Here is a 56,087-nt window from a genome sequence, read left to right as displayed (position 1 = left end):
GTCGCGCCGGTAGAGCGCGCTCATCACCGCCAGCGCGGCCTGCTGGCCCACGGCGTAGTCGACGAGCGGAAAACCCACCCGCTGCGGCTTGCCGTCGCGGTCGGCGTTGGCCGCCATGAGCCCGCTCGCGGCCTGGATCACGTGGTCGTAAGCGCGCCGGTCCGATGCGGGGCCGAAGCCGGTGATCGAGCAGACGACCAGCTGCGGATGGCGCGCGATCAGTTGCTGCGGATCGAAGCCGAGCGCCGCCAGCTTGCCGGGCCGGAAGTTCTCCAGCAGCACATCTGCGCTGCCGATCAGTTCGGCCAGCGCCTGTTTCGCCCGCGGGTCGCGCGCATCGATGGCCAGCGAGTGCTTGCCCGCGCCCTGCGTCACGAAGGTCTCGCCCAGTCCGAGGGCGGTCAGTTCGGCGTCCAGGCCCTTGGCGCGGATCATGTCGTCGCCGTCGGCGCGCTCGATGCGGATCACCTCGGCGCCGAGCAGGCCGAGCTGGTAGCCGGCGAAGGGGCCGGCCAGCACGTGGGTCCAGTCGATGACGCGCAAGCCGGCCAGGGGTGTGGGGGTCGATGTCATCGCGTCACTCCGGCTTGACGCCACTGTTCTTCACATAGCGCGCCCAGCGGGCGATCTCTTCCCTGGCGAAGCGGCGGCCTTCTTCCAGATTGAACGCCAGCGGCTGCGTTCCGCTGCTGGCGCGCAGTTGCACCGACTCCGGCGATGCCGACGATTTGCGGATGGCCGCATGCAGCGTCTCGACGATGGGCGCGGGCGTGCCCGCGGGCACGAACACGGCGGTCCATCCGGTGATCTCGAAATCGGCAATGCCTTGTTCGCGGAACGTGCCGACGTCCGGCGTGGCCGGATAGCGCCGCGCGGCGGCCACGGCCAGCGGCTTCAGCTTGTTCCCGTCGATGAAGACCTTGGCCACCGACGCGTCGGAAAACGCGAAGTCGATGTGCCCGCCAGCCAGGTCCGCCAGCGATTGCGGGTTCGACTTGTAGGGAACCGTGACCGCGTCGATGCCCGCCGACTTGCGAAAGATCTCGCAGGCCACCTGCGTCACCGCGTTGCCGCTGCCGCACCTGAGCGCGTTCGGATGGGCCTTGCCGTAGGCCATCAGGTCGGCCAGGTTGCGCCACTTGGCGCTGGCCGCGACGTACAGCGAGATCGGGCTGGTGCCCAGGCCCGCCACCATCTCGAACGACCCGGGTTCATAGCCGAGCCTGGCCGGGAAGAACGAGAAATTGACGGCGTTGGTCGTGGCCGAGCCGATCAGCAATGTGTACCCGTCGGGCTTCGCGCGTGCTGCGGCCGCCGTTCCCAGCGCGCCGTTCGCGCCCTGCTTGTTGTCGACGATGACGGGCGTCTTCAGGATGTCCGTCAGGTCCTTGGCCAGCACGCGCGCACCGATGTCGGTGCCGCTGCCCGCGGCGAACGGAACCACCAGCGTGATGGCGCGCGAAGGATAGGCCGCTTGCGCGCAGGCCGAGGCAGTCCCCAGGGCCCAGAAGGCGCACAGGGCGCCCAGGAAGAAAGAACTGCGAAGCATGAGGGGTGTGTCTCCTGGTGGTGTCCGGGCTGAACGATAGGTTGCCGCCCGGCGCGCAGCAACCTACATTCCGTGGCGACCTTTTCCACTTTGGAAAACCATGAACTTGAACGACCTCCATCTGGCCGTGGTGATCGCGCGCGAAGGCGGGCTGAGCCATGCCTCGGCCTGCCTCGGCATTTCACCGGGCACCCTGAGCAAGGCCGTGACGCGGCTCGAGCGCGCCACCAAGGTCAAGCTGTTCGAACGGCTGGCCCGGGGCATGCGCCCCACCGAGCTGGGCCAGGCCTTCCTGAAGCGGGCGCAGCGCATCGACCTGGATGCCACCGACCTGCATGCGGAACTGCGCGACCTGCGGCAGGCGCGCACCGGCGTGCTGCGCTGCGGCGTCGGCGACGGCATTCCCGACCGCTGGGTGCTGCCGGTGGTGGCCGCGCTCATCGAGCGCGGGATCCGCGTGGACCTGTCGGGTGGCAACTCCGATTCGCTCACGCGGGCCGTCGCCATGGGCGAGCTGGAGTTCGCCCTGACCGGCCTGCACAAGAAACCAGCGGCCGCGCTGGCATGGGAAGGCCTGCGGGACGACCCGCTGTTGCCCATGGCGCCGATCGGCCATCCGCTGGCACGCACCCGGCGCGAGGTGGGCTGGGACCAGTTGGCGCAGGCGCGGTGGATCGTCATGGCGCCCGGCACCTCGACGCACACCGAGTTCGAAGCGAACTTCCGCGCGCACCGGCTCGACCCGCCTGCGCCGGTGGGCACCTCGCGTTCGTCCCAGCGCGAGCTGGCGTTGGTGCGCTCGCTGGGCGCCTTGATGCCCGTGCCGCGTTCGGTGCTGAAAGAGCCGCCGGTCGCGGCGCAGTTCGTGCCGGTCAGCCCCGTCGGCGGATGGCGATCGACCCGTCGCGTGGGCATCGTGCGGCGCGCCGGCGGCTACCTGAGCCCATCGGCATCGCAGGCGATGGAGGCGCTGGAAGCCATCCTGCGCAAGGAGCGCTGACGACCGCAGGCGCAAGGCATGCGTTAGGCTCCACGCCCCCTTCAACCCCTCCTCCCATGCACATCGAAGAACGCATCCACATCGCCGTCCCGCCCCGGGTCATCGACCGCATCTGGAGCGAGGTCGACCGATGGCACCTGTGGGACCCGGACACCAAGGAAGCTCGACTCGACGGCCCCTTCGCCGTGGGCACCAAGGGCCGGATCGTTCCGCAAAAAGGCATGGGCGTTCCGATGGTGGTCACGGAGCGCTCCGAGGGCCAGTCGTTCACCGCACAGGGCTACATCCCCCTGTTTCGCATGCACTTCAAGCACACGGTGTCTGCAACAGACAGCGGCTCGGACGTGGTGCACCGCGTGTGGTTCACCGGCGCCCTGGCCTTCCTGTTCGGGCCGGGCGTCGCCAAGCAGGTTCGGCATGGACTGCCCCGGACCATGCGGTCGCTGAAGGCCTATGCCGAGCAGCGCCACGCCACGTCGGGGTCCGGCGACGCCCCCTGAAAGCCGCCGCGCGCTGGCATCGCACCGCGAATTCCCGCGCGCTGGCGAATGAAGGCGCATCATGGGCCGATGAACATCCAGCTCGGTTTCGAGATCGCCTACCAGTTTCCCCGGCCGACGCCGATGATCCTGGCCCTCAGCATTCACTACTCGCGCGCCTCGGACCTCCTGCGCCCGGACCATCTGCTCACGAAACCGGCCGTTCCCACCACCGCGTACCGTGACCTGTTCGGGAACTGGTGCACACGCCTGGTCGCCCCCGCGGGCCGCTTCGTGTTGAGCACGGACACCGTGGTCCACGACAGCGGCGCACCCGACGTCGTCGTGCCCTCGGCGCCGCAGGTGCCGGTGGAGTACCTGCCCGAATCCACCCTGCTCTACCTGCTGGGCAGCCGGTACTGCGAAACCGACCTGCTGTCCGACTTCGCCTGGCAGCGCTTCGGCAACGGCCCGACCGGCTGGGGCCGCGTGCAGGCGGTGTGCGACTTCGTGCACCAGCACATCGAGTTCGGCTACGAGCATGCGCGGCGCACTCGCTCGGCGTTCGAAGCCTTCAAGGAAGGGCAAGGCGTGTGCCGCGACTATGCGCACCTGGCCATCACGCTGTGCCGCTGCCTGAACATTCCGGCCCGCTATTGCAGCGGCTACCTCGGCGATGTCGGCACGCCGCCGCCGCACGGCACGATGGACTTCGCGGGCTGGTTCGAGGCCTTCCTGGGCGACCGCTGGTACACCTTCGACGCGCGCAACAACGTGCCCCGCATCGGCCGCGTGCTGATCGCGCAAGGGCGCGACGCCAGCGACGTCGCACTGTCCAACACCTTCGGGCCCAACGAACTGGTTGGATTCAGGGTGTGGTGCGACGAGGTGCAGTGAACTGAATCGCCGGTCGCACACACGCGGCCAGATCAGCCCTCCGCCGACGCCCCCCGCTACGCGCTGCCCCAGCCCCCGCCCAGGGCCTTGTACAGGTTCACGGTGTTCACCGCCGCCTTGAGCTGCAGTTCGATCAGCTGCTGCTGCCCGGTGTAGAGCTCGCGCTGCGCGTCCTGGCTGGAGAAGTAGTCTTCCATGCCGCTGCGAAAACGCGTGCGCGAGATGCCGGCCACCTTCTCGAGCACCTGCACGCGCGCCTGCTGTGCCTCCAGCTGCGGCTGCAGGTGGTCGCTGGCGATCAGCGCGTGGGCCACCTCGCGAAAGGCGACCTGCGCCGCCGATTCGTAGCCGGCCATCGCGGCGGCCAGCCGCTCTTCGCTGGCGCTCACGTTGGCCGACCGGCGACCCCAGTCGAAGATCGGCAGCGACACGCCCAGCACACCGGCCCAGCTGCTGTTGCCGCTGCTGAGCAGGGTCGACAGCTCCTTGCTCACACCGCCGGCCAGCGCCGTGAGCGAGATGGTCGGCAGCATCGCGGCCTTGGCCGCGCCCACGCCGGCGTTGGCAGCCTCGACGCGCGCGTAGGCCGCGAGCAGGTCGGGCCGGCGCTGCAGCAGGCTCGACGGCAACCCGGCCGCGACCTGCGCGGTGGAGCGCTCGGGCCAGGGCCGCGCACTGCCCGTCTCGGGCGGCACGGGGCGTCCGACCAGCACGTTGAGCCACTGCAGGTCCTGCGCGACACGCATGCGGTATTCCTCCTGCCGCACGCGCGCGGTCTGCAGCAGCGACTGCACCCGGTACACGTCGAGCTGCGCGGCGCCGCCCACGGCGCGGGCGCGACCGATCGTGTCGGCATTGGCGTTCAGCGCGGCCTCGTTGGACTCGGCCAGTGCGAGCAAGGCGCGGTCGGCGCGCAGCGTGAGGTAGGCGTTCGACACCTCGCCCACGAGGTTCATGCGCGCGGCCGCGTGGTCCTTGTCGCCGGCCTCGGCGAGCGCGCCGCTTTGTTGCGCGGTGCTCTGCTGCCGGCCGAAGAAATCGAGCTCGTACGACATCACGCCCGCCTGCACGTCGAAGCTGTTGGACACGCGTCCGTCCGACGGCAGGTTGCCGACCGGGCTGAGCGAGCCCTGCGGCGTGGTCTGCGCGCGCTGGGCATGCGCCGACAGGCCCAGCGCCGGGAACAGCGACGCGCGGTTGCCCGCATAGTTCGCGCGCGCCTCGCGGGCCTTCGCGGCGTAGGCGCGCAGGTCGCGGTTCTGCTCGAGCGCCGTGGCGATCAGGCCGCGCAGCTCCTCGTCCTGCACGAAGCTGCGCCAGTCCACGGGCTGCGCGCCCGGCGCCGTCGCGCCCGCAGGCCATTGCGAAGGCACCGTCAGGTCGGGGTCCTTGAGCGGCGGCGTGAGGTTGCACCCGGTCGTCACCAGCACGATGCACACGGCCAGCACCGCGAAGAGCAGGCGCAGCGACAGGCGCGCGAAGCCCGCGCCCGGCGCGCGCATGCCCGCACTCGCGAACAGCGCCGACGCCGCCTGCCAGGGCCGCACCTGCACGGCCACGTGGCTCGGCGGCACGTTGAAGACGTGGCGCACGAGGTCTTCGCGCTGCGCCTCGGTGGCGGCGAACTTCAGCTCGGCGCCCGCCCTGCCGCGCGCGGCAAGGTGGGCCGGCAGCCAGCCGACCGGCTCGACATGCACCTCCAGCGGCTGCCCGATGCGCAGGCGCTTGAGCGGCCCCCGGCCTTCGAGCAGCGCGCCGTCCGCCGCGATGTTGACGAAGCGCGACTCGCCCTCGCCCGCGGCCGTGCGCACCCGTGCCCGCGCGCGCCAGGGAAAGCGCTCTTCCTGCTGCGGGCGCGGCAGGTCGACGCAGGCCATGAGCGCGCTCAGGCACAGCACCAGCGCGATGCCGGTCCACACGAGGTTGAGCTGGTCGCCCGGCGTGAGCGCCTCGCCGCCCAGGGCCGCCATCGCGGCCGCGCCCTGCAGCGCCACGAGCAGGCCGCCGAAGACGGCCACCAGCTTCCAGTGCACCACCGTGCGCGAGCGGTCCAGCCCCTTGGCCGTCACCTTGAACGGATGGCCGAAGGGCTTCAGCATCGCGCGCGCCAGCGTGCCGCTCACCGCCATCGCCGCCACCAGCTGGCTCACCTCGCTGAACACGGGCAGGCAGCGGCGCTGGCTGACCCAGTAGCTGTAGGCCCAGAACATCACGAGCGACGGCAGGCCGTAGGCCGCAAAGGCCTGCGGCGTGGCATGGAAGGCCGAGACGCCGGCATACCAGTACAGCGCCGGCGCCAGCAGCACCAGCACCATGAAGGGCTTGCCCAGCCAGTGCAGCAACCCGTGCAGGAAGTGCAGCCGCGCCGACAGGCTGTAGCCCGGGCCGCGCAGGGGCCCGTCGGGCAGCAGCGCGAGCTGCACGGTGCCCAGGCACCAGCGGCTGCGCTGGTTGATGTAGTCGATGATGCTCTCGGCCGACAGCCCGTTGGACAGCCGCTCGCCCAGCCAGCGCGTGATGCGGCCGTGGCGCAGCAGCAGATAGGTGGTGTGGATGTCTTCGCACACGCTGCCCACAGGGAACCCGCCGGCCTCGGTGATCGCGTCGCGCCGCACGATGAACGAAGTGCCCACGCAGAACGCCGAATCGACCGCGTCCTTGGCGGGCTGCAGCACGTCGAAGAACACGCGCTGCTCGTCGACCCAGCTGTCGGTGGCGCGCAGGTTGTGCTGGATGGGGTCGGCGTTGTAATAGAACTGCGGCGTCTGCACCAGCCCCACGCGGCGGTCCTCGAACAGGCCGAGCATGCGGTAGACGATCTGGCGCTGCGGCGCGAAGTCGGCGTCGAGCACGAGGATGAACGGCGCGTCGGTCACGCCCGCGGACAGGCGCAGGCCGTTGTTGAGGTTGCCGGCCTTGGCGTGGCGGTTGTCGGGCCGCCGCGCGTAGTGCACGCCGCGGCGCTCGCAGTACTCGCGCAGCCAGTCGCGCCGCGTGTCGTCGAGCACCCAGACGTTCAGGCGCGGGTAGTCGATGGCCTGCGCGGCGATGATGGTTTTCTCGAGCACCGCCAGCTCTTCGTTGTAGGTGCAGATGAAGACATCGACGGCCGGCACCTCATCGCCGCGCGCATGGCGTTCGCGCAACGCGGCCTCGCCCCGGTCGGCCTGCGCGCGGTTGTCGCGGCGCCGCATGAGCATGTGGATCGACATCAGCGTGTAGACGATGGCCGTGAGCTCGAAGCCCAGGAACACCCAGGCGAACAGGGTTTCGAAGCCCAGGTCCGAGGGCGGCATCGTGGCGACCACGCGCCAGACGGCGTAGCGCAGCAGCAGCAACGCGGTGAGCGCGCCGAACAGCACGCGGTGGGTGACGCGCTCGACCCTGGCCCAGGTCATGAGGAGCAAGGCGAGCCCCCCGACCAGGGCGTTGAGCTGGAATTCCGGTGTGGCGATCAGGCTGGACATGAGGGGACTTCCGATGCGGCGGTCTTGCCGGTGAAGGGGTTGAAACCCGTGGCGGCCAGGGCGATCCAGGCGGTCGCGCCCAGGTGCGGCCAGCGGTAGTAGAAGAAATCGGCACCGCTCGAATCGGGGCCGATGGCCAGGCCGGTGGCAATGCGCGCGCTCGGCGTGGCGTAGTACAGGCCGTTGCCGGCGCGCTGCGAGGCGAGCAGCTGCCACAGCGCCTCGGGCGCCGCGCCCTCGCGGGCGACCAGCGTGGCGGCCGCCTGCGCGCTGCCTTCGGTCCAGATGCCGTCGGGCTCGCGCGAGAAGCCGTAGCCCGCGCCGACGCGGTGGTGCTTCTCGACCCAGTCGAGGCTGCGCACCCAGGCGCAGGAGCCTTCGGGCGCCGCAAGCACCGGCCACAGCTGCGCATCGAGGCCCGAGCCTTCGGTGGAGATGGTGGCGCCATCTTCCTTGGTGCCGATGTGAAAGCGCTGCTCCGACGGGTTCCACATGCGGCCCACGAAATCGAGCGCGGTGCGCGCCTGCCTTTGCTCCGCCGCGTCGGGCTGGCCGTCGGCACGCATCGCGCGTGCGGTCCACGCCGCCGCCATGGCGATGTCCAGGTTGTGCTCCGTCGACTTCCAGGTCTGCGCGCGCTGCGCGTGGTCCCAGCCGTGGCGCCCGCCGTTGTAGCCGTCGGGGCCGTTCCGGGCGCGCGTGTTCTGCTCGGTCCAGGCCAGCAGCCGGCGCGCGGTCGCCAGGTAGGCGGGCGTGGGTTCGGCCTGGTGCAGGTTCAGCAGCAACAGCGCGGCCCAGGCCACGTTGCCGGTGGCGGTGCTGACCTGGTAGGCATCGGCGATCCACTGCTTGCGCCCCGCATCCCAGCGGCCGGGCAGCGCGGGCTTTTCCTCGGTGACCGGCCCGGCGCGGTAGGCATTGCGCACGCGCCCGTCGGGCATCGTCTGGTCGTGCGCCACGGCCCGCACCACGGCGTCGCCGATGCGCCGCGCGGCGGCGCGCTCGCCGCACGCCAGCAGCGCGATGCCGGCCAGCGCGTTGTCGTAGGTGAAGCCGGCGCCCGCCAGCGCAGGCTCGAACGGCGGCTCGCCTTGTGCATTCGCCGGGCGGTAGCTGGTCAGGAACAGCGGCCCCGACGTCGCGCTGCCCTGGTCGTGCGCGACGGCGCGGCGCAGGCCGTCGCAGCTCTCGCGCGCAAGGGCCTTTTGCGTGGCGCCGGGTGAAGGCGAAGGCGCGGCAGCAGCAGCGACGCCGGCAAGCGCCATCGATGCGGTGGCGCACCGTGCCACGGCACGGAAAGAAAAAGGGATCGACATGGCGTTCTCGGTGGGCTGCGCGACATGCTTTCTCACGCCTTGGCGAGGCTGGCCGAGACCACCTTGCCCGGCACGCACAGGGTCTGGCGGCTGCCGTCTTCCGAGGGCGGCGGCTCTGGCGCCTCGATGCGCGCCACCGCATAGATCGAGCCCTGCTCGGCAAAGGGGAAGGGCACGCTGTACGTGCTCTGCAGTGCATCCGAGGCCACGGGCAGCAGCTGCTCGACGCGCGCCTGCACGTCGACGTTCTGCGCCACCTTCACGTCGAGCTTGGAGCCGACGCTCAGGCGCTTGGCCAGCCGCGCGGGAAACACGGCGACCACGCCGATCCGGCTGCAGTCGGTCACGCGCACCAGCGAGGAGCCCGCCGTGACATACGCGCCCTCGGGCGCCAGCACCGTGTGCACCATGCCGGGCTGGCTCGCCTTGACCTCGTAGGCGGCGAGCTTGTCGACGCGGCGGCGTTCGTCGTCCTCGAGCTGCGTGATCTGCGTGAGCTGCTTGACGATCGCGGTGCCGTCCTGGCGCGCGCGGTCGCTGCTGTTGCGCAGCGCTTCACGCCGGCTCGCGAGCGTCTGGAACAGGCTGTTGCCGCTGGTGCCCACGAAGGCGCCCTGCCCCGCGCTCGCCACCGTCTGCGCCTGTCCCGCGAAGGCCTGCTCGGCCACCGCCGCATTGGCACGCGCGGTGCTCAGCTGGGCCTCGGACGCGTTCATCACCTGTTCGCTGATGGCGCCTTCTTTCAGCAGCGCCTCGTTGGTGCGCACCTTGTTCTCCTGTTCGGCCACCACGCTGTGCGCCACGTCGCGCTGGCGCTGCGCGATCTCCCAGGCGTCCCAGGTCTGCGCCAGCGAGGCCTGGCGGGTCACCTGCGCCTGCTGGCCGATGGAGCGCATCTCCTGGCTGTCGGACTTGTACTGGTTGCCCAGCTGCGACAGCTGGCTCTGCAGGGCCAGGCGCTGCGTGGTCAGCGTGGTGAGGATCTCCTGGCTGACGGTCGGGTTGCGCACCGTGGCCACCACTGTGCCGGGCGCCACCGCGTCGCGCGTGCGCACCGCCATCTGCGTCACCACGCCGTTGATCGGCGAGGTGACGATGCCGACCGGCGCCTGCAGCACGGCCCGCGTGGCCTGCGAGGACAGCAGCGGCTCGACCAGCGTGGCGACCATCAGCCACAGCACGAAGGCCAGCAGCGCATAGGCCGCCAGCTTGGGAACGAAGGCGCCCCGCTGGCGCCGGGCACGTCCGGCACCCGGGGCGCGCGGTCGGCCCGGTTCCGACAGAAAAGGAATGGGTCTGGACACTCGCATAACCACCTCTTGGAAACATCGACGGCATGCCGGCGAACGGCATGCCGTCTGGTGAAGAAAGAGACTCGAATCAACCTCCCGACCCCTCGGTCCGCGCCTCGATTTGTCGTGCTGCGGTGCAATAAAGGTACGCCCAAAGCGCGGCCGACCCTGCTTCCGGGAGAAACAAGATGTGCGAACTTCACATCTACTTTTCGGCCGCGGACCGGGCGAAGTCCTACATAGGTGTTGCGGCGGTGGGGGTTGACACGGGCTGGGCGTGTCGGCACGCACGGAACAGCGCGCGATCGCGTTTGTCTCGAAGGCCCGCGGGCATGGCACAGGGCGAGGTCCGATGAAGCGGCCCCCTGCGCGCGCGGCGTCGACAACGCGGCTTCGGCGTCGGGTTCAACAGGCCGTAACGATATTGCCGCGATTGGTCACAGCCGCCGCGGGGGCGATGTGGCGGGCATGCATCAGCGACGGTCATCAACCCCGGCGAGCCCTATGCCCTTCGCGACATGGGGACACGCCCAGGCTGCGGCATGCGCGCGTTCTTCCTTTGCACCACCGGCTTTTCGGCGGTTGTCCTACACCTTGGGCCGCGCAGAAGACTAGACCTGTACCTGCGCCGGTTCAGCGCCGTGCGCACCCCTTTTCCTGCCATGAACCACGGCCGCCCAACTTACTTTTTCTTCAAAGGATTCCAGATGCGAAAAGTCAACGCTGTGATGACCCGCGATGTCGAGGTCATCAGTCCCGACGCCACCCTCGCGGAGGCCGCCAGGCGCATGCGCGACGGCGACTTCGGGATGATGCCGGTGGGCGAGAACGACCGCATGATCGGCGCGATCTCGGACCGCGACATTGCCGTGCGCGGCATCGCCGAAGGACACGACGGCAACGCCAAGGTGCGCGACGTCATGTCGGACGGCATCCGCTGGGCCTACGAGGACGACGCCGTCGATCACGCGGCGCAGCTCATGGCCGAGCACCAGATCCGGCGCCTGCCCATCGTCAACCGCGACAAGCGGCTGGTGGGCATCCTGGCGCTGGCCGATGTCGCGGTGAAGGAGCCCAAGGTCAAGCCGGCCGCCGAGGCGCTGTGCGGCATCTCGCAACCCGTCGAGGCCTGAGAAGGTCTGACCAGGCGAGGTCCTTCACCCCGATTCACTGTCCCTTCCCTTTCTTCCTGGAGGACTTGCCATGCACGTCGCACCTTTCCACCTGCTCGCAGCCGCCGCCATCGCGGCGAGCCTCGCCGTGACCGGCTGCACGGTCACCCGCCCCTCCGGCGCGGCGAACGACATCCCGGCGTCGTCGGCATCGGCCATCGACGCCCAGGTCGATGCCTCGCTGGCCCGGCTCTATGACACCGTCGCCGGTTCGCGCGCGCTCGTCGCTGGCGCGCAGGGCGTGCTGGTCTTCCCGTCCGTGGTGGGCGGAAGCTTCGGCATCGGCGCCGACTATGGCCGCGGTGCCCTGCGCAGCGGCGGCCGCACGCAGAGCTACTACAGCACGACCGCCGGCTCCATCGGCTTCCAGGCCGGTGCGCAGTCGAAGGCCGTGTTCTACGTGTTCACCTCCAGGGAGGCGCTGGACAAGTTCCGCCAGAGCCGGGGCTGGACGGTGGGCGTCGACGCGACGGTGGCGCTGGCACGCTACGGTGCCAACGGCGTCGTCGACAGCAGCACCTTCCGGCAACCCGTGGTCGCTTTCGTGATGACCAATGTGGGCCTGGAGGCGGGTGCGTCGGTGCAGGGTGCGAAGGTCACCGAAATTCGACCTTGATACGGGCATGGCATGACGGGCATCCGGTCGGAAACGCCATCGACAAGGAGTGCCCGCCATCATGCTCAACGGAGCCGAAGCCCACCCGATCCAATCCGCGACGCGCGCGTTGTTCGACCGCTATGAGCGGGAATTCAATGCGGGACTGACCGGCGAAGCCGACCTCGAAGCCGTGGCGGCGCTGTACGCCGCGTGCTTCATTGCCGCCTCGCCCGCAGGCGTCTTCATGGGCAAGAACGATGAAGAACTCAGGAGCGTGTCCGCGAAGGGGTTCCAGCATTACCGCGACACCGGTGTGCAGCGGATGACCGTGCGCAACCTGGACATCTCGGCCATCGACGAATGGCACGGGCTCGCCCGCGTGGCGTGGAGAGCGATCTACAAGGTCGACGGCGCGCAGAAGGTGATCGACTTCACCAATGTCTATCTGGTGCGGCTCGAGGGGGACAGCGCGAAGGTGTTCGGCTGGATCACCGGCGATGAGGCCGAGGTGCTGCGGCAGCACGGCATCGGTTGAGAGGCTGCCGGGCGCCGAGGAATGTTGGCTGGAGCGGGTGAAGGGAATCGAACCCTCGTATGAAGCTTGGGAAGCTGCCGTTCTACCATTGAACTACACCCGCAGCAGGCGCGGATTCTAACGTCAGTCTAGAGCCACACTCCGAACGAGAGCCTCCACGGTGGGGGCGGATTCCATGATGACTTTCGGCGGTTGATCGCGTCGAAAGTCATCGGATAGGTTGTGCGGTGGCCAAGAGTGATCAGACACGATGGGGCGACTTACTGGGAGTAGTCGTCTTCTGGAATTGGTCAGTCAGAAAAGTCCGTTTGCACCAATCCTCGCGTCGTCGCCCAACCGCAAATAAGTTGCCTTAATTTCGCTAACCCGCGGCTCCGCCCGCGCATCGCAATGATCGCCGAGTTCCACGCGGCGGGTGGTGGACACGCGACAACGGCACAAGCCGGAGGCTCGAGTCTCGGAACTGAACGGAGGCCGCGGGCCGCCGTCAGCCTTGTCCAGCGGCATTTGTAAGGGCTACCTCGCCGCCGGAGCCATCGCACCGCCAAACTCAAATCACATCGAAGGCGTACGTCGTGGTAAGCCCATTAGACCTAGTTGATAGGGCTACAGAGGCTTGACACCCTCCAGTTCACCAGCTTTCTCCTTCGGGTTTGCTCTGTCCACGACACGACTCAAGAGGGCTATAACATTCTGAAACGCATTTTTACACGGAAGCGTCACATAGCGCGATTTCATGGCTCATATCACAGAAATAAGAATAGAAGGCCTTTTAGGCCGCAAAGATCCAATCCACATTCAACTGAATAGAGGTGTGAATGTTTTTTTTGGAGAAAATGGTTGCGGGAAAACGACTTTATTAAAAGTTTTAGATGCCGCATTATCTAGAGACGGCACTGCGATGGAGCAATTGCCCGTATCAAAAGCAGTGGTTGATATATTTTCGCTCGAGGACGAACGTGTCTATCGACACACTTGGGAGCGAGGCAGCGAACCATCCACAGGTCAAATAGACCCAAGGCAACTTGAGTTGCTTAGACGAGAATACATCGAAACTCTTGATGGTCGAATTCTACTAAAAAATGGGCGCTCAGCAGCTGAATGGAAGCTAACCCCGAGCCGCAAAAAAAGACCTAGTGCAAATCGATGGGCGCATACATTTCTGCCAACCACACGCCTTTATTTTAATGACTTGATGCTAGGTCGAACCTCAAATAGAACACAATTTTCAGAAAGCGAACTAGATCAAGCCTTTAGCGACTCCGTAAATAGGGCGTGGCTTCAGTTTTATACAAAAACGCTAACAGAGGTGCGTACGATTCAAGAATCTGGTTTGCGCGAGGTCCTACGGCAAGTGCTCAACCCAAGAATTGACACCTCCAAAAATAGCACATCGGACGCTGACGAAATTTACACAAGAGTTGCAAATTTCTTAGCTCGACAATCTCAATCCGAGCAGATAAGCCTTGGCTCGCTTACTTCTTTTAGACAACGCTATGAAGAAGACAACAATCTTCGCCAGATTGTTGGAAATCTTGATAACGTTGAAAGAAAAATCGAGCTCACGATGGTTCCGATTAACAGTTTTTTGGATACTATTTCTCGGCTTTTTTCCCGTGGAAAATCATTAAAGCTCACAAACAACGAGCTACAAATTTTATTAGCCGATGATAGGGCGCTTCCGATCTCCCAATTATCTTCCGGAGAAAAACATCTAATAAAAATACTTCTTTCAACTATGACAGCCGGATCCAACTCTGTGTTAATCGATGAGCCAGAACTATCCATGCATATTGACTGGCAACAAGTTTTTGTAAAAACCATCCACTCACTCAACCCAAAATGTCAATTGATTTTGGCATCTCACTCCCCGGAAATCATGGCTGAACTGCCCGATGAGTACATTTTCAAACTATGACTATGACTCGTCTTGTTCACTCGCAAGGCGGCTTTATTCGGTCGCTACAGATGTCATCAGCTCGGATTTTTGCTTTCGTTGAGGGGCGTTTGGATAGAACTTTTTTCGACAGGATTTTGCATCGAGAATTACAGGCATCCAACGTCAAGCACCAAGTTATTGCGATGAAGGAAATTCCTGATCAAGCGGGAGGGAAAGCAGCATTGCTGGCCGTCTTTAAAGACTTTAGAAGACGAAGAATTTTAAGAACAACGGCTTTTGGCAAAAGCATGGTTAGTATATTCTTAACCGACAAAGACTCCGATGACTATTGCAGGAAACAACTCAGATCACCGCATTTAATATATTCAAAAACCTATGATTTAGAGTCACATCTGTACTCATGCGCAGATCTTCATAGGGCTTTGGCGGATGCCTCTGGGATTACATTCGAGCAAGCAAAATCGCTTCTTCCAGATCCTCGAGGCTGGCTGGCCAATGTTGTGCACCAATGGCGAGATTGGATTTCCTTATGTCTCATAAGCCAGAATAACTCACTGAACTGCGGTTGCACCTTTGACCGTATTTCTCAAGTGAATCCAGATCCATTGGCCGCTCCAGATGATGCAAAAATCCAAGAATTCAAAAAAATCCTCTCGGATAAAATTGGAATTAGTGAATCAAGTTTTGATTCGCTCTATGAATCAACAAAAAAAATCGTTGATCGATCCCTCCAGCTAGGAGAACCTCTGCGATATTTCAAGGGAAAATGGCTAAGTCATTTGATCCAAAAATTTCTCGAAACCACGATCCGGCCGGCGGATGCAAATTTCAATAATATTGGTGACAAACTCCAGTCGACTTTGGTTGCTCAGGTAGCGCATGCATCTCGTTGTGCGTGCTGTGCCTCTTATTCGTCAAAATTGACGCCCTTAGTAGCGCTCCTCTGACTTGCCATGAGGTACGTCCACATCATCCGCTTCTCTCAACGCTCCTAATCTAGCCTTGGGTAACGAAGAAAACCCTGGGAGTCGATAGATTGGCACGTGACTGGACCGCCTCTTGGAGAGGTTGTCGGTCAGCACGCGTGGTCATATCGCTGGATCAAGCGCTGAGGTCATCAAGCAAAGCTTCGGCAGCGCCAAACAGGAGTATGTTGTCCTGATCGCGTACAGAGCACATGCCAAGTTACTGGGAGTGATGGCGACAGAAATAAGAAATCAGCGAACCAGATCAAACCTGCGCCATGAAATCGCTTCGTGAGCTTTTCGCTCACGGCAAGCGGCTGGGCCGAGGCAGCTCAGCTGCTGCGCCACGCGATCGAGTGGGAGGCCATGGCCTCTCAAAAATCCCGGCCCCATCGGATCACCGCAGATCAATGGATCATGGGTCTCCTGTACGGAGCTACCTGTAAGGTCTCAGTTTTCTACTCCCGCGCGGGGCCCCGGCCGCCCAGATTTGAGGGGCCCAGCTATCGATCTAACCGATGGCTCGCGCGGGACCACCGATTGACCCAGCGGGACTATCAAGTGGAATGTTCCACCGTGGAAAGAGGGGAAAAGTCGATGGAAATGAAGATTCGAATCGTCTGCGCGTGACGACGATGAGGATCTTGAGGCTGGTTTCGGTGAAGCCAGGCAGCGGACCCCGAAACGGTCAAAGTGAAGAGGTTTCAACGGTGAGATGAGTTCACTTGCGGAGCAGTGATGACGAATCGAATCGTCGACCCGCAAGCACCCGTTGGGAAGCCGCCGTTCTGCCATTGAACTACCCCCCTTAGCGGCGCGGGTTTTAACGTCAGTTCACGCGCACCCCGCAGGTGATCAGGTCTGCAGCGCATCCCTTCGCAGCCGCAGCGCCGCACGCCCTTGCGGCGTGATGAGCAGGACGACCGCGACGCGCGGGCCCGTGCCGCTGGCGGCCGGTGGCAGCACGGCTTCGATGAGGTGCGCGGCGACCAGCATGGTCGCGCAGTGGATGTCGGCTTCGTCGCGGACCGCCATCGGGAACGACGCGTCTTCGATGCGCTCCAGAAAGTCCATGGGCATGGGAAGGCTCCTGAGGAAACGAGGCGCAGTCTAGGTCGTTGCGCCCCCGAAAATGCAGCCCGGATGGGTTGCTTTTGTAACCAAATCGACAGGTCGCACGGTGCGAGCGCCGTGCGAGAACTTTCGCCCGACAGCGCCTCGCCACCCGCGTCTCAGCGCGGTGCACGCATCCGTGCGAAATCGCCGCAGGCCAGCACGATGGGCCCGTGCGGATCGGCCCTGAAGCGCGCCACCGCCGCCGCCGAGATCACGTCGAAATGCCGCTTGCAGGCATGCAGCGTGTGCTCGCCGATTTCCTTCGCGCCGAGCGCATCGTGCAGCACGTCTTGCGAAATCTGCGCCAGCACGCGCGCGCCGTCGGGACCGTCGGGGTACACGGCGAAACGCACCGTGGCCGTATCGAAGCAGTAGATGCCTTCGAAGTCCATCGCCTTGTCTCCTTCATCGCAGCGCAAGGATTCGGCGCGCGCGCCGCGCAACGTGGTGATGGATTTGCACGCATGTTGAAGAAGGAAGCGGCCTACAGCTGCGGTTCGCACACGTGGCCTTCGTCCACCCCTCGCGCGCGTGCGGCCTTGGCCCACACGAAGACCGGACACCTGGCCGATGCGGCGCGGCCCGAATGCGGGCACACCAGAGGGCATGGCCCGCTCCGACACGCCCCTCGCAACCTACCAGGCGAAGCGCAACTTCGCCGTCACGGACGAACCCGCCGAAGGCGGCAGGGCCCGGCCGCACGCGCCCGCGTTCGTGATCCAGAAGCACGCGGCGCGGCGGCTGCACTACGACTTCCGGCTCGAACTCGACGGCGTGCTGGTGTCGTGGGCCGTGCCCAAGGGGCCGAGCCTCGACCCCGCGCACAAGCGCATGGCCGTGCATGTGGAAGACCACCCGCTGTCGTACGCCGGCTTCGAGGGCACGATTCCCGAGGGCCACTACGGCGCGGGCGACGTCATCGTGTGGGACCACGGCACCTGGGAGCCCGTGGGCGATCCGCGCAAGGGCCTGGCCGCGGGCAAGCTCGCGTTCCGGCTGCACGGCCGGAAGCTCGAAGGGCTGTGGGAACTCATCAGGATCGCCAAGGGCGGCGAGCGGCAGGAGCCCTGGCTGCTGTTCAAGAAGCGCGATGCCTTCGCGCGCTCGCATGCCGAGTACGACGTGGTGTCCGCGCTGCCCGACAGCGTGGCCGGGGCGGGCAAGACCGCCAAGGCCAAGGCCCAAGCCTTGCCCGCAACGGGCGCGGTGAAGGCTCGCCTGCCCGCCAAACTTTCGCCGCAGCTCGCGACACTCGCCACCAGCGTGCCCGAAGGCGCACCCGGCGACTGGATCTTCGAGATCAAGTTCGACGGCTACCGCCTCATGGCGCGCATCGGCAACGGCAAGGCACGCCTGCTCACGCGCGGCGGCCACGACTGGAGCGCGAAGCTGCCGAAGCTGGTGGCCGAGCTGGAGCGCCTGGGCATCGGCAACGCCTGGCTCGACGGCGAGATCGTCGTGCCCGACAAGGACGGCACGCCCGACTTCAACGCGCTGCAGAACGCACTCGACCGCGAACGCGCCGACCCCATCGTGATGTTCCTGTTCGACGTGCCCTTCTTCGAGGGCTTCGACCTGCGCCACACGCCGCTCGCCGAACGCCGCCGCCTGCTCAGGCAGCTGATGGATGCGCACGCCACGCGCCGCCTGCGCTTCAGCAGCGACTTCGAGGCCGATGTCGACTCGATCCTGCAATCGGCCTGCCGCATGAACCTCGAGGGCGTGATCGCCAAGCGCGCCGACGCGCCGTATGTCTCGCGCCGCAGCGACACCTGGCTCAAGCTCAAGTGCATCCGGCGTCAGGAGTTCGTGGTGTGCGGCTACACGCTGCGCACCGACAGCCCGACGCGCATCGGCAGCCTGATGCTGGGCGTGCACGCGAAGAACGGCGAACTGGTGTCGGTCGGCGGCGTCGGCACCGGCTGGAACGACCGCGAAGCGCGCGACATCCGCCGCCAGCTCGCCGCGCTCGACACCGACGACGCGCCGTTCACCGGCGGCGAGGCCAAGGCCGGCCGCCGCCGGCCGGGCGGCACGCGGCACTGGGTGAAGCCCAGGCTCGTGGCCGAGGTGCGCTTCGCCGCATGGACGCCGGACGGGCAGGTCCGCCACGCGTCCTTCGTGGCGATGCGCGACGACAAGCCGGCCTCGGAGATCGTGCATGAAGAACCCCGCGACATCGCCCCTGCTTCACGTGCAAAGGGCACGAAGGCCATGAAGACCTCATCGAAGAAAACAGCCTCCACCGTCGGCGGCGTCGCCGTCAGCCACGGCGAGCGCGTGATCGATGCCGCCTCGGGCCGCACCAAGCTCGACCTCGCGCGCTACTACGAATCGGTGGCCGACGACATGCTGCCGCACCTGAAGGGCCGCCCCTGCGCGCTGGTGCGCGGGCCGCAGGGCGTGGGCGGAGAAATCTTCTTCCAGAAGCATGCCGAGAAGGTCCACATCGCCGGCGTGAAGCAGCTCGACCCGGCCCTGTGGCCCGGCCATCCGTCGATGCTCGAGGTCGGCACGCGCGAGGCCTTGCTGAACGCGGCGCAGTTCAACGTGATCGAGTTCCATACCTCGAACGCGACCTCGACGCACTTCGACCGGCCCAACCGCATGATCTTCGACCTCGACCCGGGCGAAGGCACGCCGTGGGCGCATGTGCAGGAAGGCGCGCTGCTGATGCGCACGCTGCTCACCGAGCTGGGCCTGGTGTCATGGCTCAAGACCAGCGGCGGCAAGGGCCTGCACGTGGTCGTGCCGCTGCGCATGCACCACGACAACGACACGGTGAAGGCCTTCTCGCGCGCCATCGTGCAGCACATGGCGCACGTGATCCCCTCGAAGTTCGTGGCCAAGAGCGGGCCGTCGAACCGCGTCGGCAAGCTCTTTGCCGACTACCTGCGCAACGGCGTGGGCGCGACCACTGTGGCGGCCTACTCGGCGCGCGCGCGGCCGGGCATGGGCGTGTCGATGCCGGTGAGTTGGGACGACCTCGGCAGCCTCAAAAGCGGCGCGCACTGGACCATCGCCACCGCGCGCGAACACCTGTCGTTCCAGTCCGAAGACCCCTGGGCCGATTACTGGACCACGCGCCAGCCGCTCGGCGAGGCGATGAAGCGGCTCGGCTTCAAGAAATAACCAAGGAGACACACCATGGCCACGAGAACCCTCTGGAAAGGCGCCATCACCTTCGGGCTGGTCCACATCCCCGTGGGCCTGCACACCGCCAGCACCGAACAGGGCATCGACTTCGACTGGCTCGACAAGCGCAGCATGGACCCCGTGGGCTACAAGCGCATCAACAAGCGCACGGGCAAGGAGATCGCGCGCGAGCAGATCGTGAAGGGCTTCGAGTACGAAGACGGCAAGTACGTCGTGATCTCGCCCAAGGAGATCGAGGCCGTCTACCCGCGCACCACGCAGACCATCGAGATCCAGCGCTTTCTCGACGTCGGCGAGATTCCGTTCGTGTACCTGGAGCGCCCCTACTACCTCGCGCCGATCAACAAGGGCCAGAAGGTCTACGCACTGCTGCGCGAGGTGCTGGTGAAGACCGGCAAGGTCGGGCTGGCCAAGGTGGTGATCGCGACCAAGCAGCACCTGGCGCTGCTGATTCCCTTCGGCAAGGTGCTGGTGCTCAACCTGCTGCGCTGGGGCGACGAGATCAAGGACGCCGACGGGCTCGACCTGCCGGCCGCCGGCATCAAGGGCGCAAAGCTGTCGGCCGCCGAGATGAAGATGGCCGAGCAGCTGGTCGGCGACATGTCGGGTCCGTGGAACCCCGACGAATTCAAGGACGAGTTCAAGCACGCCGTGATGAAGATCGTCGAGAAGAAGGTCAAGGCGGGCGACACGGAGACGGTCGTGCAGCCGGAAGAAGAAGCACCTGAGGGCGGTGCCGAGGTGATCGACCTGACCGAGCTGCTCGCGCGCAGCCTGCGCAGCGGCAAGCGCACGCCGCCTGCGGCGAAGAAGCGCGCGGCGAAGTCGACGGCTTCTGCACGCAAGACCGCGCACAAGCCTGCGGCGGCCAAACGCGCGAAGAGCGTGGCCCGCAAGGCGGCTTGACTAGCGCCGCGGCGCTTTCGCAGCCCCCGGCAGCGCCGCCACGCGCTGCGCCAGGAAGTCGACCAGCACCTGCACGCGCAACGGCAGCTGCCGGCGCGGCGCATAGAGCAGGTGCAGCTCCTGCGCCGGCCCCGTGTGCCGCGCGAGCACGCGCACCAGCCGGCCCTGCGCCAGCAGGTCCGCGACCATCCACGTGGGTTGCAGCGACACGCCCGCGCCCGCCAGCACGCTGTCGAGCAGCGCCACGGCGTTGTTGACGCGGTAGCGGCTGCGCACCGGCACGGCCACCGCGCCGTCGGGGCCCGTGAGCAGCACGCCGTCGTCGCCCGCCGCGTAGCGCAGGTAGTCGTGGGCCAGCAGGTCCTGCGGCGTGCGTGGCTTGCCGCGTGCGGCCAGGTAGTCCGGCGAGGCGACGAGCACGCGCGGCCAGTTGCCGAGGTGGCGCGCGACGAGGTCGGGCGGCAGCGCGCCGCCGACGCGCAGCGAGACGTCGATGCGCTCCTCGCGCGGATCGACGAAGCGGTCGTCGAGCACCAGCTCCAGTTCGATGTCGGGGTACAGCCGCAGGAACTCGACCGCCATCGCGTTGAGATGCCGCTGCCCCAGCGTGACCGGCGCACTCAGGCGCAGCAGGCCGCGCGGCTGCTGCACCTGCGCACGCGCATCGGCCACGGCGTCGCCGTAGTCCTCGAGCATGCGGCGCGCGCGTTCGTGAAAGCGCTGGCCCTCCTCCGTGAGGCTCAGGCCCGTGGCCGCGCGCCGCAGCAGCCGCACGCCGAGCGATCGCTCCAGCCCGGCGACCAGCTTGCTCACGGTGGGCTGCGTGGTGTCGAGCGCGCGGGCCGCGCCCGAGAGGCTGCCGAGTTCGACGCTGTGCACGAAGGCAGAGAGTGCGCGAAGGGTGTCCATGGGCTCATTCGAATCGGGAATGCGATGCATGCCATTCTGCCTTCTACCCCTCGCGATTCGAATGAAAGAAAGTTCGCCCATCGACACTTCTTTCACCTGAGGACATTCACATGACCGCTTCGCGACTCACCACCCTCCTGCGCCAGGGCGCGCTCGCCCTTTCCCTCGCGGCTGCCGCCACCGCTTCCATGGCCGCGCCCACGCACTGGAGCCCCAGCTGGATGGCCGCCACCCAGCCGCTGTGGGACCCAAGCTTCGTGCTGCCCCTGGGCATTCCCGCCCGCTTCGAGCGGCAGACGCTGCGCCAGGTGGCGCGCCTGAGCATCGGCGGCACGCGGCTGCGCGTGGTGATCAGCAACGAAGGCGGCGCCGCGCCGCTGCACATCGGCGCCGCCCGCGTGGCCCGCCATGCGAACGGCTCGGCAGTCGTCGAAGGCTCCGACCGCGCGCTGCGCTTCGGTGGTCGCAGCGACGTGACGCTGCCGCCCGGCGCGCGCCTCGTGAGCGACCCGGTCGACCTGCCGCTTCCGGCGCTGAGCGAGGTGGCCGTGTCGCTCTATCTGCCGGAGCCCAGCCAGCCCGCGGGCTTTCACTTCGACGCGCGGCAGACGCTGTACATCGCCGACGGCGACCTGAGCGCCGCCGCGCGGCTGCCGGCCGCCGCCACCTCGTGGAGCACGCGCGTCTACGTGAGCGGGCTGATCGTCGAGACGCCGCAAGCGCCCGTCACCGTCGTCGCGCTGGGCGACTCGATCACCGACGGCAACGGTTCGACGCCCGGCGCCCACACGCGCTGGCCCGACGCGCTGGCCGAACGGCTCGCGCCGCGCGGCGTGGGCGTGCTCAACGCCGGCATCTCGGGCGGCCGGCTGCTGAAGGACGGCATGGGCCGCGCGGCGCTCGAACGCGCGGGCCGCGATGTGTTCGCGCAGCCCGGCGTGCGCGCGATGGTCGTGCTGCTGGGCACCAACGACATCGGCTGGCCCGGCGGCCCCTTCGCGCCGCAGGAACCCGCGGTGCGCGCCGAGGCCGTGATCCAGGGCTTTCGCCAGCTGATCGAGATGGCCCACGCCCACAACGTGCGCATCGTGGGCGCGACGATTCCGCCGAATGAACGTGCGCTTGAAGGCACGCCGCTGGCCGGCCACCATTCGCCCGAGAAAGACACCGTGCGCCAGGCCGTCAACCGCTGGATCCGTGAAGGCGGCGTCTTCGATGCGGTGGTCGATGTCGACGCGCTGCTGCGCGACCCGGCCCGGCCGACCCGGCTGAAAGCCGCCATGGATTCGGGCGACCACCTGCATCCCGGCGACGCCGGCTACCGGGCGATGGCGGCGGCCATCGACCTCGACGCCCTGCTGGGCAACGATCTTCGATAGACTGCAAATATACTGTACATAAATACAGTCTTTTCTCTAGAATGGCTCGTCTCCAAGAACAACATTCGAGGCGACGCCATGACCACCGCCAACCCGCCTGCGCCCTCGGCGCAGGTGCTCTTTTTTTCCTCGCGACAGCATCCGTTGCAGTCGCGTTCGCGCACCACCGGCAAGACAGGCCGGATTTCGAACTGGCCCTTCCGCGTGACGCGGGAGCACGGCCACGACGACAGCAACGAACAGGATGACATCCGCGTTCAGGCGGCGCGCGTCATCCGGACGACGGCCGCGCATTGGTGGCCGCCGGAGCCCTGAACCGCCTTTTCATCCTTCTTCCCCCGGAGAACTGCAATGGACGACTTCCACCGTGGCGATGCGTTTGCGAACGAGCCCGAACCCGACTGGGACTCCCCCGCTTTCGAGAGGCAACGCCACCTTCTCATCGCGCTGTTTCCCGAACCCGACGTGCAAGCGGCGATCGAAGCGCACCGCAAGGAGTGGATCTGGCCCAAGGGCCACTACTTTCCGCGCAGCCCGCGACTGCACCTGACGCTCCACTGCTTCGGCGACCAGCCCAAGGAGGTCGAGAAACGCCTGCGTGAAGCGCTCGCCCAGGTTCGGGTGCGCCCCATGAACCTCGTGCTGGACAGCTCGCGCACATGGCGCAACGACATCGCGGTGCTGCAGCCCGCCGAGCACGGCGCCTTGCGCACCCTGCATGCGGACATCGGCCGTGCCGTCCAGAAGGCGGGCATCGTCACGGAAACGCCGACGTTCACACCGCACATCACCATCGCCCGCCGCACCGAGGGCGCGGCCTACCCGATGCGCCTGCCGCCGATCCCGTGGCACGTGAGGAAATTCCTGCTCGTGCGCTCGTTCACTTCGCATCCCGTCGAGCACAAGGTGCTGGCCACCTACGAGGCCGACGAAGAAGACAAAGAAGACGCCGTCTGACAACGGCGGGCCGGCTTTCGTGGCCTTATCGGGTGAGACAATTTTCGGCGCCCATCGAACCCACGCCACGCCCGCCGCATGCTGACACCACCCGATATCGCTCCCGACGCCATTCAAGCGCGCCTTGCCGAAACCTACGGCCTCCAGGCGACACGCACCGAATTCCTGCCGCTGGGCGCCGACGTCGATTCGGCCGCGTTCCGCATCGAGGCATCGGACGGCCGCGCCTATTTCCTGAAGCTGCGCCGCGGCGGTTTCACGCCCGCCGTGGTCGACGTGCCGGCCGTGCTGCATCACACCTATGACATCGACGCCGTGATGGCCCCGCTGCTCACGCGCACGCAGCGGCTCAGCGTGCAGGACCACGGCTTCGACTGGGCGCTCTACCCCTTCTTCGACGGCACCGACGGCTTCACGCGCACGCCGACCGACCGGCAATGGACCTTGCTCGGCACCGCGCTGAACGCCATCCACCGCACCGAACTGCCCGAATCGCTGCGCGCGGGCCTGCCGCGCGAAAGCTATTCGCACCACTGGCGCGAAGGCGTGCGTGGCTACCAGCGCCGCTTCATCAACGGCGTGGCGGGCGACGATCTGGTCAAGCGCTTTCTGGCCTTCTGGGACGCGCACGACGAAGAGATCGATTCGATCGTCTACCGCAGCGAACAGCTCGCCTCGATCCTGCTCGAGAAGCCGCTGCCGCAGGTGCTGTGCCATGCCGACCTGCATGCGGGCAACGTGCTGCTGGGCGACGGCGACCGCCTGTGCATCGTTGACTGGGACACGCTGATCCTCGCGCCGAAGGAGCGCGACCTGATGTTCATCGGCGGCGGGGTCGGCGGCGTGTGGAACCAGCCGCGCGAAGCGGCGCTGTTCTTCCAGGGCTACGGCACCAACGAGGCGGTCGACACGCTCGCCCTCGCCTACTACCGCCACGAACGCATCGTGCGCGACCTGCTCGAGTTCTGCGACCAGATGTTCGACCCGCAGGCCAGCCGCGAAGACCGCGAGGAAGGCCTGCGCCAGATGGCGAGCCAGTTCGAGCCGGGCAACGTGGTCGCCATCGCGCACCGGGACTACGACGCCATCACCTGACGAGCGCGGGTCAGATCAGCAGGTCCTGCGCGTCGTCCTCGAAGCCCGCCACGGGCTGCGCCTTGGCCAGCGCCAGCCACACCGAAAAAGGGATGCGCTCGAAGGCGCGGTGCACCGCGGCGCGCGCCACCACGAGGCGTTCGCCCTCGAGCACCATCACGCCGCATTCGGCCGGAATCTCGTCGGGCGACGCGATGCAGCGGCCCTTGGCGTCGTTGCCCAGCACGTACCAGCACTCGCCGCCCAGGTCCAGATAAGCCGCGCGCTTGTCGGGCTTGCGCAGGTCGCCCAGCAGGTCGGCGCGGCTGACCTTCACCTCGTGCACGATGGGATGCGCATAGGCCTCGACGCTGGTGTTGCGGATCGAGAAGACATCGGGCCGCGCCATGCACCAGCGCGGCTTGCCGCCCTCTTCGAGCGGCGGCAGCCGGGCGCGCAGGCCCAGGCCGCGCCAGGCGATGCGGCCGCCGCGCGTCATCTCGCGCGCCACGCGCTCCACCAGCGCCTCGTGCGGCGACAGCGCCGCGCGGTTGACGGTGAGCGTGGTGGCGATGCGCGCAATGCCCGCGTCGGTCACGCGCAGCGTCTCGTGGCCCAGTGCGCCGCGCACGCGTTCGAGAAAACCGCCCGCGAGCAGCTCGACCTCGATGGTGTCGCAGCAGGGCCAGCCGGCCGAGCGGTAGATCTCGCGCAGCCGCCGTGCGTGCGGCTTGCCGAAGGGCACGGCCGTCTGCAGGGGCGGCGGGTCGGTCACCGGCGGCGGAAAACCGGGGTCCGTCACCGGCGGCACGACGGGCGGCGGATCGCCTTCGGGCGGCAGCACGGGCGGCGGCGGTGGCGGCATGGGCACATCGGGCGCGGGCGGCGGCGGGCCGATCGGCGTGGCGACGACCTCATCGGCAAGAGCGATTGCGGCGGTTGCGGCGAGTGCGGACATGGGAGGAACAGGTTAGCGAAAAGTGAGGGGCGGTGCGAGGCATGGAACGATCGGTTGCATTCGCAATGCCTCAGTGGAAGTCGCGGCTGGTGTTGCTCTGCGCCAGCCGGCCCAGCAGCGACGTGAGGTCCTTGAAGCCGGTGGCGATCAGGTGCTGCACCTTGCCGCCGCTGTCGTCGTCGCGCTGCCAGGTGCCCTGCACCGCGAGCAGGTGCGACTTGAGCAGCGGCTCGCGCCAGGCCTCGATGACGTGGCTCCACACGATCACGTTGACGTTGCCGGTCTCGTCCTCCAGCGTGACGAAGATGGTGCCGTTGGCGGTGCCGGGCCGCTGCCGGCCCTTGACGATGCCGCAGGCGCGCACGGTCTGGCCGCTGCGTGCGGCGCGCAGCTCCACCGCGCTCATGAGATTCATGCGCGCCAGGCGCGGGCGCAGCAGCGCGAGCGGATGGCGGCGCAGCGTGAGGCCCAGCGCCGCGTAGTCGCCGACGATCTCTTCGCCCTCGGGCGCGGCCGGCAGCAGCAGCGCCTGTTCGTGGATCGGCACGCCCTTGAGCAGGGCCGATGAGCGGTGCTGCGCCGTGGCGTCCCACACCTGCTGGCGCCGGTGGCCCGAGAGCGACATCAGCGCATCGGCCGCCGCGAGCGCGGCCATGTCCTTGCCTTCGAGTTCGGCGCGCAGGGCCAGGTCTTCGGTGCTGGTGAAAGGCGCTTGTGCGCGCGCTGCGAGCAAACGCCTGGCGCCGGCTTCGCTGAGGCTCAGGACCCGGTTCAGGCCCAGCCGCACCGCCGGCTGGTTCTCGTTGCCCAGGCGCTCGGCGTAGCGCGTGTCGGTGCCAGGCGGCATGCGCGGCGCATCGGGTGCGCGGGCTTCGAGCGTGGTGTCGATCTCGCTACACGTGACGTCGACCGGCCGCACCTCGACGCCATGGCGGCGCGCGTCCTGCACCAGCTGCGAGGGGCTGTAGAAGCCCATCGGCTGCGAGTCGAGCAGTGCGGCGAGGAAGCAGGCGGGCTCGTAGTTCTTGAGCCAGCTGCTGATGGTGACCAGCAGCGCGAAGCTCGCGGCGTGGCTTTCGGGGAAGCCGTAGTCGCCGAAGCCCAGGATCTGCTTGAAGATGGCTTCGGCGAACTCCTTCGGGTACTTGTTGTCCACCATCCCATCCACGAGCTTCGCGTGAAACTTGTCGAGGCCGCCCTTGCGCTTCCACGCGGCCATGGCACGACGCAACTGATCGGCTTCGTCTGCGCTGAACTTCGCTGCGATCATCGCGATCTGCATCACCTGCTCCTGGAAGATCGGAATGCCCAGCGTGCGTTCCAGCGCCGGCTTCAGTTCCTCTTTTTCGTAGAGGATCGGCAAGCCCTTGCGCACCCGCTCACGCTGCTTGAGGTACGGATGCACCATGCCGCCCTGGATGGGCCCCGGCCGCACGATCGCCACCTCGATCACCAGGTCTTCATAAGTGCACGGCTTCAGGCGCGGCAGCATCGACATCTGCGCGCGGCTCTCGATCTGGAACACGCCGATGGTGTCGGCGTCGCAGATCATGTCGAACACGTTGGGGTCATCGTTGGGGATGTGGTGCATTTCCATCATCGAGCCCCGCCAGCGGTTCATGTGGTCGAGCCCGCGGCGGATGGCACTGAGCATGCCCAGCGCGAGCACGTCGACCTTGAGCATGCCCATGGCCTCGAGGTCGTCTTTTTCCCACTGGATGACGGAGCGCTTTTCCATCGAGGCCTTCTCGACCGGCACCAGCCGCGTGAGCTTGGTGTGCGTGAGCACGAAGCCGCCGACGTGCTGGCTCAGGTGGCGCGGAAAGCCCTTGAGCTTTTGCGTGTGCTCGATCCACTGCATCAGCTTGAGCCGGTCTTCCTTCACGCCGACGCGCGCGGCGGCCTTGTCGAGCTGCTCGCCAAGCACGGTGTCGTCGAACCAGTAGTGGTCCTTGGCGAATTCGTCGACCAGCCGCTCGTCGATGCCGATGGCCTTGCCGACGTCGCGCAAGGCGCTGCGCGAGCGGTAGCAGATGACGACGGCGGCGATGGCGGCGCGCTCGCGGCCGTACTTTGCGTAGATGTACTGGATGACTTCTTCGCGCCGCTGGTGCTCGAAGTCGACGTCGATGTCGGGTGGCTCCTTGCGATGGCGGCTCAGGAAGCGCTCGAACAGCAGGTGGCCTTTGTCGGGGTTGATCGCGGTGATGCCGAGGCAGTAGCAGACCGCCGAGTTGGCCGACGAACCGCGGCCCTGGCAAAGGATGTCTTGAGAGCGTGCGAAGCGCACGATGTCTTCCACCGTGAGGAAGAACATCTCGTATTCGAGCTCGGTGATCAGGTCGAGTTCTTTCTGGACCTGCGTGCGCACCTTCTCGGGAATGCCGTCGGGGTAGCGCACCCGCGCGCCCTCCCATGTCTTGCGCACCAGCGTCTGCGCCGCCGTCTCGCTGCTGCCCACGGTCTCCAGCGGGTACTTGTAGGTCTCGCGGATCACCTCGGGATCGAAGCGGCACCGCTGCGCCACCTCCAGCGTGTTCGCCAGCATTGCGGGCAGGTACAGCTCGGCCAGCCGCACCCGCTGGCGCAGATGCCGCTCGGCATTCGACTGCAGCGCAAAGCCGCACTCGGCCACCGTGCGGCCTTCGCGCACCGCCGTGAGCACGTCGTGCAGCGGCTTGCGCCCGCGCGCGTGCATGTGCACGTCGCCGGCCGCGACCAGCGGCACGCCGGCCTGTTCGCCCGCCTGCATCAGCGTGACGAGCCAGAGGTCGTCGTCGAGTTCATTGAACAGTTCCACGGCCAGCCAGAGGTTGTCGCCGTACAGCGCCTTGGCCGCTGCCAGGTCGTCCTGCACGGTGGCCGCATCCGGCATGCCGCCCGGCGGCCGGTGCGGCACGAAAAGCACCTGGCAGCGCTGCAGCGAGGCGACGTCGCTCGTGTCCCAATCGACGCGGTACTCGCCCTTGGGCAGTTCGGTGTTGCGCGCGGCGGTGATGAACTCGCAGAGGTTGCCCCAGCCCTCGGTGTCGTTCGCGATCACCACGAGCTTGAAGCGCTCGAAGCGGAATTCGCTGCCGAACAGCAGGCGGAATTCGGGGTGGCGCGGGATCGGCGGCTCGTCCGGGTGCTCGCGCTCGTAGGTGTCCAGCTTGGCGGGCAGGTCGCGCAACGCGACATGCGCGCGCACGATGCCGGCCACCGAGCATTCGTCGGTGATGGCCAGCGCCGCATAGCCGAGGTGGTAGGCGCGCTCGACCACCTCTTCGGGCGTCGACGCGCCGCGCTGGAAGCTGAAGTTCGTGAGGCAGTGCAGCTCGGCATAGCCAGGCAGGCCCGGCGCCGGGCGCAGCCGCTGCGGCAGCACATGCACCTTGGCGGGCTGGCGCTTGCGTTCTTCCTTGCCGCTCAGGTCAGGCATAGAAGCCTTGCAGGTACCAGCGCACCTCGCCCGATGAAAAGCGCGTGGCGGGCCGCTCGCGAAAGATCCACACCAGGCCGGCCTCGGGGCTTTCGGCCACGTAGTAGTCGCGCATCGCGGGCTGGCCGCCGTCTTCTTCTCCGCCCCACCAGCCGGCCTCCACGCGCTGCGGCCCGACCAGCTTGCGCAGCGGCCCGCAGTAGCACGGGCGCTCGCCGTCCATCTCGAGCCGCAAGGGCTCGGGCAGCAGCCAGGGTGGGTAGATCGCATCGGGCTGCGAGGCGGCGTCCTTGCGGGCTTTGTCGGGTGCAGGCGTTTTCTCTTTTTGCAGCGCGGGCCGCCACCGCTGCTGGCGCTCGGGCCGGTGGTCGGCCTGCGCGATCGGCACCACCACCTGGTCGGCGCCGAGCCGCACGCTGAGCCGTTCGACCATCTCGTGCAGCTTGTCGCCCTTGCGGTTGTCTTCCGGCAGGAAGCTGGTGCTGGCGCCGGCCAGCGGATCGGTTTCAAGCGTGCGCAGCTTCAGCCAGCTCGCGGGCGCGGCCAGCGTGGTGAGCGCGAGTTTTTCGGACAGCAGGCGGCGCAGGTGCGCCATGTCCTGCGTGGGCTCGGCCGTGCGCACGGTGAGCTGCTGGTGCGGCGGCAGGGTCACGCCGTTGAGGCGCCGCAGGTCGAGCGTCCATTGCAACTCGAGCGCGCGCGCGCCGCGCTGGCGGGCGCGCAGCCAGATCTGCAGCGCCGACAGCAGGCGGTTGGCCGACCACATGAGTTCGGGCCCGGTCTCGGCCAGCGCGGGCAGTTCGAGCTTCTGCTCGAACACGTCGGGCAGCGTGAGCCAGGCGTGGGTTTCGGGGCGCAGGCCCCAGGCGATGTCGAGCGCCTCGCGCAGCCCCGCGCCGAAGCGTCGCGCCAGCCCGCCGCGCGGCAGCGCCGCCACCTCGCCCCAGGTGCGGCAGCCCAGGCGCGCGAGCAGGTCGAGGTGGCCCTGCGCGGCCGTCAGCGTGTCCAGCGGCAGGCCGGCCGGTACCTCGGCGGGCCGGTGCTTGTTGCGCGCGAACAGGCGCAGCCGCGCCAGCGCGATCAGGCTGGTGGCGCCCTGCGCACCGCGCATGCGGGCGTCGGGCGCGGGGTTGAGGGCCAGCAGCTGGCGCATCAGCGGTGCGCGACCGCCCCACAGGCGCTCGCAGGCCGAGACCTCGAGCATCAGCGCCTCGTCCTGCCAGGCGACGTGCGGCGTGAACTGCAGCGCCCACCAGCCCAGGGCCTCGGGCGGGGGCATGTCGGGGGCGTCGGCTTCTTCGGCTTCAGACGACCACTGCAAGGCGATCCAGTGCATCCGGGCCTCCTTTCCATGCGTCGATGCGCACCACCGTGGCCGACGGCGCGGCGGCCGGCGCCACGGGCGGCTGCAGGCGCAGCTGGCGCCGCACGCGGGCGGCAGCCAGCAGCGCGCTCATGCGGGCGTTGCGCGCCGGCACCCGCACCGGCGCGGCCAGCGGCGGCCCCCGGCGCTTGAGCAGGTGCAGCGCGATCTGCGCCGGATCGTCCGGGCAGCGCTCGGCGCGCAGGCGCAGGCGCGCGGGCGAAGCCGACAGCGCCACCGACTCGGGCCGGCACACGAACAGCAGCACCTCGTGCTGCGCGGCGGCCAGCTGCAGCCGCCGCAGCTCGCCCACGCGGGCCTGCGGCAGCCAGGCGACGACGGCGGCGATCTCGGCGCAGCGCAGCGCCTGCTCGCAGGCCCACAGCCGCGCGGCCGGGGCGTCGCTGCGCACGCACATCAGCGCCTCCACCGGCAGCCCCTGCGCCGCCAGCGCGGTGCCGCAGGGTTCGTAAGGCGCGCCGACCAGCACCACCGGCCCGCCGCGCGCCTCCACCGCCTGCGCCAGCGCGGGCAGCAGCAGGCGCCAGACATGGGCCTCGGGCGTGGCCTGCAGCAGCTCCGTCATCGCGCCCACGGGCCAGCCGCCGCCGGGCAACTCGGCGTCGAGCGCGGCATGCCCGGTGGCCACGACCTGCGCGTCGGCCAGGCCGAGTTCGTCGGCGTGCCAGACGCCGCGGCCCGCGGCGGTGGAAAAGGAGTCGAGGAAAGGGAGGCCCATGATTGCAGTTGTTAACTGTATTTTTATACAGTATTCCCCAGGTCGCAACCAGCGATCGATTTACCTGCGAAGGCCCGCGCCTTAAGATCGGTTTATTAACAATTAGTGACCATGAGACACAAAAAGATTCACCTGCGGTTTCTGGCCCTCGCCGCGCTCGCCACCCTCGTCTGTGCAGGGGCGCCCGCCTCGGCCCAGCCCGCCAAGCCACTCCTGATCGGCCAGACCTACGTGCAGACCGGCCCGCTCGCGTCGCTCTCGACAGAGCCGCTGGTGGGCATCCGTGCCATGTTCACCGCGCTGAACGCGAGCGGCGGCGTCAACGGCCGGCCGGTCGAGCTGCGCCAGCTCGACGACGCCTACGACCCCGCCAAGGGCGCAGAGAACGTCAAGACCTTCGCGCGCGACGGCGCGGTGGGCGTGCTGATGCCCATCGGCACCTCGTCGGCGGTCGGCGCGCTGAAGGCGGCCAACGAGCTGAAGATTCCCGTCGTCGGCCCCTACACGGGCGCGGGCCCGGTGGTGAAGTTCAGCGAGTTCGGCTTTCCGGTGCGCATCAGCTTCGACGAGGAATACAGCCGCATCGTGAACCACCTGTTCACCATCGGCCTGTCGCGCATCGCCTTCGCGCACAACGACAACCCCGGCGCACGCTCGGCGATGGAGAGCACGCAGAAGTTCATTGCCGAACGCGGCGACAAGATGGTCGGCAGCGTGGCCATCAAGAACGACGGTTCCGACGCGGCCGAACGCGCCGCCGAGCTGGCCAAGCTCAAGCCCAAGGCCGTGGTGCTGTCGGCCACCAACGACGTGGCGGCGAAGTTCATCGCGGCCTACCGCGCGACCGGCGGCGAGACGGCCTTCTATTCGTTCTCGTTCCTGAACGGGCAGAAGCTCTTCCAGGACATCCGGAAGGACGCGGCCGGCGTGGTCATCTCGCAGGTCGTGCCCTACCCGTGGAACAGCGCGATGCCCGTCATCGCCGAGTACCAGGCGGCGATGAAGAAGATCGGCATGACCGAGTTCAGCTACGCCAGCCTGGAGGGCTACGTCACGGCCAAGGTCATGGTCGAAGGCCTGAAGCGCGCGGGCGCCAACCCGACGCCCGAGTCGCTGCAGAAGGGCCTGGAGTCGTTCAAGACGCTGGACCTCGGCGGCATCGCCGTGTCGTACCGGCCCGGCGAGCACCGCGGGCTGACCTTCTCCGAGCTGTCGATGCTCAAGGCCGACGGGCGCTACCTGCGCTGAGCCCTTCCGCCCGCCGGCATGGCGGGCGCAGAATTTCGTTCGTGACGACGCCCCTCACGAACGCACACCCTTACGCCCTCACGCGCGCCCGGTTGCTCCGACTGGGCGCAGCCCTGTGCGCAGGTGCCGCGCTCCCCTCCTTCGCCCAGCAGCCACCCCGCAGGCCCGCGATGCAGATGACCACCCGCCCCATTCCCTCCACGAAGGAAGCCCTGCCGGTCGTCGGCTGCGGCACCTGGATCGGCTTCGACCAGCGCCCCGGCACCGACGAATACGGGCGCCTGCCCGGCGTGCTCGACGCGCTCTTCACGGCCGGCGGCACGGTGATCGACAGCTCGCCGATGTACGGCCGCTCCGAGGAAACCATCGGCGAACTGCTGGCCGCCGCCAAGCCGGGCGCCAGGCCCTTCCTCGCGACCAAGGTCTGGACTTCGGGCCGTGAAGCCGGCATCGCGCAGATGGAACAGTCGTTCACTCGGCTTCGCACGCAACAGATCGACCTGATGCAGGTGCACAACCTCGTCGACTGGCGCACCCACCTCGCCACGCTGCGCGGCTGGAAGGAGAAAGGCCGCGTGCGCTACATCGGCATCACCCACTACACCGCCTCGGCCTACGACGAGGTCGAGGCCGTGCTGCGCGCCGAGAAGCTCGACTTTGTGCAGATCAACTACTCGCTCGATGCGCGCGATGCCGAACAGCGCCTGCTACCGCTCGCGGCCGAGCGCGGCGTGGCGGTGATCGTCAACATGCCCTTCGGCGGCGGTGGCTTGCTGCGGCGCCTGCGCGACAGGCCGCTGCCCGCCTGGGCCGGCGACATCGGCTGCACGAGCTGGGCACAGGTGCTGCTGAAGTTCGTGCTGAGCCATCCGGCCGTGACCTGCACGATCCCGGGCACGGGCCGCGCCGAGCACATGACGGACAACGCCACTGCCGGTGCCGGCACCTTCCCCGATGCCGCCTTCTGGCGCCGCGAGGCCTCTTCTATTCGAACTTGACGTTGTGCTCCCGCACGGTCGCGCCGAAGGCGTCGTACTGCGTGCGGAAGAACTCGGCGAACTTCGCGGGGCTCATGCCGTAGCCCTCGAAGCCCTGCTGCACCAGCTGCGCATGCACGTCGGGCCGCTTGAGCGTGTTCTGCAGCTCCTGCGAGAGCCTGTCGGTGATCTCCTTCGGCAGCCCCGGCGGCCCGAAGAAGCCGGCCCAGGGCGTGATCGTGAGCTTGCCCAGCCCCAGCTCGCCGCCCGTCGGCACATCGGGCAGCAAGCCGCTGCGCTGCGGCAGCAGCGTGGCCAGCGCGCGGATGCGCCCCTCCTTCACGAAGCCCGGCGCCAGCGTGCCGGTGGTGAACATCATCTGGATCTGCCCGCCCAGCAGGTCGGTCATGGCCTGCATGTCGCCCTTGTAGCGTGCGTTGACCACCTTGCGGTCGCCGAGCAACTGCAGCATCGCGAGCTCCGAGGCGCTGTTGCTCGATGCCGAGTTGAGCGCCCCGGGCTTCGACGCCACGAGCGCCAGCAGCTCGTTCACGCTCTTCACCGGCAGGCTGGCCGGCACCACGAGGAACATCGAGAACTGCCCTGCCGAGCTGATCGGCGTGAAGGCCTTGAACGGGTCGTAGGGCGAGGTCGGCCGCAGCGTGGGCGCGGCGACCATCGCGGTGTTGGTGCCCATCAGCAGCGTGTAGCCGTCGGGCTTGGCCGACGAGGTGGCCTGCGCCGCGAGCACGCCGTCGGCGCCGGGTCGGTTCTCCACGATCACCTGCTGGCCGAGCTGTTTCGACAGCCCCTCCGCGATGATGCGCGTGAGCGAGTCGGCGCCGCCGCCCGCGGCGAAGCCGACGATCAGCTTCAGCGGCTTGTTCGGGTACGCGTCGGCGCTCCAGGCCGCCGCGCCGGGCAGTGCCGTGGCGGCGAGGGCCGCGAGAGTCAAGGTTCTGCGTCGCATGAAAGCCTCCTTGTTCAGAAGAGGTGCCGCACGCCGAACTCCCAGCCCGACGAGCGCATTCCGCCCGCCGGCGCGCTGCCGCCGCTCACCACGTAGCGCGCCTGCCCGCTGTTCATCAGCCGCGCGTAGGTGCCGTACAGCGCGGTGCGCCGGGAGAGGTTGTGCACGTAGCCGATGCCGAACTGGCGCGCGTCGTCGCGGTTGCGCGGCATGCCGTTGGCGTTGCGCAGGCTCTCGTCGCTGCGGTCGTCCAGGTAGGCGTAGCTCACGCGGATGCGCCCGACCTCGAAGGCCGGGATGTGCGCGCCGATCTCGACGGTGTTCTTGCGCACCGTGCCGGCCGCGAGCTTCACCGTCACCTTGTTGTAGAGCGCGAAGAACTTCGCGAAGCCCGCGTCCCACGAGCCGCCGATGTTGGCGTGCGTGTAGTTGCCGATGGTGGAGGTGGCGTTGAAGTGCGAGCGCGTCACGGCCGCCGCGATGTCGAACGCGCCCGAGGCGAAGCCGAAGCGCGCGCCGCCGAAGTTGCCGTCGTCGCGGTTCGGCGCGGTGGAGTTGTTCTCGCCGGTGCCGATCATCGCCATGCCGTAGAAGCCGCCCAGCTTGGCCGGCAGCCAGTAGCTCACCGTGTTGCTGCCGGTGATGGCCGTGGGCAGCGGCCCGGTGCCCGCGCCCGCGAAGGTGAGGTTGCCCGCGCGCGCCACGCCGTTGGCGTTGAAGGGGTCGAAGTAGATGCTGTTGTAGTGCGTGGGAATGAAGTCGTGGCCCAGCCGCACTTCGCCCAGCGAATCGTGCGACAGGCTCACGAAGGACATGCGGTCGAAGGTGATCGGTCCCGCCGGGCCCGCCCCGCTCGTCTGGTTGTTGGTGTTGCTCGGCCGACCGGTGCCCAGGTCGGGGTTCAGGCTGCCTTCGAGCCAGAAGCCCGCGCGCAGGCCGCCGCCCAAATCTTCGGTGCCGCGAAAGCCGATGCGGCTGGTCGAGAGCCCGCCGTTCGACAGCGCCTTGACCGAACCGCCGCCCTCGCCCTTCGTGTACTGGACGCCGAGGTCCATCACGCCGAACACGGTGACGCTGGATTGCGCGTGCGCCGCACCGCTGCTGGCCAGGCCAATGGCCGACCACATCAAAAGTCTCTTCATGGTTTCTTGTCTCCTGCTCTTTTCTTGGTTGAAAACTCTGGAATCACTCGGGAATCACTCGGGGATGGCGCGCAGGGCTGCGCCACCGGGTGCGCACGGGGGTGCGCGCCGGTTGGCGAAGGCCGGGGTGAAAAAGGTCTAGCTGGCGGGCTGTGGCCGCTCCGTGCGCACGAGCACGGCGCCCTTGGACAGCGGGCTCACGTTGCGCCGGTACTGCTGCAGCCAGCCGGTGTCGAAGGCCGGCGGCGGCGCCTGCCAGTCGGCGCGGCGCGCGGCGAGTTCGGCGTCGGTCAAGGCGATGTCGAGGCGACGTTCGTCGAGGTCGATGGTGATCACGTCGCCATCACGCACCAGCCCGAGCGGACCGCCCAGTGCCGCCTCGGGCGACACCTCGGCCACCACGAGCCCCTTGCAGACCAGGCCCGAGAGATGCCCGTCGGTCAGCAGCGCGACCTGGTCGCCGAGCCCCGCGCCATCGACCGCGAAGACCACGCGCGATGCGCCGCCGCCCATGGCCGGCCCGCCGCACGCGCCGGCGCCGCGCATCACGACCACCTGGCCGGGGACGATCTCGTGGTTCTTGATCGCGGCGATGGCGGCGTCCGAAGTCCAGAAGCACACGGCCGGCCCGGTGAAGCGCCGCACCTTGCGCTCGGCGATGCCGGTCTTGATGAGGCCCGACTCGGGCGCGAGGTTGCCGCGCAAGAGCACGATGGCCGGCAGCGGCGCGACCGGGCGGTCGATGGGGCGGATCACCTCGGCGTCCATTACTTCGGCGTGGCGCAGGTTGTCGGCGACGGTGCCGCCCGTCACCGTGAGCGCGCCCGTGTCGAGCAAGGGCGCGAGCTGCTTCATCAGCGCACGGCAACCGCCCGCCGCCTCGAAGGCCTCGATCGAATGCTCGCCGATGGGCCGCACACCGGCCAGCACCGGCGTCGTCGGGCCGAGGCTTTCGAAGAGGTCGTACACGTCGACGCCGCACTCGCCTTCGGTCGATATCGCCTGCAGGTGCTTGGCCGTGTTGAGAGAGCCGCCGACGGAGAGCACCGCGCGCACCGCGTTGGCGAAGGCGCCGGCCGAGAGGATGTCGCGCGGCTTCAGGTCGTCCAGCACCATCTGCACGATGCGCGTGCCGGCCGCGCGCACGTCGGCCATCATCTTCGGGCTCAGCGCGGCGACCGGCGCGCTGCCGGGCAAGGCCATGCCGAGCGCTTCGCAGACGATGTGCATCGAGTTCGCCGTGCCCAGGCCCGAGCACACGCCCGGCCCGCGGATCGCCTCACGGCTCATGCCCACGAGTTCTTCCACCGGCAGGTGGCCGGTGACCGCGTGCATCGCGCCGATGAACACCTCCTCGATGTCCATGTGCTTGCCGCGGTACTCGCCGCTCGGCTGGTAGCCGCACGGCACGAGCAATGTCGGGATGTTGAGCCGCGCGGCCGCCATGAGCTGTCCCGGCACGGTCTTGTCGCACGAAGTGAGGCAGACCATGCCGTCGAGCTGCGCGCCTTCGACCGCCACTTCGATGTCGTTGGTCACGAGGTCGCGCGCGCCGAGCATGTAGGCGCCGCGCGCGCCCGCGCCGGTGATGAAGTCGCTGGGCGCGGCCGTGCGGATTTCGAACGGCACGCCGCCCGCCGCGCGGATCGCTGCCTTGATCTCCGCCGCCACCTTGTCGAGGTGGCTGAAGCACGCGGCCAGTTCCGAGGAGCTGTTGACGATGGCGATCTTGGGCTTCTCGCAATCCTCCTCGGGGATGCCGAGCGCGCGCCAGTGCGCATTGCGCACCGACCAGAGGTAGGAGCCGCGCGGGAAGTTGCTGCGCAAGGGGCGGGTCATGAACGGTCTCCGGTTTTGTTGTCGTTGTTCTTCTTGGTGATCTCGATCACGCCGCGGTCGGCGTCCACGCGCACCCAGTCGCCGGTCTCGATGCATGCGAGCGGGTCGCGCTCGAAGTCGGTCATCGAGGGCGAGTGCGTCACCACGGCGCCGAGCGCCATCTTGGTCGTCATCTCGTTGAACAGGAACGCCGCGGGCGCGGAGTTCATGAGCCGCGTCATGTGGAACATGGCCGACCAGCCCGACGAGCCCTTGGCCCCCGGAAACACCAGCACCTTGCCGGCGAAGCTCTGGCCGCGCAGTTCGTGGCGCGTCTCGATGACGGTGCCGGTGCGCGGGTCGATGCCGCCCCAGCCCGAGATGCGGTCGCGCGTGACCAGCGCCTCGCCTTCGGCCACGCCGCCGACCACCTTGCGGCCGCGGATCACGATGGTCTTTTCTTCGGTCATGACGGCGGCGTTCATGCGTAGCCTCCGTTCCACCGACCGGTGCAGGCCGCATCGACGCATTCAGCCGTGCTGCCGAACCACGCCTGCACGCCGAGGATGGCGGGCAGGTAGTGCGCCTGCTTGGCGGAATCGAGCGCCACGGTCTTCGTGCCCTTGGGCACGGCACGGCTCATGGCCGAGCAGCTGTCGGTCATGAGGATGCCGCCCGCGTCTTCGATGATCTTCGTGTAGCCGTTGCGGTCAGCCAGCGACTTGATGGCGCGCGGCGTGAAGATCCACAGCTCGCAATCGGGATGGACCTTGCGTCCCTCGATGAGCTGCGCGGCCTCCCAGATCTGCTCGATGGTGTAGTGCGGGCAGCCGAGCATCACGTACTGCACCTCGGCGTCCTTGCCGGTGACGTTGATCTTCTCGTAGGTCGCGCGGCGCTCGGCCTCGCCGTAGCGCAGCACCTCGATGGGCGCCTTGCCGCCGAGCGCCTGTTCCAGCGTCAGCGCCTCGGGCGTGACGCCGGCGATGTGGTACATCTCCACGCCGCCCGAGGACGAGGCGGCCGCGCCGAAGTGCTTGAGCCGCGGCAAATTCGGCACGCGGCCGATGCCACGCCGGCTGTGCACCACCGGCACGCGCTCCTGCACGTGCTCGCCGATGTAGTAGCCGAGCAGGCCCCAGTCCTGCACCGACTCGACCTCGATGTCCAGCTCGATCACGTGCGTGGCGCGGCGGTTCTCTTCGAGGTGGTAACCCCAGTAGGGAATGCGGCCGGTGAGCATGGCCGCGCCCGTGCTCTCGCGGCCCTCGGTGTTGGTGCGCGCACCGAGCACCGAATTGCAATACACCACGGCCGACGATTCCATCCACGCGCAGTGCTCGCCGCGCGTCGGGATGTTGCCCACCTGGTAGGGCGTGCAGGTGTTCATGATCTGCGCGCCGAGGCCGGCCGCATGGCGCTCGCTCTTGTTGTAGAACTGGACGATCTCCTCGCTCACGCCCATGCGCTCGGGCTGGCCGGGATCGAAGCCCAGTTGCAGGTGGCTCGTGAAGACCTTGAACTTCGGAATCTCGACGGTCTCCTGGCTGTCGAGGCTGAATTCGGAGAACACCGCGTCCATGCCGCCGCCCTTGGCAAGCGCGAAGTCGCGCTGGAAAGGCGTGGTCGAGGTGATGGTGGCGCAGACATTGCGCGTCTCGACCAGTCGCTCGGCGCCGAGGGCTTCGCCGTAGCGCATCAGCAGGTCCATCGCCTTCTGAACGGCCGGTCCGTCGCGGCCGTCGTGCATGGCTTTTTCTTCATCGCTCAGGTGCATGACCTGTGTCTCCGTTCTTCTATGTCGTGGGGGATCGAACCCCGGCCGGGCTGCTAACCCGGCGAGGGGGAAGGCACGTGCCCGCCGATGTCGCGTGCAATGGTGAGCGCGATGTCGTGCAGGCGCGGTGCGAGTTCGTTGCGCAATCTGTCTTCGGTGAACACGAAGGCGGCGCCGCCGCCGTTGAGCGCCATCACCTCGCCGTCGGGGCCGATGAGCGGCACCGACACCGAGTTGATCTCGCGGTGGAATTCGCCGAGCGAGAGGCAGTAGCCCAGCCGCTTGGCTTCGCCGATGGCGCGCGTCATGGGCGCGGCGATGCCGTCCCACTCGGGGCCGCGCAGGAGGCGCATCGAATCGACCAGCTGGTTGCGCTGCGCGTCGGGCAGCGCCGAGAGGTACGCGCGGCCGAGTGCCGAGTTCGGCAGCGGCGCGCGCGAGCCCACGTCCAGCCGCGCCGAGAGCATCGACGAGCGCGGGCGGCAGGCCTCGATCAGCACCATCTCCATGCCGTCGCGCACCGCGAGGTAGACGGATGCGCCCACCTCCTCCGCCATCGCCTGCATGCTGGGCCGCGCGGCGGCGCGCACATCGAGGCTGCCGAGGAACACGCGCGAGAGCGACACCACGCCTGGGCCGAGCATGAAGCGGTCGGGCGCCTGCGCGGGCTTGAGCATGCCCAGCGAGAGCAGCGTCGCGACCAGCCGGTTGACCGTGGGGCGCGGAATGCCGGTGATGCGCGCCACGTCGGCGTGGCCGAGCACCGGGCGGTCTTCGCTGAAGCAGCGCAGCACCGAGATGCCGCGCTCCAGCGCGCTCACGGTGTCGGAACGTTCGCCGCGCGAATCGGAGGCATCGGCCGCGGAAAGAGAGCTGTCGTTTTTATCGGTGGACATGGAAGGACCCTTTGAACGCTTTGCAAGACTCTGCAATGTAGGGGCTCGCGAAAGGAGGTCGGCCGGGTTCATGGCAAAAAGGGGCGGGCTCAGGCGCTGGCTTCGACCGCGATGGAGGCCGCGCCCTGCCCGCCTTCAGCCCCGGCCCGCAGATACACGCCCTGCGCCAGCAGCGCGGACTGCAGCGCGCCGGTGTCGACGAAGCGCGGCGCGATGCCGCCCTGCGATGCCAGCGCCGCCGCCACGCCCGCTGCTTGGCCGGTGATCCAGCACTGCGGAATCTCGCGCATGAAGCCGTGCGAGTTGCGGTCGCACGAGATGTGCCGGCCGCAGGCCACGAGGCCGTCGAGCTGCTGCGGCACCAGCGCGCCATAGGGGATGGAGATGTTCGGGAATTTCGGCGACACCGCGGGCGTCACGCCGATCTCGTCCGCCAGCGCCACGCCGTCGGGCCACTGGCTGCGCAGCACCGCGCCCACGCCAGTGAGGCGCCGCGCGTGGCGCACGCCGATCTGCGGCGCGCTCAGCATCAGGTAGGCATCCTCGAAGCCGGGCGCGTGCGCCTTGAAGTAGTCGAGGTGCGCGGCCATGGCACGGTGCGAACGCACCTCGACGGCCGTGAGGTCGTCTACGTCGAGCGCCGAGTAGCCCGACTGGCGCGGCCCCATGAAGAGCGCCACGTCGTTGCGCCACGAGACGAAGGGCCGCTCGAAGAGGCCGAGCTGCTCGCGTCCGCGCGCCATGAAACCGGCGAAGGCCTCGGGCTGGCCGGCCTTGAAGTCGATCCAGCGGTTCATGTCCACGCCGCCGAAGAGCCACGAGGTGTTCATGCAGTGGTGCACGTCGGCTTCTTCGATGTCGTTCACGTAGGCGGCGCCGGCGCGGGCGAACAGGTCGCCGTCGCCGGTGGCATCGACCACCACGTCGGCCATGATGGCCATGCGGCCTTCCTTGCTCTCGAAGACCACGCCCTTGACGGCGCCGTCCTGCACGATCGGGATGGCGGCCCACGAGTGGTAGATGAGCTTGACCTTGCGCTCCAGCACGATCTCCTGCGAGAGCAGCTTCAGGCGCTCGGGGTCGATGGTGGGCGACCAGGTGACGATGCCGTGGTAGGCGGCCGTGCGCTGCGACCAGTGCGCGGCCTTGGCCGCGTCCTGCGAGCCCCAGTCCGCGCGCTGCGGGCCGGCGATGGCGTCGGCGGGCAGGCGGTCGAACAGTTCTTCGGCAAAACCGCGGATCACCAGCTTGCCTTCCCAGTCGGTCATGCGGTCGATCCAGATCACGAGGCCGCCGGTCGACAAGCCGCCCAGGTGGTTGTAGCGCTCGAGCAGCGCCACGTCGGCGCCCGCGCGGGCCGCGGCAGCGGCTGCGGCGGTGCCCGACGGGCCGCCGCCGACCACCAGCACGCCGCAGCGGTGATAGACCGGAATGTTCTTGCCGGGCTCGGCCCAGCTGCCGTGGTCAGGGCGCTTGACGCGGCTGTCGCGGTCGAAGATGTCGGAGGACAGGATGCGCTCGTCGGTGCGGACGACAGTTTTCATGAGATGGGTGTCTTGGATGGGCTGTTTCGTCGTATTTTGATTTCAATGTTCATTTTGTCAAACACAAAAGCCACGAAATGGCCATTGTTCGGGGTATTCCCTAGTCAATATGGATTTTTATGATTTTCTAAATCAATATCAGGAGAACATTCCAACGGAGACATCGATGAAGAAACTCAACGGCACCCGCCGTGCATTCGGCACGGCGCTCGGCGCCGCAGCTTTGCTGGGCCTGGCGCCGCTCGCGTTCGCGCAGGACTTTCCGGCGCGCAACAAACCGATCCGCATCGTCGTGGGCTTCACCGCCGGCGGCGGCACCGACGCGCAGGCGCGCATCGTGGCGCAGAAGCTCGGCGAGGTGCTGGGCACCAGCGTGATCGTCGACAACAAGCCCGGCGCGAGCACCATGCTCGCGGCCAACGAGGTGTCGCGCGCACTGCCCGACGGCTACACGCTGCTGTACGCGCCCTCTTCCACGATGGCGCAGAACCCGCACACCTTCGCGCAGGTGCCCTACGACCCGTTCAAGGACTTCACCGCCATCTCGATGGGCGGGCGCGGGCCGCTGGTGCTGTCGGTCAGCACCTCCGTGCCGGCCCACAACGTGAAGGAACTCGTGGCCTACGTGAAGGCGAACCCCGGCAAGGTGAGCTATGCCTCGTTCGGCGCGGGCACCTCGTCGCACATCTACGGCGAGGCCTTCGTGAAGAAGACCGGCGTCGATGCGGTGCACATCCCCTACAAGGGCGGCTCGGACGCGGCCAAGGACCTGATCGGTGGGCGCGTGCAGTACATGTTCGACTCGGCTTCGTCGGCCATCATCACCTCGGCCACGGGCAAGGTGAAGGTGCTGGCCATCGCGGCGAATGCACGCATCCCGGCGCTGCCCGACGTGCCCACCTTCGCCGAACAAGGCTACGCCGGGCTCGACCTGCCGAGCTGGCTCGGCTTCTACGGGCCGGCGCGCATGCCGGCGCCGGTGGTCGCAAAGCTCAACGCGGCGCTCACGCAGGTGCTCGCGATGCCGCAGGTGCGCGAGTTCTATCGCACGGGCGGCTACGAAGCCGGCGCGACGACGCCGGAAGAATTTGCCGGCATCACGCGCACGACCTACGAGCGCTGGGGCGCGATGGTGCAGCAGGTAGGCTTGGCCAAGCAATGAGCCCTTCTTCTTTCACCACCCGACGCAGCGCGGCCGCATGGCTTGCGCTGGGCGCGATCGCGCTGCCGCTGCCTTCATTCGCGGCCTCACCCGCGGACTTTCCGGTCAAGGGCCGCAGCATCCGCATCGTGCTCGGCCTGGCGGCCGGCGGCGCCTCCGACGCGCAGGCGCGCTTCGTCGCCAACAAGCTCGGCGAGGTGCTGCAGACGCCGGTCATCGTGGAGAACCGGCCAGGCGCGAGCTTCATCCTCGCGACCGAGGAAGTGATCCGCGCGGCGCCCGACGGCTACACCTTCATGTACGCGCCCTCTTCCGTGGTCGCGCAGAACCCGCAGACGCTGGCACAGGTGCGCTACGACCCGTTCAAGGACTTGACGCCCATCTCGCTCGGCGCCCGCGGCCCGCTGGTGCTGACGGTGCACGCGAGCGTGCCGGCGCGCAACGTGCAGGAGCTGGTGGCGTACATCAAGGCCAACCCGGGAAAGATGAGCTACGCCTCGTTCGGCACCGGCACCTCGTCGCACATCTACGGCGAGGCTTTCGCGCGGCAGGCGGGCCTGGACGTGGTGCACGTGCCCTACAAGGGCGGCGCCGATGCGGCGAAGGATTTCCTCGCGGGCCGCGTGCAGTACTACTTCGACGCGGCGCCCAACGCCATCCAGAACACGGCCACTGGCAAGGTGCGCATGCTCGCGGTGGCGGCCCCCAAACGCAGCGCGATGCTGCCCGACGTGCCCACGATGAGCGAGCAAGGCGTGAGCGGCGTCGACATGGCGAGCTGGCTCGGCTTCTACGGCCCGGCGCGCATGCCGGCGCCGGTGGTCGCCAAGCTCAATGCCGCGCTGGCGCAGGTGCTGGCGATGCCGGCCACGCGCGACTTCTTCCGCCAGGGTGCGTACGAAGCCGAATCGTCGACCCCGCAGCAACTGGCCGACCTGACGCGCACGACCTACGACCAGTGGGCCGAGACCATCCGCAAGCTCGGCCTCACGAAGCAGTAACCGGTCGCGGCGAAGTTCAGCCGAAGAACTTCAGCAGCCGCGCATTGGTCTCATCGGCGCGTTCGTACTGCACCCAGTGCCCCGCGCCGTCGATCACCACGCCTTCGCGGCCGGGGCCTTCGCTGGCCAGTTGCGCCACCAGCGGACGCGAATCGGCGGTGACGTCGAACTCGCCCCACAGCAGCAGCGTCGGCACGCCCAGCGTGTCGATCGCGGCCTGCAGGCCGCCCGAGAGCGACACCTCCTTGCTGCGAAAGCGCGTGCCGTGGCACGAGAGGTCGTGGATCTCGAAGGCCAGCGGATCGATGGCGGCGGGCGCGTGCAGCATCAGCGCGCCCAGGTTGTGCATGAGCGCGGCGCGCTCGGTCTCGCGGTCGGGGGCGGCGCGCCAGTTGATCATCTCGACTGTCATGCGGCGCAAGGTGCCATGGCCGCCGCTGCCCATCAGCGCCAGCCGGCGGATCGCGCCGCGCCGCACCGCGAAGCGCGCGGCGGTGAGCCCGCCGAACGAGAAGCCGCCCAGGTCGATGGGCGTGCCGGCACCGATGAGCGCATCGAGCGTGCCGCCGAGCGCGGCCAGGAGCGGCACCAGCGCGTCTTCGCCGGGCGCCACGCGCGGCAGCGCGTCGGAATCATGAAAGCCGGGCATGTCGGGCAGGAGCAGCGTGCGCTGCGCCGACAGCGCCTCGGCGTTGCGCAGCCAGTGCATCCAGCTGCCGTGGCCGCCGTGCAGCAGCACGATGGGCGGCTGCGTCGTGTCGGTGCCGAAGCGGCGCCAGCGCACGCGAATGCCGTCGTGCACCGGGTCGTGCGAGGTGGACAGGGCTTCGATGCGGGCGATCTGGCGCCGGGCTTCGGCGGATTCGCCGGGGGTGGGAAGAGCGGGCGTGGGCATGGCTTCATTCTGCCGCGCGGCCCGCGTGCCTTCAGGCCGCGCCGAACCGGTAGCTCGACACCACGAGCCCGCCCATGAAGGCGTCCTCGTGGTAGACGCGCTCGCCGACGTCGCCCTCGGCCGCGCCGACCGCGACCATCAGCGGAATCAGGTGCTCCTCGCGCGGGTGCGCCACGCGCGCCGACGGGGCCGAGGCCCAGTCCTGCAGGCGTTGCACGCGCGCTTGCGGCGTGGCCTGCACAGAGGTCTCGTCGAGCCAGTCACCGAAGGCCTTCGACACGCCGTGCGCCTGCGGGCCGAAGTTGCGCAGGTTGTGATAACTCAGGCCGCTGCCGACGATGAGCACGTTCTCGTCGCGCAGTGGCGCGATGGCGCGGCCCAGCGCCAGGTGCTCGGCCGGGTCGAGCCCGCGCCGCAGCGACAGCTGCACCACCGGCACCTCGGCGTTCGGGTACATCGCGGCCATCGGCGAGAACATGCCGTGGTCGTAGCCGCGCTCGGGGTCGATCTGCGCCGGCAGGCCGGCGGCGGCGATCAGCGATTGCACGCGCTGCGCGAGCTCGGGCGAACCGGGCGAGGCGTAGCGCACCTCGTAGGTGTGGGCCGGAAAGCCGCCGTAGTCGTAGATCATGGGCGGGCGCGGGTTGCCCTGCACCGTGAACACGGGCGACTCCCAGTGCGCCGAGACCATGAGGATGGCGGCCGGCGTGCGGCCGATCTGGCGCGGCATGTCGGCCAGCGAGGCGGCGAGCTGGTCGTAGGTGGCGCCCATCTCCTTCTTCATCCAGGGCCAGGGGCCGCCGCCGTGCGAGATGAAGTACGTGGGCAGGCGGGAAAGCGTGGGGGTGTCGTGGGTCAAGTCGATGCTCCTTGAAGGCGTTGGATCGACTGTAGACATTTCCTTTCAGGAAATCGACAGGCTACGATGCATCGAATCCTTTCTTCACAGGAAATCATCGATGGACCGCATGACCAGCCTGCGCGTGTTCCGCGAGGTCGTCGAGGCCGGCAGTTTCGTGGCCGCGGCCGAGCGCCTGGGCCTGTCGGCGCCGATGGCCAGCAAGCACGTGGCGCAGCTCGAGAAATCGCTGGGCGCGCGGCTGCTGCACCGCTCCAGCCGCCACCTGAGCCTGACCGAGGCCGGCACCGCCTGGTACGAGCAGAGCCGTCGCGCGCTCGACCTGCTCGACGCGGCCGAGGCCGCCATCGGCCAGACCAGCGACGCGCCGCGCGGCCAGCTCAAGGTGAGCGCGCCCGTCTGGTGCGCCACGCCGCGCTTTGCGCGCGTGCTGGCCGACTACCGCGCGGCGTACCCCGAGGTGCTGGTCGACATGCACCTGGAAAACCGCAAGGTCGATCTCGCGGCCGACGGCTACGACCTGGCCTTGCGCGCCACGCAGGAGCCCTCGCCCGCGCTCATCGCGCGGCCGCTGTGCCGCGTGCCCTTTCATCTTGCAGGAACGCCGACCTACCTGAAGCGCCACGGCGCCCTGCCCGCGGTGCCGGCCGACCTCGCGAAGCTGGGCGCGATCGTGCCCAGCTACGTGAACCTGGACAACCTCGCGCTCAAGGGGCCGGGCGGGCGCATGTTCCCGCTGCGACTCACGCCCGCGATGCGCTCGGACGACACCACGCTCACGCTGCACGCGGTGCGCGCCGACATGGGCATCGCGTACCTGCCCGTGTGGCTCATCGACGACGACCTGGCACAGGGCCGGCTGGTGCGGCTGCTGCCCGCGTTCGAGGCCACGCCGGTCACGCTGTTCGCCGTGTACACGAGCCGGCAGTACATGTCGCCCAAGCTGCGAACTTTCATCGACTTCCTGAGCGCGCGGCTGGGGGGCATGGAAACAAAGGCAGCACGCACCGACGACAGCAAGGTGCGCCGCAGCTGAAGGGTTGCTGAAGGCACCGGCCGCGAACGCACCTTTTCGGGGCAAGGTCATGCATGCAGGGCTACATTCGAAGGCTCTGCTGGAGACCGATTCCTTGTTCCGCTTTTTCGAAAAACTCCTTCCCCCGTACCCCGCCGCCGAACCGACGCTGCCGCCCCAGGGCTTCTTTGCCTTCCTGTGGGCCTGCACGCACGGCGTGCGCGGCAAGATCGCCGCGATGGCGGTGCTCACGGCGGTGATGTCGACCTTCGAGGCCGCGCTGTTCGCGATCCTCGGGCGCATCGTCGACTGGCTCGGCGGCCAGGTGCCGTCCAAGCTGTGGGCCGAGCGCGGCGACACGCTGCTGTGGCTGGCCGCGTTCCTGGTGATCAGCATCGGCGTGGTGGCGCTGCAGACCATCGTGAAGCACCAGACGCTGGCAGTGAACCTGCCGATGCGCCTGCGCTGGAACTTCCACCGCTTGATGCTGGGCCAGAGCATGGCCTTCTACCAGGACGAGTTCGCGGGCCGCATCACGGCCAAGGTGATGCAGACCGCGCTGGCCGTGCGCGAGACCGTGTTCGTGCTGGCCGACGTGCTCGTGGCCATGGGCGTGTACGTGGCCACCATGATCATCCTGGTGGGCGTGCTCGACGCGCAGCTGGTCTGGCCCTTCGTCATCTGGCTGGCGCTGTACATCGCCTCGCTGGTGTACTTCGTGCCGCGCCTGGGCAAGGTCGGCAAGGCGCAGGCCGACGCGCGCGCACTCATGACCGGGCGCGTGACCGACGCTTACACCAACATCGCGACCGTCAAGCTGTTCTCGCACACGCAGCGCGAGGCCGGCTTTGCGCGCGACGCGATGCGCGAGTTCATGAAGACGGGCTACGGCCAGATGCGGCTGGTGAGCGCCTTCGAGATCGTCAACCACACGCTGAGCATGGGCCTGACAGCCGGCATGGCCGGCATGGCGCTGTGGCTGTGGTCGCACGGCACGGTGGGCGTGGGCGCGGTGGCCGCCGCCACGGCGATGGCGCTGCGGCTGCAGGGCATGTCGCACTGGATCATGTGGGAGATGACCAGCCTGTTCGAAAACATCGGCACGGTGCAGGACGGCATGAAGACGCTGTCGCGCCCGCGCACGGTGCTCGACGCGCCCCATGCCACGGTGCTCGACGTGCCGCACGGCGAGGTGCGCTTCGAGCAAGCGAGCTTCCGCTACGGCGACGCGGGCCGCCGCGTGATCGACGACCTGAACCTCGTGGTCAGGCCCGGCGAGAAGATCGGTCTGGTCGGCCGCTCGGGCGCCGGCAAGTCGACGCTGGTGAACCTGCTGCTGCGCTTCCATGACCTGGAGAGCGGCCGCATCCTCATCGACGGGCAGGACATCTCGAAGGTCACGCAGGATTCGCTGCGCATGCACATCGGCATGGTCACGCAAGATACGTCTCTGATGCACCGCTCGGTGGCCGACAACATCGCCTACGGCCGGCCCGACGCCACGCTGGCGCAGATCGAAGCCGCGGCCCGGCGTGCCGAGGCGCACGACTTCATCCAGACGCTGGGCGATGCGGGCGGACGGCGCGGCTACGAGGCGCATGTGGGCGAGCGCGGCGTGAAGCTCTCGGGCGGCCAGCGCCAGCGCGTGGCGATTGCGCGCGTGATGCTGAAAGATGCACCGATCCTTTTGCTCGACGAAGCCACGAGCGCGCTCGACTCCGAGGTCGAAGCCGCGATCCAGCAGAGCCTGTACACGCTGATGGAAGGCAAGACCGTGATCGCGATCGCGCACCGGCTGTCGACCATCGCCGCGATGGATCGGCTCATCGTGCTCGACGAAGGCCGCGTGGTCGAAGAAGGCGACCACCGCACGCTGATGGCCCAGGGCGGCCTGTATGCGCGGCTGTGGGCGCACCAGAGCGGCGGCTTCCTGGGCGACGGACTGGAAGAAGACGAAGCCCTTCGCGCCTGAGCGGGCTCCTTCGTGAAACACCGCGGAACCGGCTTTGCCGGGCCGCAGGTGTTGCCCCCGGAAGGGGGTTGGCGCAGCGACACGAAGTGCGCGAAGCCTGGGGGAGAGCCTAGCTTGGCGACGTGCCGGCCTCGTACAGCGCGACGTATTCACCCGACGGCGGGATCGGCTTGATGATGTCGATCAGCACGCCGTTCGGGTCGCGCGTGATGAAGTGGCGCTGGCCGAAGGCCTCGTCGCGCAGCGACAGCAGGATCGGCAGGCCGGCCGCCTTCAGGCGCTCGTGCACCGCGTCGGGGTCTTCCACCTCGAAGTTCAGCAGCAACCCGCCGGCCACCTGCCCGCGCGCTTCGGCGGGAATGGTCGTGTGGCTGCCGTCGAGCACGGCGAGGTTCACCGAGGCATCGTCCGCCAGCTGCAGGTGCACGTACCAGTCGGTCGTGAACAGCGACGCAAACCCGAAATGCGCCTGGTAGAAGGCCGCGGTGCCGGCCACGTCGTTCGTCATGATCACCGGGTAATAGCTCGTCACTTTCATGGGATGGCTCCTTCGTGGATAAAACATACAAACTGCATGTAAGTTAAATATTAATCCACAAACAGACTGCATGTAAATTAGGGGCATGGCCAAAACCCCGGCACGCACCAACCGCGAACGCACCGAAACCACCCGCCTCGCCCTGACCGAGGCGGCCCGCACGCTCTTCGTCAGCAAGGGCTACGGTGACACCTCCACGCCCGAGATCGCCATGGCCGCCGGCATCACGCGCGGGGCGCTGTACCACCACTTCAACGACAAGCGCGACCTGTTCCGCCAGGTGCTGCTGCTCGAGGCGCAGGCGGTCGCGGCCGACATCGATGCCGCCACGCCCGACGAGCTCGGCCCGCGCGAGGCCCTGCTCGTGGGCAGCGAGGCCTACCTGAAGGCGATGACGGTGCCGGGGCGCACCCGGCTGCTGCTGATCGACGGGCCGGCCGTGTTGGGCCTGGCGGAAATGATGTCAATGGACGACGCCACCTCGGCGAACTCGCTGCGCCAGGCGCTGGCGCGCGCCGGCATGGGCCGCGGCGAGGTGTCGCTCGACGCCCTCGCCCGCCTGCTGTCGGCCGCCTTCGACCGCGCGGCGCTGGAGATCGATGCAGGCGCCGATGCCGCCAAGGTGCGGGCGGCCATGCTGTGGCTGCTCGAGCAGGCCCTTCCGCCGAAGAGAAACTAGACCGCCCCTCGCCCGCCCATGCGCACGGGCCATTTGGCGACCGTGCCGCGCTGCATCGATTCGAGCGTGGTCTGCGTGAACACGTTGATGCTCACGTGGCGCGCGAGGTAGTGCTCCAGCACCAGCCCCAGCAGGTACGGGCTCGTGCCGGAGAACCCTTCTTCGTCGACGCTCAGCGTGCATTGCACGCCGCGCCCGTAGATCAGCGGCCCCGCGCCCGGCAGGCGACGCGTCACGGGCTCGATGCGCGAGCCGACGAGGCAATCGATCTGCCGGCGCAGCACGTCATTGTCGGCGGTGACGAACAGCCGCAACATGTCGCGCAGCGCCTGCGCGCCCTCGCGGTGCGGCATGTCGGCCAGCGACAGGTGGTTGAAGCCCAGCTGGCGGATCAGCCGCCACGCGATCTCGCGCTGCGCGAACGGCGACTTGGGCGTGCTCGGCGCACGGATGAGGCCCACGGCCGACACCGGGATCGAATCGGCCACCGCGAGGTCGGCCTGCCCGTTGCGTGGCACCAGGCACGGCAGGTCGCGGTTGGTGAGCATCGCCTTCACCGACAGGTAGCGCAGGCTCTCGGGGTACGGCGCCTCCTGCTGGTCGACCAGCGACAGGAACACCTCGGTGCCGATGTAGGGCGTGCGCGTGCCGTACTTGCGCGCCGTTTCGGAGACCAGGCGCGGCTCGCGCCGCACCGAGAAGTAGCGGCCGTGGTTGCCCTCGTCTTCGTTGAGCGTCTGGTAGAGCGGGCGGAAGTCGATCTCGGCCGTGGTGCGCGCCTGCTGGCCGGCGATGCGCTGCACCGAATACACCTCGAAGTCCATCGGCCGCGAACGGTCGGGCACGAGATGGAACTCGGTCTGCGCGCTGTCGAGCTCGATGCGGTCGGTGCGCCGCTCGAACAGGTTGACCACCGGCGTGCTGAACAGCGCGAACTGCGCCGCATCGACCAGCGCCCCCAGCGCGCCGGGCGGTTTGCTCAGCAGCACCACGATCTCGACCTCCTTGCCGGGAATGCGCGCCAGCCCCGGCGCGAGCTGCGTGAGCGTGAAGAAGTAGAAGCGCTCGGGGCACGCGAAGTACTCGTGCAGCAGGTTGTGGCCGTGGAAGGTGTTCCACGCCAGCGGCAGCAGGCCTTCGCCCGGCCCCAGCCCTTCGTGCACCAGCGCGCCTTCGGTCACGACGTGCGGCCGGTCCATCAGCTGGCCGGGCTCGCCGATGAAGGTCGCGACCGCCGAGGTGTGCAGCAGCTCGAACAGGTGCGACGCCACCTGCTCGTTGCCGCGCAGGTAGATGGGCAGCCGGTCGAGCCCCGACAGTGCCGAGAAGCCCATCTCGCCCACGATGCGCAGCCGCAGGCGCAGCGCGCCCGTCACCTGCACATGCGGCGGCACGTAGCGCTCCAGCGCCGGGATGTCGGGCGGCGCGCCGGTGAGCCGGGCCTCGGCGATCTCGAAGGGCCACAGCGTCACGTCCTGGCTGGAGCGGAACTCGCAGGGCGTCTGCTCGCCCGCGGGCACGCGCGCATGGAAGGCCGTGCCGCGCGGCACCACGAAGCCGCGCGTGAAGTCGCCCTCCTTCACGCTGGGATGCAGCTGCGCCACGGCCATCGACGGCGTGGGGCTCAGGTAGTTGGGGTATAGCACCTCGAGCAGGCGCTGCGTGAAGCGCGGAAATTCGGCGTCGAGCTTGATCTGCATGCGCGCCGACATGAAGCTGAACGACTCGATGAGCCGCTCCACGTACGGATCGGCCACCTCGATGCCGTGCATGCCCAGGCGGCGTGCGATCTTGGGGTGCGAGGCGGCGAACTCGCTCGCCGCCTCGCGCATGTAGACGAGTTCCCGGTTGTAGTACTCGAGGAGTTGCGGGTCCATGACGGTGAGCCTTCCCTGGCGTGGTTGAAGTAAAGGAGAAATGAAAAAGAGACGGACAGGCTTCAGTCCGCCGCGCCGACGATGCGCATGCGGTTGGTTTCGAGATCGACCGCGCTTTGCACCGTGAACGCCAGCGGGTACGGCTTCAGATGAATGAGCGCGCGGATCTCGAACAGCAGCACGTTGTAGGCCTCGGCCGCGCCGTCTTCCTTCATGAGCGGCACCACCTGCACGCTGTCGGGAATCAGGCGCGGCTCGTAGTCGCGGATGGCGCGGCGGATGATGCGTTCGATGTCCGCCCACTTGCGCTCCGACAGGTAGCTGCCGGCCAGCGGCGGCACGCCGTAGTTGACGGTGGAAGACGCCGCGTCGGCATGGCGCGTGCGGTCGATCAGGTCTTCGGCGTTGGTGGTGTTGAACAGCAGGGCCAGGTCGCGCTGGATGATCTCGCGCATCCGGGCCGGCGTGGCCGTGTACTCCGACGGCAGCTCGGTGGTGCGGCTGGGCGCGTCGTCGCGCAGGCGGTCGAACAGCGTGGGCAGCAGCTGTGCGTTGACGCGCGGTGCGGCGGGTGCATCGGGCCCGCGGGGCGCGCGGGCGCCGGGGTGCGCGGGGTGGGAACCTGTGAACGGGGATTGCTCGGTGAGCCGCATGACCTGGCCTTTTCTGGAAGGGGCAGAGTCTTGCGTGGATGCCCGCCGCTCATTGCAAACAATGGTCACACAGCGGGCCGGGCGTGCACGCCCGCGCTCGCATCGGGCATTTGTCGCCGTGTGCGCGCTTCGCGAGTCCTACAGCACGCGCCGTCCCTCGCCGACACCCGTGCGCCGATTGGCGCCCGATGCTGGGTCATCGCCAACCACAAGGAGCCTTCGCGTGAATTCCATCATCTACATCGTCGGCCTGGTCGTGGTCGTCGTCGCCGTGCTGTCGTTCTTCGGCCTGCGCTGAAACCCGCCGACCGCGCGTCCTTTCTTTTGCTGCACGCGCAGCGCAACGGGGCCGTTCGCGGCCCCGTTGGCCGTGCGCCGGACCTCGCGAAGCGCCGGGCATAATTTGCGCGCCCCGCCGCCGCTTTGCTGCGCCGGGGCGTCATTGGCGAAGAAGAAGGGACCCTGTTGACCACCACCGCACTGCGCGAACCTGCTTTCCCGGATGCGGTGATCACCGAGGCGGTCCGATGGACCGAACAGAACGGCCCGCTCGACGACGCGTCGGCCCTTCGCACCGCGGCCTCGCGCGCAGCCGACGGCCCCCCCCGCATCGTTGAACGCGCCCGCCAGCTCGGCGAGCGCATGGGCCTGCAGGCCGAACTCGCACGCGGCCGGCAATGGGCGCCGTGGGTGCTGCTGGCGCTGGTGGCGCTGGTCGTGATCGCGGGGCTGGGCCTGGCGGGCCAGGTGGTCGGCGGCAACGACCGCCACATCAACGTGATCGTCGCGCTCGTCAGCTTGCTGGGCCTGCATGCGCTCACGCTGCTCTTGTGGCTGGCCGGCCTGTGGCTGCCGTCGGGCACCTTCGGCACGGCCTCGCTGGGCTGGCTGTGGCTGTCGCTCACGGCGCGCGTGGCGGGCGGCCAGCGCGGCCAGGCGCCGCAGTTGGTGCGCGCGGCCACCGGGCTGCTGACACGCGCCCGCCTGTTGCCCTGGGCCTTCGGGCTCGTGAGCCACGGCATCTGGGCGCTGTCGTTCGCCGTGGTGCTGGCCGCGATGCTGTTCGCCCTCGCCTTTCACAGCTACACGCTGAGCTGGGAAACCACCATCCTCGAACCCGCCTTCTTTGTGCGCGTGGTGCAGGCGCTGGGCTGGCTGCCGGCGCAGTTCGGATTTCCCGTGCCCGATGCGGCCACGGTGCAATCGGCCACACCCGTCGCCGCGGCCCAGCGCACCTGGGCGCTGTGGCTCACCGGCTGCATCGCGGTGTACGGCCTGCTGCCGCGCCTGGTGCTGGTGCTGCTGAGCGCCGCCGTCTGCCGCCACCGTCGCCCTGCCTTGCAGCCCGACTGGCAGGCGCCCTACTACCGCAAGCTGCTGGCCCGCTTCGCCGCGCTGGCGCCGCCCGCCATCGTCGATGCCGACCCGGGCCGCGCGCACCCCGCCGCGCCGACGGGCCTGCCGGCTTCCGAGCAGCACGATGGCCTGTTCGTCGTCGGCTTCGAACTGCCGCCCGACCTGCCCTGGCCGCCCGCCGGCTTGCCAGCATCGGCAGTCCGCATCGACGGCAGCGCCCCGGCGCGCCGCGCGCTGCTCGACCAGCTCGCGCAGGTCCACCCGCGCACCGTGCTGCTGGTCTGCCACGCGGCCTCGAGCCCCGACCGTGGCACCGAGCGTTTCCTGCGCGAGGTGCTGGCGCATTGCGGCGAATGCCGCCTCTGGCTGGCCGACGCGCCCAACGCCGCCGCCACGCAACGCTGGCGCGACTGGCTGCGCGACGCCGGGCTGGCCCACGTGGTCGCGAGCGACCGGCTCGATGCCGTCTTCACGGAAGGCACCGCCACCGCATGACCACCCCGATCCCGATCCGCATTGCCGTCGTCGGCCACACCAACGCGGGCAAGACCTCGCTGCTGCGCACGCTCACGCGTCGCGTGAATTTCGGCGAGGTGTCGCAGCGCCCCGGCACCACGCGCCATGTCGAGTCGGTCGATCTCGAGGTGAACGGCCAGCCGGCCGTGCGCTTCCTCGACACGCCGGGCCTCGAAGACGCGGTCGCGCTGCGCGAGCACCTCGCCGGGCTCGACGCCGCCCAGCAGGCCACGCCGCCCGAGCGCATCCGCCGCTTTCTGCAGGGCCCCGAGGCGCACGGCGTGTTCGAGCAGGAGGCCAAGGTGCTGCGCGCGATGCTCGACATCGACGCCGCCTTTCTCGTGATCGACGTGCGCGAGCCGGTGCTGCCCAAGTTCCGCGACGAGATCGAACTCTTGAACTCCTGCGCGCGCCCGGTGCTGCCGGTGCTCAACTTCGTGCGCGACGCCGCCAGCCGCGAGCCGGCCTGGAAAGAACTGCTCTCGGCCTACGGCCTGCACGTGCAGGTGCGTTTCGATGCGGCGGCGCCGTTCGTGGGCGCCGAGCACGACCTCTACAACGACCTGGCCACCCTGCTGCGCGACCGCCGCGACGCGCTGCGCGGCGTGGTCGACGCGCTCGACGCCGAGGCCGACGCGCGCCGCCAGTCGGCCTGCACGCGCATCGCGGACCTGCTGGTCGATGCCGCGGCCATCCGCCGCACCGTGCCGGCCGCCGAGTTCGCCGACGCCACGCGCCGCCAGGCGCTGGTCGCCGGCGTGCAGAAGGACGTGTTCGACAAGGCCCAGCGCTGCACCGACGACCTGCTCGCGCTCTACGGCTTTCGCCAGGGCGACGCCGACGAGGCGCCGCTGCCAATCATCGAAGGCCGCTGGACGCTCGACTTCTTCAACCCCGAGGCGATGAAGGACGCGGGCCTGCGCCTGGGCAAGGGCGCGGTCATCGGCGCGGCCGTGGGCGTGGTGGCCGACCTCGCGGTGGCGGGCCTGTCGCTGGGCGCGGGCGCGGCATTGGGCGGCGCCATCGGCGGCGCGGTGTCGCAGGGCTGGGGTCCGCTCGGGCGCAAGCTGGCCAACAAGCTGCGCGACATGCACGAGCTCACGGTGGAAGACAGCGTGCTGTTCACGCTCGCGGCATGGCAGCTGCAGCTGGCGCAGGCGCTGGAGCGGCGCGGCCATGCGGCCGTCGAGCGCATCCGGGCCGAGGCCCCGTCGGCGGACGAGGACGACACGCTCATGCGTGCCGCCGCGGGCGCGGTGCGTGCGGTGCAACCAGCGCGCAGCCATCCCGAATGGGAATCGACCGGCGCCCTCACGCGCAGCTTCTGGCGCCCCGCGCCGCAGCGCGAGGCGCTGGCCGGCACGCTGTCGAGCGAACTCCGGCGCGCCTTCGACGCCTGAGGCCTCGCCTCAGCCCGCGACCTGTTCGGGCGTCACTTTGGCCAGCGACTTGTCGACGAACGCCCCCAGCCGCGTCTGCACTTCCCCGCCGGTCTGCACCACCGCCGCCATCAGCGACTCGGCGAACATGCCGTCGGTGGCCGACATGTCGGCGATGCGGCTGATCGACGTGACCATCGCGTAGTTCGACAGCGCCGCGTTCTTCGCCACGCGCTTGGCCAGCACCATCGCGGCGCGCAGGCTTTCGCCGGGCGCGGCGATCTCGTGCGCCAGGCCCAGCGTCTTGCCGGCGCGGGCGTCGAGCACGCGGCCGGTGAGCATCATCTCGACCATGCGGCCCGGCGTGATGATGCGCGCCACGCGCACCGTCGCGCCGCCGCCGGTGAAGATGCCCTTCTGCCCCTCGGGCAGCGCGAAGTAGGTCGACGGGTCGGCCACGCGCACGTGCGTAGCCGCCGCCAGTTCCAGCCCGCCGCCGACCACCGCGCCGTGCAGCGCCGCGACCACCGGGATGCCGCCGTACTGGATCTTGTCGAAGGTGCTGTGCCAGCGCTGGCACACGCGCATGAAGTCGACCGCCGTGCGCTCCTTGTCGTGGTGTTCCTTGAGGTCGAGCCCGGCACAGAAATGCGGCCCCGCGCCGG

General features: G+C 68.3%; 49 protein-coding genes and 1 tRNA gene (2 of these 50 only partly in view). 24 read left to right on the top strand and 26 right to left on the bottom strand.

Features of this window, described 5'->3' with window-relative positions:
- Both AC07O4_RS12150 and AC07O4_RS12145 read right to left on the bottom strand, forming a co-directional pair.
- Positions 1-573, bottom strand: partial view of a CaiB/BaiF CoA transferase family protein gene (locus tag AC07O4_RS12150; RefSeq protein WP_495304663.1) — the 5' portion only. The gene continues 657 nt to the left of window position 1, outside the view; the window shows 573 of its 1,230 coding nt (coding positions 1-573); it begins with the start codon at positions 571-573; its stop codon lies off the left edge, out of view.
- Positions 574-577: 4 nt separating this feature from the next.
- Positions 578-1,549, bottom strand: a complete 972-nt coding sequence (locus AC07O4_RS12145; RefSeq protein ID WP_495304662.1) for a Bug family tripartite tricarboxylate transporter substrate binding protein — start codon at positions 1,547-1,549, stop codon at positions 578-580.
- 100 nt (positions 1,550-1,649) lie between these two features.
- Between AC07O4_RS12145 and AC07O4_RS12140 the strand changes: the two genes are divergently transcribed.
- From AC07O4_RS12140 to AC07O4_RS12130, 3 genes are all read left to right on the top strand, one after another.
- Positions 1,650-2,549 carry a LysR family transcriptional regulator gene (locus AC07O4_RS12140; protein ID WP_495304661.1) on the top strand — a complete coding sequence of 300 codons (900 nt, stop codon included), beginning with the start codon at positions 1,650-1,652 and terminating at the stop codon, positions 2,547-2,549.
- Between the two features lie 56 nt (positions 2,550-2,605).
- Complete coding sequence (locus tag AC07O4_RS12135; RefSeq protein ID WP_495304660.1) at positions 2,606-3,049, top strand: SRPBCC family protein; 444 nt, start codon at positions 2,606-2,608, stop codon at positions 3,047-3,049.
- 69 nt (positions 3,050-3,118) lie between these two features.
- Positions 3,119-3,925, top strand: a complete 807-nt coding sequence (locus AC07O4_RS12130; RefSeq protein WP_495304659.1) for a transglutaminase-like domain-containing protein — start codon at positions 3,119-3,121, stop codon at positions 3,923-3,925.
- A gap of 56 nt (positions 3,926-3,981) precedes the next feature.
- Here AC07O4_RS12130 and AC07O4_RS12125 read toward each other — a convergent pair whose 3' ends face one another.
- Genes AC07O4_RS12125 through AC07O4_RS12115 form a run of 3 tightly spaced genes read right to left on the bottom strand, consistent with a single transcriptional unit; the run spans position 3,982 to position 10,018 of the window.
- The gene (locus tag AC07O4_RS12125) at positions 3,982-7,392 is read right to left on the bottom strand and encodes an efflux transporter outer membrane subunit (RefSeq protein ID WP_495304658.1); all 3,411 of its coding nucleotides are present in this window, start codon (positions 7,390-7,392) and stop codon (positions 3,982-3,984) included.
- A complete protein-coding gene (locus AC07O4_RS12120) occupies positions 7,380-8,708 on the bottom strand; it encodes a hypothetical protein (protein ID WP_495304657.1) in 1,329 nt (442 codons plus the stop codon). Before AC07O4_RS12120 ends, AC07O4_RS12125 begins: the two co-directional genes overlap by 13 nt.
- Before the next feature lie 32 nt (positions 8,709-8,740).
- On the bottom strand, positions 8,741-10,018 hold the full coding sequence (locus tag AC07O4_RS12115) for an HlyD family secretion protein (protein ID WP_495304656.1): 1,278 nt from the start codon (positions 10,016-10,018) through the stop codon (positions 8,741-8,743).
- A 689-nt stretch (positions 10,019-10,707) separates the two neighbouring features.
- On the opposite strand from AC07O4_RS12115, the gene AC07O4_RS12110 reads away from it, so the two are divergent.
- From AC07O4_RS12110 to AC07O4_RS12100, 3 genes are all read left to right on the top strand, one after another.
- A complete protein-coding gene (locus AC07O4_RS12110) occupies positions 10,708-11,133 on the top strand; it encodes a CBS domain-containing protein (RefSeq protein ID WP_062480639.1) in 426 nt (141 codons plus the stop codon).
- 70 nt (positions 11,134-11,203) lie between these two features.
- Positions 11,204-11,788, top strand: coding sequence for a BPSL1445 family SYLF domain-containing lipoprotein (locus AC07O4_RS12105; protein ID WP_095744962.1), 585 nt, complete (start codon positions 11,204-11,206; stop codon positions 11,786-11,788).
- 61 nt (positions 11,789-11,849) lie between these two features.
- Positions 11,850-12,305 carry a DUF6841 family protein gene (locus AC07O4_RS12100; protein ID WP_495304655.1) on the top strand — a complete coding sequence of 152 codons (456 nt, stop codon included), beginning with the start codon at positions 11,850-11,852 and terminating at the stop codon, positions 12,303-12,305.
- Positions 12,306-12,334: 29 nt separating this feature from the next.
- On the opposite strand, the gene AC07O4_RS12095 is transcribed toward AC07O4_RS12100, so the two are convergent.
- Positions 12,335-12,408 (bottom strand) — tRNA-Gly (locus tag AC07O4_RS12095).
- Between the two features lie 633 nt (positions 12,409-13,041).
- On the opposite strand from AC07O4_RS12095, the gene AC07O4_RS12090 reads away from it, so the two are divergent.
- Both AC07O4_RS12090 and AC07O4_RS12085 read left to right on the top strand, forming a co-directional pair.
- Positions 13,042-14,223, top strand: a complete 1,182-nt coding sequence (locus tag AC07O4_RS12090; RefSeq protein WP_495304654.1) for an AAA family ATPase — start codon at positions 13,042-13,044, stop codon at positions 14,221-14,223.
- 2 nt (positions 14,224-14,225) lie between these two features.
- Positions 14,226-15,152: a hypothetical protein gene (locus tag AC07O4_RS12085; protein ID WP_495304653.1), complete on the top strand. Its 927-nt coding sequence runs from the start codon at positions 14,226-14,228 to the stop codon at positions 15,150-15,152.
- 873 nt (positions 15,153-16,025) lie between these two features.
- On the opposite strand, the gene AC07O4_RS12080 is transcribed toward AC07O4_RS12085, so the two are convergent.
- Both AC07O4_RS12080 and AC07O4_RS12075 read right to left on the bottom strand, forming a co-directional pair.
- Complete coding sequence (locus tag AC07O4_RS12080; protein WP_062472399.1) at positions 16,026-16,250, bottom strand: hypothetical protein; 225 nt, start codon at positions 16,248-16,250, stop codon at positions 16,026-16,028.
- A 152-nt stretch (positions 16,251-16,402) separates the two neighbouring features.
- Positions 16,403-16,678: a hypothetical protein gene (locus AC07O4_RS12075; RefSeq protein ID WP_070059283.1), complete on the bottom strand. Its 276-nt coding sequence runs from the start codon at positions 16,676-16,678 to the stop codon at positions 16,403-16,405.
- A 214-nt stretch (positions 16,679-16,892) separates the two neighbouring features.
- Between AC07O4_RS12075 and ligD the strand changes: the two genes are divergently transcribed.
- Together ligD and ku are read left to right on the top strand one after the other, a co-directional pair.
- A complete protein-coding gene (gene ligD, locus AC07O4_RS12070) occupies positions 16,893-19,418 on the top strand; it encodes a DNA ligase D (protein WP_495304652.1) in 2,526 nt (841 codons plus the stop codon).
- A 15-nt stretch (positions 19,419-19,433) separates the two neighbouring features.
- Positions 19,434-20,348 (top strand): non-homologous end joining protein Ku, encoded by a 915-nt coding sequence (gene ku / locus AC07O4_RS12065; RefSeq protein WP_095947520.1) that lies wholly within the window; start codon positions 19,434-19,436, stop codon positions 20,346-20,348.
- Here ku and AC07O4_RS12060 read toward each other — a convergent pair whose 3' ends face one another.
- Complete coding sequence (locus tag AC07O4_RS12060; protein ID WP_495304651.1) at positions 20,349-21,257, bottom strand: LysR family transcriptional regulator; 909 nt, start codon at positions 21,255-21,257, stop codon at positions 20,349-20,351.
- Positions 21,258-21,367: 110 nt separating this feature from the next.
- Between AC07O4_RS12060 and AC07O4_RS12055 the strand changes: the two genes are divergently transcribed.
- The 4 genes from AC07O4_RS12055 to AC07O4_RS12040 all read left to right on the top strand — a co-directional run bounded on the left by AC07O4_RS12055 (position 21,368) and on the right by AC07O4_RS12040 (position 24,688).
- Positions 21,368-22,636 carry an SGNH/GDSL hydrolase family protein gene (locus tag AC07O4_RS12055; RefSeq protein WP_495304650.1) on the top strand — a complete coding sequence of 423 codons (1,269 nt, stop codon included), beginning with the start codon at positions 21,368-21,370 and terminating at the stop codon, positions 22,634-22,636.
- Positions 22,637-22,714: 78 nt separating this feature from the next.
- Positions 22,715-22,951, top strand: coding sequence for a hypothetical protein (locus tag AC07O4_RS12050; RefSeq protein ID WP_070059288.1), 237 nt, complete (start codon positions 22,715-22,717; stop codon positions 22,949-22,951).
- Between the two features lie 36 nt (positions 22,952-22,987).
- Complete coding sequence (thpR, locus tag AC07O4_RS12045; protein WP_307693940.1) at positions 22,988-23,593, top strand: RNA 2',3'-cyclic phosphodiesterase; 606 nt, start codon at positions 22,988-22,990, stop codon at positions 23,591-23,593.
- Between the two features lie 78 nt (positions 23,594-23,671).
- Positions 23,672-24,688 (top strand): phosphotransferase enzyme family protein, encoded by a 1,017-nt coding sequence (locus AC07O4_RS12040; protein ID WP_495304649.1) that lies wholly within the window; start codon positions 23,672-23,674, stop codon positions 24,686-24,688.
- Between the two features lie 10 nt (positions 24,689-24,698).
- On the opposite strand, the gene AC07O4_RS12035 is transcribed toward AC07O4_RS12040, so the two are convergent.
- The 4 genes from AC07O4_RS12035 to imuA form a co-directional block, all read right to left on the bottom strand.
- Entirely contained in the window at positions 24,699-25,625 is a 927-nt protein-coding gene (locus AC07O4_RS12035; protein WP_495304648.1) for a hypothetical protein, read from the bottom strand.
- A gap of 70 nt (positions 25,626-25,695) precedes the next feature.
- A complete protein-coding gene (locus AC07O4_RS12030; RefSeq protein ID WP_495304647.1) occupies positions 25,696-29,046 on the bottom strand; it encodes an error-prone DNA polymerase in 3,351 nt (1,116 codons plus the stop codon).
- Positions 29,039-30,382 (bottom strand): Y-family DNA polymerase, encoded by a 1,344-nt coding sequence (locus AC07O4_RS12025; RefSeq protein ID WP_495304646.1) that lies wholly within the window; start codon positions 30,380-30,382, stop codon positions 29,039-29,041. Before AC07O4_RS12025 ends, AC07O4_RS12030 begins: the two co-directional genes overlap by 8 nt.
- Positions 30,351-31,148: a translesion DNA synthesis-associated protein ImuA gene (gene imuA, locus AC07O4_RS12020; protein WP_095744948.1), complete on the bottom strand. Its 798-nt coding sequence runs from the start codon at positions 31,146-31,148 to the stop codon at positions 30,351-30,353. The genes AC07O4_RS12025 and imuA overlap by 32 nt, the downstream gene beginning before the upstream one ends.
- Before the next feature lie 111 nt (positions 31,149-31,259).
- Between imuA and AC07O4_RS12015 the strand changes: the two genes are divergently transcribed.
- Both AC07O4_RS12015 and AC07O4_RS12010 read left to right on the top strand, forming a co-directional pair.
- Positions 31,260-32,396 (top strand): ABC transporter substrate-binding protein, encoded by a 1,137-nt coding sequence (locus tag AC07O4_RS12015; RefSeq protein ID WP_495304645.1) that lies wholly within the window; start codon positions 31,260-31,262, stop codon positions 32,394-32,396.
- 170 nt (positions 32,397-32,566) lie between these two features.
- Entirely contained in the window at positions 32,567-33,394 is an 828-nt protein-coding gene (locus AC07O4_RS12010) for an aldo/keto reductase (RefSeq protein ID WP_495304644.1), read from the top strand.
- On the opposite strand, the gene AC07O4_RS12005 is transcribed toward AC07O4_RS12010, so the two are convergent.
- The 7 genes from AC07O4_RS12005 to AC07O4_RS11975 form a co-directional block, all read right to left on the bottom strand.
- On the bottom strand, positions 33,381-34,343 hold the full coding sequence (locus AC07O4_RS12005; RefSeq protein WP_495304643.1) for a Bug family tripartite tricarboxylate transporter substrate binding protein: 963 nt from the start codon (positions 34,341-34,343) through the stop codon (positions 33,381-33,383). The genes AC07O4_RS12010 and AC07O4_RS12005 overlap by 14 nt on opposite strands.
- 14 nt (positions 34,344-34,357) lie before the next feature.
- The gene (locus AC07O4_RS12000; RefSeq protein ID WP_495304642.1) at positions 34,358-35,485 is read right to left on the bottom strand and encodes a porin; all 1,128 of its coding nucleotides are present in this window, start codon (positions 35,483-35,485) and stop codon (positions 34,358-34,360) included.
- A gap of 138 nt (positions 35,486-35,623) precedes the next feature.
- The gene (gene ilvD, locus AC07O4_RS11995; RefSeq protein WP_495304641.1) at positions 35,624-37,324 is read right to left on the bottom strand and encodes a dihydroxy-acid dehydratase; all 1,701 of its coding nucleotides are present in this window, start codon (positions 37,322-37,324) and stop codon (positions 35,624-35,626) included.
- Positions 37,321-37,788: an aconitase X swivel domain-containing protein gene (locus AC07O4_RS11990; protein WP_495304640.1), complete on the bottom strand. Its 468-nt coding sequence runs from the start codon at positions 37,786-37,788 to the stop codon at positions 37,321-37,323. Before AC07O4_RS11990 ends, ilvD begins: the two co-directional genes overlap by 4 nt.
- Positions 37,785-39,080: an aconitase X gene (locus tag AC07O4_RS11985; RefSeq protein ID WP_495304639.1), complete on the bottom strand. Its 1,296-nt coding sequence runs from the start codon at positions 39,078-39,080 to the stop codon at positions 37,785-37,787. Before AC07O4_RS11985 ends, AC07O4_RS11990 begins: the two co-directional genes overlap by 4 nt.
- 53 nt (positions 39,081-39,133) lie before the next feature.
- Positions 39,134-39,976, bottom strand: a complete 843-nt coding sequence (locus AC07O4_RS11980) for an IclR family transcriptional regulator (RefSeq protein ID WP_062475657.1) — start codon at positions 39,974-39,976, stop codon at positions 39,134-39,136.
- Between the two features lie 89 nt (positions 39,977-40,065).
- Positions 40,066-41,520: an FAD-dependent oxidoreductase gene (locus AC07O4_RS11975; protein WP_495304638.1), complete on the bottom strand. Its 1,455-nt coding sequence runs from the start codon at positions 41,518-41,520 to the stop codon at positions 40,066-40,068.
- 166 nt (positions 41,521-41,686) lie between these two features.
- On the opposite strand from AC07O4_RS11975, the gene AC07O4_RS11970 reads away from it, so the two are divergent.
- Together AC07O4_RS11970 and AC07O4_RS11965 are read left to right on the top strand one after the other, a co-directional pair.
- On the top strand, positions 41,687-42,682 hold the full coding sequence (locus AC07O4_RS11970) for a Bug family tripartite tricarboxylate transporter substrate binding protein (protein ID WP_495304637.1): 996 nt from the start codon (positions 41,687-41,689) through the stop codon (positions 42,680-42,682).
- A complete protein-coding gene (locus AC07O4_RS11965; RefSeq protein WP_495304636.1) occupies positions 42,679-43,683 on the top strand; it encodes a Bug family tripartite tricarboxylate transporter substrate binding protein in 1,005 nt (334 codons plus the stop codon). The genes AC07O4_RS11970 and AC07O4_RS11965 overlap by 4 nt, the downstream gene beginning before the upstream one ends.
- Before the next feature lie 16 nt (positions 43,684-43,699).
- Here the strand turns inward: AC07O4_RS11965 and AC07O4_RS11960 are convergent, their stop codons facing one another.
- Both AC07O4_RS11960 and AC07O4_RS11955 read right to left on the bottom strand, forming a co-directional pair.
- The gene (locus AC07O4_RS11960; RefSeq protein WP_495304635.1) at positions 43,700-44,578 is read right to left on the bottom strand and encodes an alpha/beta fold hydrolase; all 879 of its coding nucleotides are present in this window, start codon (positions 44,576-44,578) and stop codon (positions 43,700-43,702) included.
- Positions 44,579-44,609: 31 nt separating this feature from the next.
- Positions 44,610-45,437: a DODA-type extradiol aromatic ring-opening family dioxygenase gene (locus AC07O4_RS11955; RefSeq protein ID WP_495304634.1), complete on the bottom strand. Its 828-nt coding sequence runs from the start codon at positions 45,435-45,437 to the stop codon at positions 44,610-44,612.
- Positions 45,438-45,537: 100 nt separating this feature from the next.
- Here AC07O4_RS11955 and AC07O4_RS11950 point away from each other — a divergent pair, with 100 nt between their 5' ends.
- A complete protein-coding gene (locus tag AC07O4_RS11950) occupies positions 45,538-46,473 on the top strand; it encodes a LysR family transcriptional regulator (protein ID WP_495304633.1) in 936 nt (311 codons plus the stop codon).
- A gap of 94 nt (positions 46,474-46,567) precedes the next feature.
- Positions 46,568-48,424, top strand: a complete 1,857-nt coding sequence (locus AC07O4_RS11945; RefSeq protein ID WP_495268802.1) for an ABC transporter ATP-binding protein — start codon at positions 46,568-46,570, stop codon at positions 48,422-48,424.
- 109 nt (positions 48,425-48,533) lie between these two features.
- Here AC07O4_RS11945 and AC07O4_RS11940 read toward each other — a convergent pair whose 3' ends face one another.
- Complete coding sequence (locus AC07O4_RS11940) at positions 48,534-48,962, bottom strand: VOC family protein (RefSeq protein WP_495271580.1); 429 nt, start codon at positions 48,960-48,962, stop codon at positions 48,534-48,536.
- A gap of 85 nt (positions 48,963-49,047) precedes the next feature.
- Between AC07O4_RS11940 and AC07O4_RS11935 the strand changes: the two genes are divergently transcribed.
- Entirely contained in the window at positions 49,048-49,641 is a 594-nt protein-coding gene (locus AC07O4_RS11935) for a TetR/AcrR family transcriptional regulator (RefSeq protein ID WP_495304632.1), read from the top strand.
- Here AC07O4_RS11935 and tssF read toward each other — a convergent pair.
- Both tssF and tssE read right to left on the bottom strand, forming a co-directional pair.
- Entirely contained in the window at positions 49,638-51,518 is a 1,881-nt protein-coding gene (gene tssF, locus AC07O4_RS11930) for a type VI secretion system baseplate subunit TssF (protein ID WP_495304631.1), read from the bottom strand. The genes AC07O4_RS11935 and tssF overlap by 4 nt on opposite strands.
- 62 nt (positions 51,519-51,580) lie before the next feature.
- Positions 51,581-52,171 (bottom strand): type VI secretion system baseplate subunit TssE, encoded by a 591-nt coding sequence (gene tssE / locus AC07O4_RS11925; protein WP_495304630.1) that lies wholly within the window; start codon positions 52,169-52,171, stop codon positions 51,581-51,583.
- On the opposite strand from tssE, the gene AC07O4_RS11920 reads away from it, so the two are divergent.
- The 3 genes from AC07O4_RS11920 (at position 52,170) to AC07O4_RS11910 (ending at position 55,443) form a co-directional block, all read left to right on the top strand.
- A complete protein-coding gene (locus AC07O4_RS11920) occupies positions 52,170-52,469 on the top strand; it encodes a hypothetical protein (protein ID WP_495304629.1) in 300 nt (99 codons plus the stop codon). The genes tssE and AC07O4_RS11920 overlap by 2 nt on opposite strands.
- A gap of 167 nt (positions 52,470-52,636) precedes the next feature.
- On the top strand, positions 52,637-54,022 hold the full coding sequence (locus AC07O4_RS11915) for a DUF2868 domain-containing protein (RefSeq protein ID WP_495304628.1): 1,386 nt from the start codon (positions 52,637-52,639) through the stop codon (positions 54,020-54,022).
- Positions 54,019-55,443, top strand: a complete 1,425-nt coding sequence (locus AC07O4_RS11910) for a GTPase/DUF3482 domain-containing protein (RefSeq protein ID WP_495304627.1) — start codon at positions 54,019-54,021, stop codon at positions 55,441-55,443. Before AC07O4_RS11915 ends, AC07O4_RS11910 begins: the two co-directional genes overlap by 4 nt.
- A 9-nt stretch (positions 55,444-55,452) precedes the next feature.
- Here AC07O4_RS11910 and AC07O4_RS11905 read toward each other — a convergent pair whose 3' ends face one another.
- Positions 55,453-56,087: the 3' portion of a crotonase/enoyl-CoA hydratase family protein gene (locus AC07O4_RS11905; RefSeq protein WP_255221122.1), read on the bottom strand. 157 nt of this gene lie beyond the right edge of the window; only the last 635 of its 792 coding nucleotides appear in the window; the start codon falls outside the window, past its right edge; it ends in the stop codon at positions 55,453-55,455.

The organism is Variovorax sp. GW821-FHT09D04, from assembly GCF_059416405.1.
The sequence above is the reverse complement of the archived record's forward strand: the minus strand, read 5'-3'. Positions and strand labels throughout refer to the sequence as shown.

Coding starts and splice junctions, on each gene's coding strand:
- AC07O4_RS12145 (WP_495304662.1), bottom strand. CDS start 1,549: ATGCTTCGCAGTTCTTTCTTCCTGGGCGCCCTGTGCGCCTTCTGGGCC.
- AC07O4_RS12140 (WP_495304661.1), top strand. CDS start 1,650: ATGAACTTGAACGACCTCCATCTGGCCGTGGTGATCGCGCGCGAAGGC.
- AC07O4_RS12135 (WP_495304660.1), top strand. CDS start 2,606: ATGCACATCGAAGAACGCATCCACATCGCCGTCCCGCCCCGGGTCATC.
- AC07O4_RS12130 (WP_495304659.1), top strand. CDS start 3,119: ATGAACATCCAGCTCGGTTTCGAGATCGCCTACCAGTTTCCCCGGCCG.
- AC07O4_RS12125 (WP_495304658.1), bottom strand. CDS start 7,392: ATGTCCAGCCTGATCGCCACACCGGAATTCCAGCTCAACGCCCTGGTC.
- AC07O4_RS12120 (WP_495304657.1), bottom strand. CDS start 8,708: ATGTCGATCCCTTTTTCTTTCCGTGCCGTGGCACGGTGCGCCACCGCA.
- AC07O4_RS12115 (WP_495304656.1), bottom strand. CDS start 10,018: ATGCGAGTGTCCAGACCCATTCCTTTTCTGTCGGAACCGGGCCGACCG.
- AC07O4_RS12110 (WP_062480639.1), top strand. CDS start 10,708: ATGCGAAAAGTCAACGCTGTGATGACCCGCGATGTCGAGGTCATCAGT.
- AC07O4_RS12105 (WP_095744962.1), top strand. CDS start 11,204: ATGCACGTCGCACCTTTCCACCTGCTCGCAGCCGCCGCCATCGCGGCG.
- AC07O4_RS12100 (WP_495304655.1), top strand. CDS start 11,850: ATGCTCAACGGAGCCGAAGCCCACCCGATCCAATCCGCGACGCGCGCG.
- AC07O4_RS12090 (WP_495304654.1), top strand. CDS start 13,042: ATGGCTCATATCACAGAAATAAGAATAGAAGGCCTTTTAGGCCGCAAA.
- AC07O4_RS12085 (WP_495304653.1), top strand. CDS start 14,226: ATGACTCGTCTTGTTCACTCGCAAGGCGGCTTTATTCGGTCGCTACAG.
- AC07O4_RS12080 (WP_062472399.1), bottom strand. CDS start 16,250: ATGCCCATGGACTTTCTGGAGCGCATCGAAGACGCGTCGTTCCCGATG.
- AC07O4_RS12075 (WP_070059283.1), bottom strand. CDS start 16,678: ATGGACTTCGAAGGCATCTACTGCTTCGATACGGCCACGGTGCGTTTC.
- ligD (WP_495304652.1), top strand. CDS start 16,893: ATGGCCCGCTCCGACACGCCCCTCGCAACCTACCAGGCGAAGCGCAAC.
- ku (WP_095947520.1), top strand. CDS start 19,434: ATGGCCACGAGAACCCTCTGGAAAGGCGCCATCACCTTCGGGCTGGTC.
- AC07O4_RS12060 (WP_495304651.1), bottom strand. CDS start 21,257: ATGGACACCCTTCGCGCACTCTCTGCCTTCGTGCACAGCGTCGAACTC.
- AC07O4_RS12055 (WP_495304650.1), top strand. CDS start 21,368: ATGACCGCTTCGCGACTCACCACCCTCCTGCGCCAGGGCGCGCTCGCC.
- AC07O4_RS12050 (WP_070059288.1), top strand. CDS start 22,715: ATGACCACCGCCAACCCGCCTGCGCCCTCGGCGCAGGTGCTCTTTTTT.
- thpR (WP_307693940.1), top strand. CDS start 22,988: ATGGACGACTTCCACCGTGGCGATGCGTTTGCGAACGAGCCCGAACCC.
- AC07O4_RS12040 (WP_495304649.1), top strand. CDS start 23,672: ATGCTGACACCACCCGATATCGCTCCCGACGCCATTCAAGCGCGCCTT.
- AC07O4_RS12035 (WP_495304648.1), bottom strand. CDS start 25,625: ATGTCCGCACTCGCCGCAACCGCCGCAATCGCTCTTGCCGATGAGGTC.
- AC07O4_RS12030 (WP_495304647.1), bottom strand. CDS start 29,046: ATGCCTGACCTGAGCGGCAAGGAAGAACGCAAGCGCCAGCCCGCCAAG.
- AC07O4_RS12025 (WP_495304646.1), bottom strand. CDS start 30,382: ATGCACTGGATCGCCTTGCAGTGGTCGTCTGAAGCCGAAGAAGCCGAC.
- imuA (WP_095744948.1), bottom strand. CDS start 31,148: ATGGGCCTCCCTTTCCTCGACTCCTTTTCCACCGCCGCGGGCCGCGGC.
- AC07O4_RS12015 (WP_495304645.1), top strand. CDS start 31,260: ATGAGACACAAAAAGATTCACCTGCGGTTTCTGGCCCTCGCCGCGCTC.
- AC07O4_RS12010 (WP_495304644.1), top strand. CDS start 32,567: ATGCAGATGACCACCCGCCCCATTCCCTCCACGAAGGAAGCCCTGCCG.
- AC07O4_RS12005 (WP_495304643.1), bottom strand. CDS start 34,343: ATGCGACGCAGAACCTTGACTCTCGCGGCCCTCGCCGCCACGGCACTG.
- AC07O4_RS12000 (WP_495304642.1), bottom strand. CDS start 35,485: ATGAAGAGACTTTTGATGTGGTCGGCCATTGGCCTGGCCAGCAGCGGT.
- ilvD (WP_495304641.1), bottom strand. CDS start 37,324: ATGACCCGCCCCTTGCGCAGCAACTTCCCGCGCGGCTCCTACCTCTGG.
- AC07O4_RS11990 (WP_495304640.1), bottom strand. CDS start 37,788: ATGAACGCCGCCGTCATGACCGAAGAAAAGACCATCGTGATCCGCGGC.
- AC07O4_RS11985 (WP_495304639.1), bottom strand. CDS start 39,080: ATGCACCTGAGCGATGAAGAAAAAGCCATGCACGACGGCCGCGACGGA.
- AC07O4_RS11980 (WP_062475657.1), bottom strand. CDS start 39,976: ATGTCCACCGATAAAAACGACAGCTCTCTTTCCGCGGCCGATGCCTCC.
- AC07O4_RS11975 (WP_495304638.1), bottom strand. CDS start 41,520: ATGAAAACTGTCGTCCGCACCGACGAGCGCATCCTGTCCTCCGACATC.
- AC07O4_RS11970 (WP_495304637.1), top strand. CDS start 41,687: ATGAAGAAACTCAACGGCACCCGCCGTGCATTCGGCACGGCGCTCGGC.
- AC07O4_RS11965 (WP_495304636.1), top strand. CDS start 42,679: ATGAGCCCTTCTTCTTTCACCACCCGACGCAGCGCGGCCGCATGGCTT.
- AC07O4_RS11960 (WP_495304635.1), bottom strand. CDS start 44,578: ATGCCCACGCCCGCTCTTCCCACCCCCGGCGAATCCGCCGAAGCCCGG.
- AC07O4_RS11950 (WP_495304633.1), top strand. CDS start 45,538: ATGGACCGCATGACCAGCCTGCGCGTGTTCCGCGAGGTCGTCGAGGCC.
- AC07O4_RS11940 (WP_495271580.1), bottom strand. CDS start 48,962: ATGAAAGTGACGAGCTATTACCCGGTGATCATGACGAACGACGTGGCC.
- AC07O4_RS11935 (WP_495304632.1), top strand. CDS start 49,048: ATGGCCAAAACCCCGGCACGCACCAACCGCGAACGCACCGAAACCACC.
- tssF (WP_495304631.1), bottom strand. CDS start 51,518: ATGGACCCGCAACTCCTCGAGTACTACAACCGGGAACTCGTCTACATG.
- AC07O4_RS11920 (WP_495304629.1), top strand. CDS start 52,170: ATGACCTGGCCTTTTCTGGAAGGGGCAGAGTCTTGCGTGGATGCCCGC.
- tssE (WP_495304630.1), bottom strand. CDS start 52,171: ATGCGGCTCACCGAGCAATCCCCGTTCACAGGTTCCCACCCCGCGCAC.
- AC07O4_RS11910 (WP_495304627.1), top strand. CDS start 54,019: ATGACCACCCCGATCCCGATCCGCATTGCCGTCGTCGGCCACACCAAC.